This window comes from Planomonospora sp. ID67723, from assembly GCF_015711605.1.
Taxonomy (GTDB): domain Bacteria; phylum Actinomycetota; class Actinomycetes; order Streptosporangiales; family Streptosporangiaceae; genus Planomonospora_A.
In genome coordinates, this window is sequence record NZ_JABTEZ010000005.1 from 1 (window position 1) to 55317 (window position 55317).

Annotated in this window: 58 protein-coding genes (1 of these 58 only partly in view); 25 read left to right on the forward strand and 33 right to left on the reverse strand. The window is 70.2% G+C overall.

Going from position 1 to position 55317, the window contains the following annotated elements; genetic code table 11:
* Window positions 1–276: 276 nt before the first annotated feature.
* Together HS041_RS30880 and HS041_RS39835 are read right to left on the reverse strand one after the other, a co-directional pair.
* Window positions 277–564 carry a GNAT family N-acetyltransferase gene (locus tag HS041_RS30880; RefSeq protein ID WP_196444405.1) on the reverse strand — a complete coding sequence of 96 codons (288 nt, stop codon included), beginning with the start codon at window positions 562–564 and terminating at the stop codon, window positions 277–279.
* Between the two features lie 110 nt (window positions 565–674).
* Window positions 675–1139 carry an Lrp/AsnC family transcriptional regulator gene (locus HS041_RS39835; protein WP_196444406.1) on the reverse strand — a complete coding sequence of 155 codons (465 nt, stop codon included), beginning with the start codon at window positions 1137–1139 and terminating at the stop codon, window positions 675–677.
* A gap of 120 nt (window positions 1140–1259) precedes the next feature.
* On the opposite strand from HS041_RS39835, the gene HS041_RS30890 reads away from it, so the two are divergent.
* Window positions 1260–2147 (forward strand): phenylalanine 4-monooxygenase, encoded by an 888-nt coding sequence (locus tag HS041_RS30890; RefSeq protein WP_196444407.1) that lies wholly within the window; start codon window positions 1260–1262, stop codon window positions 2145–2147.
* A 241-nt stretch (window positions 2148–2388) separates the two neighbouring features.
* Here HS041_RS30890 and HS041_RS30895 read toward each other — a convergent pair whose 3' ends face one another.
* From HS041_RS30895 to HS041_RS30920, 6 genes are all read right to left on the reverse strand, one after another.
* Window positions 2389–2580 carry a hypothetical protein gene (locus tag HS041_RS30895; protein WP_196444408.1) on the reverse strand — a complete coding sequence of 64 codons (192 nt, stop codon included), beginning with the start codon at window positions 2578–2580 and terminating at the stop codon, window positions 2389–2391.
* A gap of 368 nt (window positions 2581–2948) precedes the next feature.
* Window positions 2949–3665 carry a response regulator transcription factor gene (locus HS041_RS30900; RefSeq protein WP_196444409.1) on the reverse strand — a complete coding sequence of 239 codons (717 nt, stop codon included), beginning with the start codon at window positions 3663–3665 and terminating at the stop codon, window positions 2949–2951.
* 46 nt (window positions 3666–3711) lie between these two features.
* Window positions 3712–4530, reverse strand: coding sequence for a phosphate ABC transporter ATP-binding protein PstB (gene pstB / locus HS041_RS30905; RefSeq protein WP_374058917.1), 819 nt, complete (start codon window positions 4528–4530; stop codon window positions 3712–3714).
* An 86-nt stretch (window positions 4531–4616) separates the two neighbouring features.
* Window positions 4617–5507 (reverse strand): phosphate ABC transporter permease PstA, encoded by an 891-nt coding sequence (pstA, locus tag HS041_RS30910; protein ID WP_196444410.1) that lies wholly within the window; start codon window positions 5505–5507, stop codon window positions 4617–4619.
* Window positions 5507–6424: a phosphate ABC transporter permease subunit PstC gene (gene pstC, locus HS041_RS30915; RefSeq protein WP_307845529.1), complete on the reverse strand. Its 918-nt coding sequence runs from the start codon at window positions 6422–6424 to the stop codon at window positions 5507–5509. The genes pstA and pstC overlap by 1 nt, the downstream gene beginning before the upstream one ends.
* Window positions 6425–6447: 23 nt before the next feature.
* Entirely contained in the window at window positions 6448–7452 is a 1005-nt protein-coding gene (locus tag HS041_RS30920; protein ID WP_196444412.1) for a PstS family phosphate ABC transporter substrate-binding protein, read from the reverse strand.
* 369 nt (window positions 7453–7821) lie between these two features.
* Here HS041_RS30920 and HS041_RS30925 point away from each other — a divergent pair, with 369 nt between their 5' ends.
* On the forward strand, window positions 7822–8625 hold the full coding sequence (locus HS041_RS30925) for a fructosamine kinase family protein (protein WP_307845530.1): 804 nt from the start codon (window positions 7822–7824) through the stop codon (window positions 8623–8625).
* Window positions 8626–8638: 13 nt separating this feature from the next.
* Here HS041_RS30925 and hisN read toward each other — a convergent pair whose 3' ends face one another.
* Window positions 8639–9442 (reverse strand): histidinol-phosphatase, encoded by an 804-nt coding sequence (gene hisN / locus HS041_RS30930; protein ID WP_196444414.1) that lies wholly within the window; start codon window positions 9440–9442, stop codon window positions 8639–8641.
* A gap of 160 nt (window positions 9443–9602) precedes the next feature.
* Between hisN and HS041_RS30935 the strand changes: the two genes are divergently transcribed.
* A complete protein-coding gene (locus HS041_RS30935) occupies window positions 9603–10046 on the forward strand; it encodes a DUF4442 domain-containing protein (protein ID WP_196444415.1) in 444 nt (147 codons plus the stop codon).
* Between the two features lie 38 nt (window positions 10047–10084).
* On the opposite strand, the gene rsgA is transcribed toward HS041_RS30935, so the two are convergent.
* Complete coding sequence (rsgA, locus tag HS041_RS30940; protein ID WP_374058896.1) at window positions 10085–11191, reverse strand: ribosome small subunit-dependent GTPase A; 1107 nt, start codon at window positions 11189–11191, stop codon at window positions 10085–10087.
* Window positions 11161–12438: a 3-phosphoshikimate 1-carboxyvinyltransferase gene (gene aroA, locus HS041_RS30945; protein WP_196444416.1), complete on the reverse strand. Its 1278-nt coding sequence runs from the start codon at window positions 12436–12438 to the stop codon at window positions 11161–11163. The genes rsgA and aroA overlap by 31 nt, the downstream gene beginning before the upstream one ends.
* Before the next feature lie 128 nt (window positions 12439–12566).
* Between aroA and HS041_RS30950 the strand changes: the two genes are divergently transcribed.
* Together HS041_RS30950 and HS041_RS30955 are read left to right on the forward strand one after the other, a co-directional pair.
* Window positions 12567–13328 (forward strand): SOS response-associated peptidase, encoded by a 762-nt coding sequence (locus HS041_RS30950; protein WP_196444417.1) that lies wholly within the window; start codon window positions 12567–12569, stop codon window positions 13326–13328.
* A 162-nt stretch (window positions 13329–13490) separates the two neighbouring features.
* Window positions 13491–13823, forward strand: coding sequence for a TraR/DksA family transcriptional regulator (locus tag HS041_RS30955; RefSeq protein WP_196444418.1), 333 nt, complete (start codon window positions 13491–13493; stop codon window positions 13821–13823).
* 19 nt (window positions 13824–13842) lie between these two features.
* Here HS041_RS30955 and HS041_RS30960 read toward each other — a convergent pair whose 3' ends face one another.
* Window positions 13843–14583 (reverse strand): class I SAM-dependent methyltransferase, encoded by a 741-nt coding sequence (locus tag HS041_RS30960; protein ID WP_196444419.1) that lies wholly within the window; start codon window positions 14581–14583, stop codon window positions 13843–13845.
* A gap of 285 nt (window positions 14584–14868) precedes the next feature.
* On the opposite strand from HS041_RS30960, the gene HS041_RS30965 reads away from it, so the two are divergent.
* From HS041_RS30965 to HS041_RS30995, 7 genes are all read left to right on the forward strand, one after another.
* A complete protein-coding gene (locus HS041_RS30965; RefSeq protein ID WP_196444420.1) occupies window positions 14869–15474 on the forward strand; it encodes a sigma-70 family RNA polymerase sigma factor in 606 nt (201 codons plus the stop codon).
* A gap of 67 nt (window positions 15475–15541) precedes the next feature.
* Window positions 15542–15808: a mycothiol system anti-sigma-R factor gene (rsrA, locus tag HS041_RS30970; RefSeq protein ID WP_196444421.1), complete on the forward strand. Its 267-nt coding sequence runs from the start codon at window positions 15542–15544 to the stop codon at window positions 15806–15808.
* 24 nt (window positions 15809–15832) lie between these two features.
* Window positions 15833–16804, forward strand: coding sequence for an NAD-dependent epimerase/dehydratase family protein (locus HS041_RS30975; protein ID WP_307845531.1), 972 nt, complete (start codon window positions 15833–15835; stop codon window positions 16802–16804).
* Between the two features lie 193 nt (window positions 16805–16997).
* Window positions 16998–18359, forward strand: a complete 1362-nt coding sequence (locus HS041_RS30980; protein ID WP_374058897.1) for an HD-GYP domain-containing protein — start codon at window positions 16998–17000, stop codon at window positions 18357–18359.
* A 235-nt stretch (window positions 18360–18594) separates the two neighbouring features.
* Entirely contained in the window at window positions 18595–19890 is a 1296-nt protein-coding gene (locus HS041_RS30985; protein WP_196444422.1) for an HD-GYP domain-containing protein, read from the forward strand.
* 138 nt (window positions 19891–20028) lie between these two features.
* Window positions 20029–21375 (forward strand): acetyl-CoA carboxylase biotin carboxylase subunit, encoded by a 1347-nt coding sequence (locus HS041_RS30990; protein ID WP_196444423.1) that lies wholly within the window; start codon window positions 20029–20031, stop codon window positions 21373–21375.
* Window positions 21376–21473: 98 nt separating this feature from the next.
* Window positions 21474–21686, forward strand: a complete 213-nt coding sequence (locus HS041_RS30995; RefSeq protein ID WP_184946324.1) for a biotin/lipoyl-binding carrier protein — start codon at window positions 21474–21476, stop codon at window positions 21684–21686.
* A 59-nt stretch (window positions 21687–21745) separates the two neighbouring features.
* Here the strand turns inward: HS041_RS30995 and HS041_RS31000 are convergent, their stop codons facing one another.
* Window positions 21746–22126, reverse strand: coding sequence for a thioesterase family protein (locus HS041_RS31000; RefSeq protein ID WP_230880041.1), 381 nt, complete (start codon window positions 22124–22126; stop codon window positions 21746–21748).
* Window positions 22127–22149: 23 nt separating this feature from the next.
* Here HS041_RS31000 and bsaP point away from each other — a divergent pair, with 23 nt between their 5' ends.
* The gene (gene bsaP / locus HS041_RS31005) at window positions 22150–22413 is read left to right on the forward strand and encodes a biotin synthase auxiliary protein BsaP (protein WP_196445110.1); all 264 of its coding nucleotides are present in this window, start codon (window positions 22150–22152) and stop codon (window positions 22411–22413) included.
* 274 nt (window positions 22414–22687) lie between these two features.
* Window positions 22688–24388 carry a serine/threonine-protein kinase gene (locus HS041_RS31010; RefSeq protein WP_196444424.1) on the forward strand — a complete coding sequence of 567 codons (1701 nt, stop codon included), beginning with the start codon at window positions 22688–22690 and terminating at the stop codon, window positions 24386–24388.
* A gap of 49 nt (window positions 24389–24437) precedes the next feature.
* On the opposite strand, the gene HS041_RS31015 is transcribed toward HS041_RS31010, so the two are convergent.
* Window positions 24438–26084 (reverse strand): acetolactate synthase, encoded by a 1647-nt coding sequence (locus HS041_RS31015; protein ID WP_196444425.1) that lies wholly within the window; start codon window positions 26082–26084, stop codon window positions 24438–24440.
* A 230-nt stretch (window positions 26085–26314) separates the two neighbouring features.
* Here HS041_RS31015 and HS041_RS31020 point away from each other — a divergent pair, with 230 nt between their 5' ends.
* Entirely contained in the window at window positions 26315–26938 is a 624-nt protein-coding gene (locus tag HS041_RS31020) for a hypothetical protein (protein WP_196444426.1), read from the forward strand.
* A 36-nt stretch (window positions 26939–26974) separates the two neighbouring features.
* Here the strand turns inward: HS041_RS31020 and bioB are convergent, their stop codons facing one another.
* The 4 genes from bioB to HS041_RS31040 form a co-directional block, all read right to left on the reverse strand.
* The gene (gene bioB / locus HS041_RS31025; protein WP_196444427.1) at window positions 26975–27970 is read right to left on the reverse strand and encodes a biotin synthase BioB; all 996 of its coding nucleotides are present in this window, start codon (window positions 27968–27970) and stop codon (window positions 26975–26977) included.
* A gap of 144 nt (window positions 27971–28114) precedes the next feature.
* Complete coding sequence (gene bioD / locus HS041_RS31030) at window positions 28115–28846, reverse strand: dethiobiotin synthase (protein WP_196444428.1); 732 nt, start codon at window positions 28844–28846, stop codon at window positions 28115–28117.
* 70 nt (window positions 28847–28916) lie between these two features.
* Entirely contained in the window at window positions 28917–29639 is a 723-nt protein-coding gene (locus HS041_RS31035) for a GntR family transcriptional regulator (protein ID WP_196444429.1), read from the reverse strand.
* 112 nt (window positions 29640–29751) lie between these two features.
* Window positions 29752–30915 carry an 8-amino-7-oxononanoate synthase gene (locus HS041_RS31040; protein WP_230880042.1) on the reverse strand — a complete coding sequence of 388 codons (1164 nt, stop codon included), beginning with the start codon at window positions 30913–30915 and terminating at the stop codon, window positions 29752–29754.
* Window positions 30916–30983: 68 nt separating this feature from the next.
* Between HS041_RS31040 and HS041_RS31045 the strand changes: the two genes are divergently transcribed.
* Window positions 30984–32483: a sensor histidine kinase gene (locus HS041_RS31045; RefSeq protein ID WP_196444431.1), complete on the forward strand. Its 1500-nt coding sequence runs from the start codon at window positions 30984–30986 to the stop codon at window positions 32481–32483.
* 48 nt (window positions 32484–32531) lie between these two features.
* On the opposite strand, the gene HS041_RS31050 is transcribed toward HS041_RS31045, so the two are convergent.
* Window positions 32532–32786 (reverse strand): WhiB family transcriptional regulator, encoded by a 255-nt coding sequence (locus tag HS041_RS31050; protein ID WP_068926826.1) that lies wholly within the window; start codon window positions 32784–32786, stop codon window positions 32532–32534.
* Window positions 32787–33066: 280 nt separating this feature from the next.
* Window positions 33067–34011 carry a diacylglycerol/lipid kinase family protein gene (locus HS041_RS31055; protein WP_196444432.1) on the reverse strand — a complete coding sequence of 315 codons (945 nt, stop codon included), beginning with the start codon at window positions 34009–34011 and terminating at the stop codon, window positions 33067–33069.
* Window positions 34012–34088: 77 nt separating this feature from the next.
* Between HS041_RS31055 and HS041_RS31060 the strand changes: the two genes are divergently transcribed.
* A complete protein-coding gene (locus tag HS041_RS31060; RefSeq protein WP_307845532.1) occupies window positions 34089–34484 on the forward strand; it encodes a hypothetical protein in 396 nt (131 codons plus the stop codon).
* Between the two features lie 16 nt (window positions 34485–34500).
* On the opposite strand, the gene HS041_RS31065 is transcribed toward HS041_RS31060, so the two are convergent.
* The 3 genes from HS041_RS31065 to sodN form a co-directional block, all read right to left on the reverse strand.
* A complete protein-coding gene (locus HS041_RS31065) occupies window positions 34501–35280 on the reverse strand; it encodes an RNA polymerase sigma factor SigF (protein WP_196444433.1) in 780 nt (259 codons plus the stop codon).
* 17 nt (window positions 35281–35297) lie between these two features.
* Window positions 35298–35723 (reverse strand): ATP-binding protein, encoded by a 426-nt coding sequence (locus tag HS041_RS31070; protein ID WP_374058899.1) that lies wholly within the window; start codon window positions 35721–35723, stop codon window positions 35298–35300.
* Window positions 35724–36127: 404 nt separating this feature from the next.
* On the reverse strand, window positions 36128–36529 hold the full coding sequence (gene sodN / locus HS041_RS31075) for a superoxide dismutase, Ni (protein WP_196444434.1): 402 nt from the start codon (window positions 36527–36529) through the stop codon (window positions 36128–36130).
* A gap of 18 nt (window positions 36530–36547) precedes the next feature.
* Here sodN and HS041_RS31080 point away from each other — a divergent pair, with 18 nt between their 5' ends.
* Complete coding sequence (locus HS041_RS31080; RefSeq protein WP_196444435.1) at window positions 36548–36931, forward strand: S24 family peptidase; 384 nt, start codon at window positions 36548–36550, stop codon at window positions 36929–36931.
* On the opposite strand, the gene HS041_RS31085 is transcribed toward HS041_RS31080, so the two are convergent.
* Window positions 36886–37431, reverse strand: a complete 546-nt coding sequence (locus HS041_RS31085; RefSeq protein WP_196444436.1) for a CGNR zinc finger domain-containing protein — start codon at window positions 37429–37431, stop codon at window positions 36886–36888. The genes HS041_RS31080 and HS041_RS31085 overlap by 46 nt on opposite strands.
* A gap of 270 nt (window positions 37432–37701) precedes the next feature.
* Between HS041_RS31085 and HS041_RS31090 the strand changes: the two genes are divergently transcribed.
* Both HS041_RS31090 and HS041_RS31095 read left to right on the forward strand, forming a co-directional pair.
* Entirely contained in the window at window positions 37702–38895 is a 1194-nt protein-coding gene (locus tag HS041_RS31090) for an NAD(P)-dependent malic enzyme (protein ID WP_196444437.1), read from the forward strand.
* A gap of 238 nt (window positions 38896–39133) precedes the next feature.
* The gene (locus HS041_RS31095) at window positions 39134–40492 is read left to right on the forward strand and encodes an NsdA family TPR-like regulatory protein (protein WP_196444438.1); all 1359 of its coding nucleotides are present in this window, start codon (window positions 39134–39136) and stop codon (window positions 40490–40492) included.
* A 225-nt stretch (window positions 40493–40717) separates the two neighbouring features.
* Here HS041_RS31095 and HS041_RS38915 read toward each other — a convergent pair whose 3' ends face one another.
* Entirely contained in the window at window positions 40718–40945 is a 228-nt protein-coding gene (locus tag HS041_RS38915; RefSeq protein WP_230880043.1) for a hypothetical protein, read from the reverse strand.
* A gap of 52 nt (window positions 40946–40997) precedes the next feature.
* On the opposite strand from HS041_RS38915, the gene HS041_RS38920 reads away from it, so the two are divergent.
* Window positions 40998–41291, forward strand: coding sequence for a hypothetical protein (locus HS041_RS38920; RefSeq protein ID WP_230880044.1), 294 nt, complete (start codon window positions 40998–41000; stop codon window positions 41289–41291).
* A gap of 370 nt (window positions 41292–41661) precedes the next feature.
* On the opposite strand, the gene HS041_RS31105 is transcribed toward HS041_RS38920, so the two are convergent.
* From HS041_RS31105 to HS041_RS31120, 4 genes are all read right to left on the reverse strand, one after another.
* Window positions 41662–43254 carry a trypsin-like serine peptidase gene (locus tag HS041_RS31105; protein WP_196444439.1) on the reverse strand — a complete coding sequence of 531 codons (1593 nt, stop codon included), beginning with the start codon at window positions 43252–43254 and terminating at the stop codon, window positions 41662–41664.
* A 465-nt stretch (window positions 43255–43719) separates the two neighbouring features.
* On the reverse strand, window positions 43720–44880 hold the full coding sequence (locus HS041_RS31110; RefSeq protein WP_196444440.1) for a trypsin-like serine peptidase: 1161 nt from the start codon (window positions 44878–44880) through the stop codon (window positions 43720–43722).
* A gap of 128 nt (window positions 44881–45008) precedes the next feature.
* Window positions 45009–46196: a trypsin-like serine peptidase gene (locus tag HS041_RS31115; protein ID WP_196444441.1), complete on the reverse strand. Its 1188-nt coding sequence runs from the start codon at window positions 46194–46196 to the stop codon at window positions 45009–45011.
* Between the two features lie 222 nt (window positions 46197–46418).
* Entirely contained in the window at window positions 46419–48011 is a 1593-nt protein-coding gene (locus HS041_RS31120; protein WP_196444442.1) for a trypsin-like serine peptidase, read from the reverse strand.
* Window positions 48012–48328: 317 nt separating this feature from the next.
* On the opposite strand from HS041_RS31120, the gene HS041_RS31125 reads away from it, so the two are divergent.
* On the forward strand, window positions 48329–48781 hold the full coding sequence (locus HS041_RS31125; protein ID WP_196444443.1) for an SSI family serine proteinase inhibitor: 453 nt from the start codon (window positions 48329–48331) through the stop codon (window positions 48779–48781).
* A 76-nt stretch (window positions 48782–48857) separates the two neighbouring features.
* On the opposite strand, the gene HS041_RS31130 is transcribed toward HS041_RS31125, so the two are convergent.
* The 3 genes from HS041_RS31130 to HS041_RS31140 all read right to left on the reverse strand — a co-directional run bounded on the left by HS041_RS31130 (window position 48858) and on the right by HS041_RS31140 (window position 50822).
* The gene (locus HS041_RS31130; RefSeq protein ID WP_196444444.1) at window positions 48858–49190 is read right to left on the reverse strand and encodes a helix-turn-helix domain-containing protein; all 333 of its coding nucleotides are present in this window, start codon (window positions 49188–49190) and stop codon (window positions 48858–48860) included.
* A gap of 125 nt (window positions 49191–49315) precedes the next feature.
* Window positions 49316–49567, reverse strand: a complete 252-nt coding sequence (locus HS041_RS40255; protein WP_307845533.1) for a type II toxin-antitoxin system RelE/ParE family toxin — start codon at window positions 49565–49567, stop codon at window positions 49316–49318.
* Window positions 49568–49703: 136 nt separating this feature from the next.
* A complete protein-coding gene (locus tag HS041_RS31140) occupies window positions 49704–50822 on the reverse strand; it encodes a trypsin-like serine peptidase (RefSeq protein WP_196444445.1) in 1119 nt (372 codons plus the stop codon).
* Window positions 50823–51140: 318 nt separating this feature from the next.
* Between HS041_RS31140 and HS041_RS31145 the strand changes: the two genes are divergently transcribed.
* From HS041_RS31145 to HS041_RS31155, 3 genes are all read left to right on the forward strand, one after another.
* The gene (locus HS041_RS31145; protein WP_196444446.1) at window positions 51141–52661 is read left to right on the forward strand and encodes a TLP1 C-terminal extension domain-containing protein; all 1521 of its coding nucleotides are present in this window, start codon (window positions 51141–51143) and stop codon (window positions 52659–52661) included.
* Between the two features lie 245 nt (window positions 52662–52906).
* On the forward strand, window positions 52907–53797 hold the full coding sequence (locus HS041_RS31150) for a hypothetical protein (RefSeq protein WP_196444447.1): 891 nt from the start codon (window positions 52907–52909) through the stop codon (window positions 53795–53797).
* Between the two features lie 53 nt (window positions 53798–53850).
* Window positions 53851–54807, forward strand: a complete 957-nt coding sequence (locus HS041_RS31155; protein ID WP_196444448.1) for a zinc-binding dehydrogenase — start codon at window positions 53851–53853, stop codon at window positions 54805–54807.
* 201 nt (window positions 54808–55008) lie between these two features.
* Here the strand turns inward: HS041_RS31155 and HS041_RS31160 are convergent, their stop codons facing one another.
* On the reverse strand, window positions 55009–55317 hold the 3' portion of the coding sequence (locus HS041_RS31160) for a PadR family transcriptional regulator (protein ID WP_196444449.1). It continues 402 nt past the right edge of the window; 309 of the gene's 711 nt are visible here — the last part of the coding sequence; the start codon falls outside the window, past its right edge; its stop codon occupies window positions 55009–55011.

Consider the following 55317-nt stretch of genomic DNA (forward strand, 5'->3'; position numbering starts at 1 on the left):
CACTCGGGAGGGTGTGGGAGAGTAGGTCGCCGCCGGACAATCTTTCATTGAGGGCCCTCGCCTTTTGGCGGGGGCCTTCGTGTTTTCCCGGGGATGTTTTCCCGGGGATGTTTCCGGGTGTGTTTCCCCGGGGGGGCGGGGTTCTCCGCCGGGGGGTGTTGTCTCCCGGGGGTCTCCCGGGGCCTGTCCCGGGATCCTCCGTGTTCGGGATGCGGGCACGGCCGGGGAGGTGGCGCTCCGTCTCTGCCGGCTCCGAGGGAGGAGTCCGGGCCAGGCTCAGCGATGAGCCGAGACGAGATCCGCGTACTCCGGGTGGCGGTCGATCCACCCCTTGATGAACGGGCACCTGGGCACCACCGAGAGCCCTTCCGAGCGCGCGCCGTCGAGGACGCCCCTGGCGAGTTTCCCGCCGACTCCCTTTCCTCCGGCTGAGGAGTCGACCTCGGTGTGTACGAAGATGATGGTCTTCCCGGTGCGGATGTAGTCGACGAGCCCCACCCGTGCGCCGTCCAGACGGGCCTCGTATCGGCTCTGCTCCGGCACGTCGATCACAGTGATGTCCAAGACGCGTCGCCTTTCCTCGGGGACGGGGATGTCCGTCGTCGACCGTACCTCCCCTCGGCGTGGGCCGGGGGAGCGCCCTGGGGCGCCGGGAGGGCTCCGCCGCCACCAGGTCAGGCGGAGGCGGTGCGCAGCAGCGGCTCGATCCGGTAGGGGACCTGGACGGACAGGGCGATCGTGGTGTCGGTGCGCTGGACGGCCGGGGAGGTCAGGATCCGGGCGATGACCTCCTGCAGATCGGGAGTGCTGCGGGCCACCACACGGCAGAGCAGGTCGGCCTGGCCGCTGGTGCCGTACACCTCGAGGATCTCCGGGAGGGCCTCCAGCGCCTGTACGGCCTCCGCCAGGCGGCCCTGGGCTATCTGCAGGGAGACGAAGGCCAGGATGGGGTAGCCGACACCTTCGGGGGTGACCGTCGGCCCGAAATCCGCGATGACACCGCGCGCGGTGAGCTTCTCGACGCGGGCCTGCACCGTGCCGCGGGCCACGCCGAGCAGGCGGGCGAGTTCGGTGAGGCCGACGCGCGGGTGCGCGCGCATGGTCACCAGGAGGCGGCTGTCGAGCTCGTCGATGGGCACGCCATCAGGCTAGGCGATATGACCAGCATGAGCCAGGACTGACCATGCGATACTGCACGATTCGCCCACCCGAACTGCTCGCTCTTGCCAGCGATTCCGAGAATTGCTGTCATTTCATACATGTTCGAGGAAGCACAGTACTTCGCACCGGTGGCGACTCGTGACGACGGCACGGTCGAGGTCGAGCTCGCCGCGAGTCACCCCGGTTTCGCGGACCCCGTCTACCGGGCCCGCCGCAACGCCATCGCCGCGCTCGCGATCGGGTACGTACCCGGCACGCCGATTCCGACGGCCGAGTACACCGAGCAGGAACACGAGGTGTGGCGCATCGTCAGCCGGGAGCTGGCGATCAAGCATCGCAAGTACGCGACCGCCGAGTACCAGGACGCGACCGAGCGGCTGAACCTGCCCGGCGAGCGCATCCCGCAGCTTCAGGAGGTCGGCGACCTGCTGAAGCCGCTGACCGGTTTCCGCTACCTCCCTGCCGCGGGGCTGGTGCCGTTGCGGGACTTCTACGGGGTCCTGGCAGACGGCTTCTTCCACTCGACGCAGTACATCCGGCACCACTCCACGCCGCTCTACACACCCGAGCCGGATGTGATCCACGAGGTGATCGGGCACGCCAACGCCCTCGCCTCCGATCGTTACGCGCGGCTCTACCGGCTGGCGGGGCGCGCGGCGCGGCGGGTGGAGACCGAGCAGGCGCTGGAGTTCATCTCCAAGATCTTCTGGTTCACGCTGGAGTTCGGCGTGATGACCGACCAGGACGAGCTGCGGGCGTACGGCGCCGGCATCCTTTCGTCCTACGGGGAGATCGAGGAGTTCCGCGGGATGGACATCCGCCCGCTGGACCTCGTCGCCATGGGCACCACCGATTATGACATCACGAAATATCAGGATGTGTTGTTCCGGGCGGACTCGCTGGAGCACCTGGAGGACGTCGTCGGAGAATTCTGGTCGAGCTGCGACGACGAAACGGTTCTCCGCCTGATGGCCCAGGCCCGCTGAACCGGCGGCCCAGGTTCGCTGAAGGGACGCCGCATCGCGGTCCGTCCGGTAAAGAGAAAGTCCCCGGCGTGTCAGTCGCTGGCCAACGACGTCCGCACCGGGGACTTTCTTTTTTGTTTTCGGGATGCTCACGTCATCGCTTTTCCCGTGGGTCGGGAAGGAATGACTGGGGACCATCCCCGGAGGGCGGGTGCCCGGCCCGCGGAGCCGGGCGCCCGTCACCGTTCGGCAGAGAGACGCCTCAGTTCTCGATGATGCCCAGGAGCGCGAGGTCGATGAGGTCGTTCAGGATCTCGTTGTGGTTGCTGTCGTCGATGACGTAGGTGGTGCTGGGCTTGTGCCAGTCGTCAGCCGAGGCGGCGGCGGCGGTGGCCAGCCCAGCGGCGCCCAGGATGCTTGCGATGGCCGCACCGGCGAGAATACGACGGATCATGATGCTTCCTCCATGGAAACGAAACGGGGAACTTCTGGAGACTCCTGCTGTAAGCCGTAACCGGCTGACTGCTCGTTGTCGCGAATAACAATCTCGCACCGCAGGCACCGATTCAACGTCGTCGCGCCACGTTTCGGTCAAAGGCTCATGGCGCTTCTTTGATGGTGAAGCCGCATTTATCGCAGGAGATCCGCCGCTTTCCCGGATGGGATGCGATTCAGCCCTTTCGCATCCATGGGAGAAGATTCTTTTTTCCGAATGTGCATGTCATTTCGGGCATAAAAGGAATGCCGGATGTGTCAGACGGGGTGGGCGCGCCGGCGGGAGGAAGTGCCGCCGGCGCGCCCGGGCCCGCGCGGAAGCGGCCGTCAGGAACGCTCGACCAGGCGGTAGCCCACGCCGCGCACGGTCTGGATGAGCTGGTCGTCGGTGTCCCCGAGGCGGGCGCGCAGCCGTTTGACGTGCACCGCGATCGTGTTGGTGGAAGTGGTGTCCGTGGAGTTCCACACGTGCCGCATGATCTGCTCGCGGGTGACCGTGCGCTGCGCGTTGCGCATCAGGTAGTGCAGCAGCTCGAACTCGCGCAGCGGGAGGTGGACGATCCGGCCGTCCACCTTCACCTGGTACGCGTTGACGTCGAGCTCCACGTTGCCGACCACGAGCGTCCGGCGGACCCCCGGATCGCCCACGATCGCGGCCTGCACGAGCGGGAGGAGCTCGGGCACCCGGTACGGCCGGGCCACGCACGCGGTGGCTCCGGCCGCGAGCGCCTGAACCGCCTGCTCGGCGTGGCCCTCGCCCACACCGAGCAGAACGGGGACCGCCCGCGTCAGCCGTACGGCGCGGATGAACTCCACCGCGCCGATGACCGGCAGCGAGGCGCTGACGAGCACGACGTCGGGCCGGAGCGCTCCGGCCTGCAACAGGGCCTGGGCGCCGTCGGCGACGCCCGTGACCTCGACCCCCTCTTTCCCGAGGATCACGGTGAGCTCGTCGACCAGGGCCGGCTCCGGGTCGGCCACCAGCAGAATGGGCGCTGTCCGTGTGTCCTCGTCCACTTCGGGTGCCGCCTGCGGTTGGATCACCCGGATCCTCCAAGTAGGGATGTGCGAAGCCTGTCGGGGCGGATCCTCAGCCGAAACGGCCGGTGATGTAGTCCTCGGTCCGCTTGTCGTTCGGGTTGGTGAAGATGCGGCTGGTCTCGTCGAACTCCACCAGGCGGCCGTGGCGCACCCCGGCGTGGTCCACCTCGGCGGTGAAGAAGGCCGTGCGGTCGGAGACGCGGGCCGCCTGCTGCATGTTGTGCGTGACGATGACGATCGTGTAGTCGCGCGAGAGCTCCTGCATCAGGTCCTCGATCTTGGTGGTCGCGATCGGGTCCAGGGCCGAGCAGGGCTCGTCCATCAGGATCACGTCGGGCTTCACCGCGATCGCCCGGGCGATGCACAGTCGCTGCTGCTGACCGCCGGACAGGGAGAGCGCATTCTGCTTGATCTTGTCCTTGACCTCGTCCCAGAGGGCGGCCTTGGTGAGCGCCTCCTCGACGATGTCGTCCATCCGCCCCTTCACGCCGTTGACCCGGGGGCCGTAGGCGATGTTGTCGTAGATCGACTTGGGGAAGGGATTGGGCTTCTGGAAGACCATGCCGATGCGGCGGCGGACCTCGATCGGGTCGACGTGCTCGCCGTACAGGTCCTCGTCGTGGTAAAGGATCTTGCCGGCCGCGCGGGCACCGGGGATGAGGTCGTTCATCCGGTTGAAGCAGCGCAGCACGGTGCTCTTGCCGCAACCCGACGGGCCGATCATGGCCGTGATCTCGCGGTTGCCGATGGTCATGTCGACGCCGCGCACCGCCTCGTAGTCGCCGTAGAAGACGCTGAGGCCGGAGACGGTGAAGACCGGATCGAGGGCTTCGATGGTGCGGGGCACCTCGGGGCCGCGCACGGACACGTTCGGCACGGAAACTCCAATCGGAGCCGCCGACGCGGTGGCCGGCACGGGGTTGCGGTAGTCGGCGATCTCGGACATTGCGTTTCTCACCAGCGCTTCTGGTAGCGGTTACGGAGCCAGATGGCGACGGAGTTCATCAGCAGCAGGATCGCCAGGAGGATGACGATCGCGGCGGCCGCCAGGACGGCGAACTCCTCCTGGGGGCGGGTGATGAAGTTGTAGATCTGCAGGGGCAGCACGCTGAAGTTGCTCCAGACGCCCTCCGGGTTGAACCGGACCAGCGTCGCGGCGCCGAGCATCAGGAACGGCGCGGCCTCACCGATCGCCCGGGACAGGGCCAGGATGGAGCCGGTCGCGATACCGGGGATGGAGGCCGGGAGCACCTGCCGGTAGATCGTCTGCCACTGGGTGGCCCCCAGCGCCAGCGAGCCCTCGCGGATCGAGGCGGGCACCGCGCGGATGGCCTCGCGCGCCGAGATGATCACGATGGGCAGCACGAGCAGCGAGATGGTCATCGCGCCGGTCATGACGGTGAAGCCGAACTGCATCCAGCGGGCGATCATGCCCAGGCCGAGGATGCCGTAGACGATCGAGGGAACCGCGGCGAGGTTGGAGATGTTCAGCTCGATCAGGCGGTTGTACCACTTGGTCTTGTCGGCGTACTCCTCCAGGTAGATCGCGGCCAGGATCCCGGTGGGCAGAGCCATCAGGGCGGTCAGGCCGATGATCCAGAGGGTGCCGAAGATGCCGGACTGGATGCCGGCGTTCTCCGGGCGGCGGATCGAGGGCTGGTTCTCCCACAGCCGCGCGTCGAGCCGGGGCCAGCCCTCCTCGACCACGTAGACGACCAGCATGGTGAGGAAGACGATCGCGATCGCCAGGCTCGCCAGCAGCGCGATGCGGAACAGGTGCTCCTTGAGCGGGCGCCCCTTGCTGGCGAGCTGCACCGTGGAGCGGGGCGTGGACAGGATGGCCATCAGTCGTAGACCTCGCGATACTTCTGGACCATGCGGGCGCTGAGGTAGTTCATGGCGAAGGTCATGATGAACAGCAGCGACCCCACCGCGAAGATGGTCTTGTAGGCGACGGAGCCGACCGAGGCGTCGCCCGAGCCGGCCTGGGCGATGAACGCCGCCATCGTCGCCATCTCGTTGCCGGGGTAGAGCGTGAACACCGACTTGAAGCCGCCCGCGATCGCGACGATCATCGTCTCGCCCGCGGCCCGGGAGACGGCCAGGATGATGGCGGCGACGATGCCGGAGAACGCGGCGGGCACCACGACCCGGACCGAGGTGAGCATCTTGGAGGCGCCGAGCGCGTAGGAGCCCTCACGCAGACCGTTCGGCACCGCGGCCATCGAGTCCTCCGACAGCGACGCGACGATCGGGACGATCATCACGCCGACCAGGAGGCCCGCGCTGAGCGCGTTCTTGGCCTCCAGATCCAGGAAGGGGAACACGTCCCGCAGCACCGGGGTGACGAAGGTCAGGGCGAAGAAGCCGAAGACCACCGTGGGCACGCCCGCCAGGACCTCCAGCACCGGCTTGAAGATCTTTCGGGTGCGCACGCTGGCGTACTCCGACAGGTAGATCGCGGCGGCCAGGCCGAGCGGCACGGCGACCACGACCGCGATCAGCGTGATCTCCACGGTGGCGACGATGATCGGCCAGACGCCGAAGGCCGGCGGGCTGAACAGCGGTCCCCAGGTCGTGGAGCCGAAGAACTCGCCGAGGCTGACCTCGCCGAAGAACTCGATGGTCGGCTCCAGCAGGGCCGCGACGATGCCGATCGTGGTGGCGATCGACACCAGCGCGGCGAGCATGAGGACCGCCTTGACGACGTACTCCCCGTAACGCGGGCGCGACCGCGCCAGGGACCGGGAGGCCCCTGACACGGTCGTACGGTGCTGTGCCGACATCAGCTCTGGCTCTTCAGGGCCGTGATGTCCGCCTTGAGCTTGGCCTCCTGCTCGGCGTTGAGCGGGATGAACTTCGCGTCCTTGGCGATGGCGTTGATGTTGCCCGCGTAGTAGTCGAGGAAGGCCGCGACCTCGGGCCGCTTGGCGGCGGTGGCCGACGGGTAGATGAACAGCGGGCGGGCCAGCGGGGTGTACGTGCCGCCCTGGGCCGTCTCGACGCTCGGGGCGACGCAGCCGCTGCCGGAGTCGACCTCCACGGCCTTCAGCTTGTCGGCGTTCTCCTCGAAGTAGGTGAAGCCGAAGTAGCCCAGGCCGCCCTTGGTGCCCGAGACGCCGGTGACGATGTCGTTGTCGTTCTCCGAGGGGCTGTAGTCCTTGCGGCTCGCGCCCTCCTCACCGTTGATCTCGTCGGTGAAGTAGTCGAACGTGCCGGAGTCGGTGCCCGGGCCGTAGAGCTTGAGCTCCTCGGCGGGGAACTTGGGGTCGACGTCCTTCCAGGTCTTGACCTTGCCCTCGGCCGCCGGCTCCCACATCTTCTTGAGCTGGTCGGTGGTCAGGCAGGTGGCCCAGTCGTTCTCCTTGGAGACCACGACGGTCAGGGCGTCGGTGGCCACCGTGAGCTCCGTGAACTTGATGCCCTTGGCCTCGCAGGCGGCCTTCTCCTCGTCCTTGATCGGCCGGGAGGCGTTGGAGATGTCGGTCTCGCCGGCGCAGAACCGCTCGAAGCCGCCGCCGGTGCCGGAGGTGCCGACCGGGATCTTCACCTGGGGCTGCTCCTCGCCGAACAGCTCGGTCGCGGCCTGGGTCAGGGGCGCCACGGTGCTGGAGCCGTCGACCTTGATCTCGCCGCTCAGCTGCCCGCCGGCCTGCGAGTCGGAGGAGGCGGCGGCAGAGGAGGTGCTGTCGCTGCTGCCGGGCTTGGCGTTGCCGCCGCACGCCGCCGCGAGCGAGACGACGAGCGCGGCCGTCGCGACCGCGCTGAGGCGGCGCTGTCCACTGGTCACGGTATGTTCCTTCTCCGTAGTGAGATCCGTTCTCAACGACTCCGATGTAACCGGTCCAAAGTGAACGGAAGTGAAACGAGCCATGACCGCCGCTGGAAGAGTGGGCATGCTCGTGTGAATGCCGTCCGACGAGACCCCCTCCTCTCGCCACGTGGGCTTTCACGATTCTGGAACGTGACAGGAAAGCGGCCTGTCTCCATCTTCGCCCGCCCCGGTCGGAGGTTTCCGGCCGGGTCCCGCCTCGGCGGGGCGCCGGGGGCCGGCGTGCTTCGCCCCGGGCCCGGCCGGATGGCATCCTTCGGTCATGGGTTTTGGCATGCGAGCCGTCTTCGCGGGTGTCGCCGGCCGCAGGAAGGGCCGGCGACCCCGGTGAGGATCGTCGAGGATCTCGGCGCCTCGCATGCCTGGCGGCTGCACCGGGCGGAACTTCCCGGCGGTCGCCCCGCCTTCGTGAAGACGGGACGGGTTAACCTTCTGTTCACCTCCGAGGCGGCCGGGCTCCGCTGGCTGGGGGAGGCGGGGGCGGTGGCCGTGCCGGAGGTGATCGAGGCCTCCGACGACAGGCTCGTGCTGTCGTGGGTGGAGACCGCCCGGCCCGGCCCCGAGGCGGCCGAGCGGTTCGGCCGCGACCTGGCCCGGATGCACGGCGCCGGGGCGGCGGGATTCGGCGCGCCGTGGCCCGGGTTCATCGCGGAGCTGCCCATGGACAACGCGCCCGCAGACGACTGGCCGTCGTTCTACGCCTCCCGCCGCGTCCTTCCCTTCGTACGGCGCGCGCGCGACGAAGGGTGGCTCGACGCGGGGGACGCCGCCCTCCTCGACCGGGTCTGCTCCCGCATGGCGGACATCGCGGGGCCCGGCGAGCCGCCCAGCCGCATCCACGGCGACCTGTGGAGCGGGAACGTGCTGTGGTCGGCGGACGGCGCCGTCCTGGTGGACCCGGCCGCGCACGGCGGGCACCGCGAGACCGACCTGGCGATGCTCGGGCTGTTCGGTGCCCCGCACCTGGACCGGATCCTCACCGCCTACGCGGAGGAGTCACCGCCGGCCGCGGGCTGGCGCGAGCGCGTGCCCCTCCACCGGCTGCACCCGCTGCTCGTGCACGTCTGTCTGTACGGCCGGGCCTACCGGGACGGCTTGCTGGCCGCCGCCGCGCGCTGCCTGGGGATCTAGGGGACTGCCGGATCTAGACGGGGAGGGTGAGCGGGCCGCCGCCGAGGCGCTTGAGGACCTCCCCGTGCAGGGAGCCGTTGGTGCAGATCAGGCTGCCGCCGTCGAGGCCGGGGACACCGGACAGGTCGGTCCAGATGCCGCCGGCCTCCTCGACGATCACGGTCAGGGCCGCGATGTCCCACGGAGAAAGCTCGGGTTCGGCGGACACGTCGACCGCGCCCTCGGCGACCATCATGTGGGACCAGAAGTCGCCGTAGGCACGGGTGCGCCAGACGGACCGGTTCAGGTCGAGGAAGTTGTCGAGCTTGCCGGCCTCCTCCCAGCCGCCGATGCTGGAGTAGGAGAAGGACGCGTCCTCCAGGCGGGCGACCGAGGACACCTGGCAGCGGCTGGCCTTGGCCAGGCTCCGGCCGGTCCAGGCGCCGCTGTCACGGGCGGCCCACCAGCGCCGGCCGAGCGCCGGGGCGGAGACCAGGCCGACGACGACGCGGCCCTGGTCCATCAGGGCGATGAGCGTGGCCCAGACGGGGACGCCGCGGACGTAGTTCTTGGTGCCGTCGATCGGGTCGACGATCCACGAGCGCGCGCCGTAGCCGGTCGCGCCGAACTCCTCGCCGATCACCGCGTCGCGCGGCCGGGCCCGGCGGAGGGTGCCCCGGATGGACTCCTCGACGGCCCGGTCGGCGTCGCTCACCGGGGTGAGATCGGGCTTGGTCTCGACGCGCAGATCCACCGCCTTGAACCGGCGCATGGTCAGATCGTCGGCGGCGTCGGCCATGACGTGCGCGAGGCGCAGGTCGTCGTTGTAACCCGTCACGGGGGAACGCTACCGCGTCGGCGGCCGGTCGTAGCAGTGCGGTCGCCGAAGCAGAGGATCGGATCGTGGCGCCGCAGTTCGCGGAGCGCGCCGTACCGATCATCGATCACCGGGCGGACCGCCCGCCAGCCGCTTTGTTACTCGCTAGTAGCATCGGTGTATGACTTTTGACGTGGGTGCTTTCATGCTGCGGAGCGTGCCGTTCGCGCGGACGCTGGACATCTCCTTCGAGAAGGTGGAGCCGGGCTTCGCGCTCTGCCGCATGCCCGATCGCGCCGATCTGCACAACCACCTGGGCGGCCCGCACGCCGGGGCGTTGTTCACCCTCGCCGAGTCCGCCTCCGGCGCCGCGATGCTCGCCACCTTCGGCGACCAGCTCTCCCGGGCGACCCCGCTGGCGGTGGACGCGGCGATCCGCTACGTGAAGCTCGCGATGGGCGAGGTCGTCGCCGAGGCGCGCCTGCGGGCCTCGCGGGAGGAGGTCGTGGCCGGGCTCGACGCGGGCGAGCGCCCCGAGTTCGACGTGACCGTCGAGATCAGGACCGCCGACGGCACCCCGGTCTCGGAGATGACCGTCGCCTGGACCCTGCGCCCCAACCGCTGACCAGGCCGGCCCGCCGGACCCCGCCGGGGATCCGGCGGCTAGGAGGCGTCCGGGCGGACGTCCTCAGGGGCATCCTCAGGGGCGCCCTCGCGGCTGGAGAGCAGCCGCCGCAGGGAGACCAGGCGGACGGGGTCGGCGTGCCCGGCGGCGACCCAGCCGTCCAGCGCGCACTCCTCGCTCAGGTGGGTGCAGCCCTTGGGGCAGTTCACCGTGCCCTCCACGAGGTCGGGGAAGCCCGCCAGGACGGTCTCGACCGAGACGTGGGCCAGGCCGAAGCTGCGCACGCCCGGCGTGTCGATGATCCAGCCGCCCTCCGGGAGCTCCAGGGCCACGGCCGAGGTGGAGGTGTGCCGGCCCCGGCCGGTCACCGCGTTGACGTGGGAGACGGCGCGGTTGGCGTCCGGGACCAGCGCGTTCACCAGGGTGGACTTGCCCACCCCCGAATGCCCGACGAGCACGCTGATCCGGCCCTCCAGCCGCTCGCGCACCTCGCCGAGGTCGCTCCCCTTGCGGAGCACGACGTACGGCACGCCGAGCGGCTCGTAGAGCGAGACCAGCTCCTCGGGCGAGGCGAGGTCGGACTTGGTCAGGCAGAGCAGGGGCTCGATGTCGGCGTCGAAGGCCGCCACCAGCATGCGGTCGATCATGCGGGGGCGGGGCGGAGGGTCGGCCAGCGCGGTGACGATCACCAGCTGGTCGGCGTTGGCGACCACGGGCCGCTCGATGCCGTCGGTGTCCTCGGTGTCGTCGGCGGAGCGGCGGAGCATCGAGACGCGGGGCTCCACGCGGACGACGCGGGCCAGCGTGTCGGGCTGGCCGGAGACGTCGCCCACCAGCGCCACCCGGTCGCCGACCACGATGCCCTTGCGTCCGAGCTCCCGGGCCTTCATGGCCACCACGACCCGGCCGCTCATCGCGGCGCCCTCGGCGCGGTCCTTCCTGCGGCGGCGGCCCTTCTCCCCCTCGGAGGCGACCAGGCAGGTGTAGCGCCCGCGGTCGACCGCCACGACGAAGCCCGCGACGGCCTCCTCGTGCGCGGGACGGATGCGGGTCCGCGGCCGGGAACCCTTCCCCGGCCGGACCCTGACGTCGTCCTCGTCGTACTCCCGCTTTCTCAGCGGTCCTCCTCCAGCATCCGCGCCCACATCGAGGCGAACTCGGGAAGGGTCTTACCCGTGGTCGCGATGTCCTCCACCTGGACCCCGGGCACGGCCAGCCCGATCACCGCGCCGGCCGTGGCCATCCGGTGGTCGGCGTAGGAACGGAACACGCCGCCGGTGAGCGGGCGCGGCCGGATCTCCAGGCCGTCCTCGGTCTCGTTCGCGTCGCCGCCGAGATTGTTGATCTCGGCGACCAGCGCGGCCAGCCGGTCGGTCTCGTGCCCCCGGATGTGGGCCACGCCGCCGATCCGGCTGGGGGAGTCGGCGAGGGCGGCGAGGGCGGCGATCGTCGGCGTCAGCTCGGCCACATCGCGCAGGTCGGCCTCGATGCCGGAGATCCGGCCGGTGCCGGTGACCGCCAGTCCCCCGGGCGTGCGCTCGACCCGGGCGCCCATCTCCGCCAGCAGGTGGCGGAGCTGGTCGCCCGGCTGGGTGGTCTCGTCCGGCCAGCCGGGGATGACGACCGTGCCACCGGTCACCATCGCGGCGGACAGGAACGGCGCCGCGTTGGACAGGTCGGGCTCCACCGTGAAGTCCCTGGCCAGGATCGGGCCGGGCTCCACCCGCCAGACGTCGGGCTCGGAGTCGTCGACCCGCACGCCGTACTCGCGGAGCATCTGGACGGTCATCCGGATGTGCGGCTGCGACGGGACGGGCGGGCCCTGGTGCCGGACCGTCACGCCCTTGGGGAAGCGGGCGGCGGTCAGCAGCAGGCCGGAGAGGAACTGGGAGGAGCCCGACGCGTCGAGCGTGACCTCGCCCCCGGACAGCGGGCCGCGGATCGTGAACGGCAGCGCGTCACCGGTCACCTCGGCGCCGAGGGCGCGCAGCGCGGCCAGGATCGTGCCCATCGGGCGCTTGCGGGCGTGCGGGTCGCCGTCGAAGGAGACCTCGCCGTCGGCCAGGGCGGCCATCGGCGGCACGAAGCGCATCACGGTGCCGGCGAGTCCCACGTCGATCCGCGCCCCGGCGGTGACCGGACCGGGCGTGATCGTCCAGTCGAGGCTGGAACCGCTCTCGTTGGAGGAGTCCATCGCGGCGCCGAGGGCGCGCAGGGCGTCGGCCATCAGGTCGGAGTCGCGGCTGCGCAGTGCCAGCCGTACCGTGCCGGGGCCGTCGGCGAGCGCGGCGAGCAGCAGCGCGCGGTTGGTCACCGACTTCGAGCCGGGCAGGGAGACGGTCGCACGCACGGGGTCGGTCGCGGTCGGGGCGGGCCACAGCGGAGCGGACATGTCCGAAAGCCTACCGAGCCCGCCTCACCGGACGGGATCGCGGGGATCGGGAGAGGGGCCGGCGGGAAGCGTGGGAATAGGAGACGTCACCGGTGACCGGGAAGTGCGGGAAGTGGCAGAGTGGAGGCATGTGCGGGAGATTCGCCTCTGCGCGGGGCAAGCACGAGCTGCTGGAGGAGTTCGAGGTCGAGCTCGACGGGGCCGCCGACGACGAGCTCAGGCCCGACTACAACATCGCGCCGACCAAGCCGGTCTACGCGGTGCTCAGCCGGGTGCCCAAGCAGAGCCCGGAGGGCCGGCCGGTCCGGCAGCTGCGGGTCATGAAGTGGGGGCTGGTCCCGAGCTGGGCCAAGGACCCGTCGATCGGCGCAAAGATGATCAACGCGCGGGTGGAGACGGTGGCGGAGAAGCCCTCGTTCCGCAGGGCGTTCGCCGAGCGCAGGTGCCTGCTCCCGGCCGACGGCTACTTCGAGTGGGCCGTGCTGGAGGAGACCGACGCCAAGGGCAAGCCGAAGAAGCAGCCCTACTATGTCCACCCGGCCGACGGCGGTCCCATGGCGATGGCGGGGCTGTACGAGTTCTGGCGGGACCGGGGCCGGCCCGACGACGACCCGCTCGCCTGGCTCACGACCTGCACGATCATCACCACCTCCGCGGTCGACGAGGCGGGCAAGGTCCACGACCGCATGCCGATGCTGATCGAGCGCGGCCGGTGGGCCGACTGGCTCGACCCCGGTGTCGCCGACGCCGGAGAGTTCCTGATCCCGGCCGGCTCCACCGGCCTGGTCATCCATCCGGTCTCCACCGCGGTGAACTCGGTGCGCAACAACGGGCCGGAGCTCGTCGAGCCGCTGGCGACGGGCGGGGGCGGCGGTCAGGCGCTCTTCTAAAAACCCCCGGCAATCCGTGTAAGAACCACCCTCAGTGGGCATCCGGTGAGGAAAGCGAAACCTCCCCCATAAGGTCACGCGACAAAGAGTCCCCTTCGTGCCTGACGGGGTGTCCGGGGAACCCCGTCGAAGGCCGCCCCCACATCCCGGAGGTGCGGATCCGTGAACGACGCGACCGCGCGTATGCGCCTGGAGAGCATTCTCGCCGAGCTTGACCGGTCGATCAGGGTCCTGCAGGGCGGTCCTCCGGGAGAACGGGACCGGTCGGCCGCCGATGCCGGATCCGATCTGACCGACGCGGACCGCAACCGGGCGGTGCTCGACGTGGCCGTCCAGCACCGCCGTTCGGTCGTCGAGGCGCTCAAGCGCCTGGACGACGGGCGCTACGGTCTCTGCGTGGACTGCGGCAGGCCGGTGCCGGAGGGCAGGCTGGAGGCGCGCCCCGAGGCCTCCCGGTGCGTGGAGTGCCAATCCCGGCGGGAGCGTCGCCGTTAGCGCCCCTCCCGCCGGAGGGTCACGCCTTGATCGCGCTGGCGACCAGATGGATCCCCACGGTGTCGTCGTCGTCCGGGTGGGCCTCGAGTTCGGTGCGGACCAGCCAGTTCAGCGCGCGCGAGTCGCTCGCGAGCACGTGGTCGACGGTCGAGGGGGACAGGACGGTGCGGGGCCGTACCCACTCGACCTTCAGCCCGGCCTCGGCGAGCAGGTCGCGGAGCTGGGCGCTGCTGAAGCACCGCGTGATGCTCCCGTCCGGCCAGGGCACGAGCATGACCTCACCGGTCTGGCGCAGGTGGGCCCAGAAGTTCTGCTCGGCGAGGATCGCCATCCCCAGCACCAGCGAGTCGACGCAGACCAGCGCCCGGCCGCCGGGGCGCAGCACCCGGGCGATGTCGCTCATCACGGACTCGGCCATGAGCTCCAGCGACATCGCCCGGTCCTCGGCGAGCACGGCGTCCACGCTGCAGTCGGGCAGGAAGCGCAGGTCGTCGGCACGGACCCGGCGGATCCGGTCGGCGTCCCGCAGGGGCGACTGGCCGTCCAGCGCCTTCCGGAAGTCGATCATCTCGACCACCCGGTGCCCGGCTCGCGCCGCCTGCGCCGACCATCGCCCCTGGCCGCGGGAGAGGTCGAGGATGGTGGAGGGGCTCTGCGGGAGCCATCGGCTCAGCTGCTCGCTGGCGACCGCGCGGTAAAAGGTCCAGTACGGCCCGAGCGTTCCTGAGCCGTTCAGCTCTTCGGCCGGGATGGGCAGCACAAGCGGCTCCTGGCGTCGGGTTTTCCGGTGGTCTACAGCTACCTGCCGGTACGTATCTTTTTCCCCGTACCGGGTTGTTCGTCACCTTCTATCTTGGGGGAACAGATGACTGCCTGGGCGTGTTGCCAACGAACGGCGAACGATCCTTTTCGGGAGGTTGGCAAGCGAATGCTCGCGTTGATCGAACCCGTCACCCGCCCCGGTGATCGGACTTCCCCTGGTGAGCGGGTATCCTCCGCTCAGTACGGTGTCCCGCGTCAGCAGGACTCCGGCGATCTTAAGGGGGTGGGTCCGGTCCCTGCGACAGACGCGGAGACTCTGGAGCAGCGGAGCGCACGGTTCGAGCGGGATGTGATGCCCTATCTCGATCAGCTCTACTCCGCCGCACTCCGGATGACCCGGAACCCGGCGGACGCCGAGGACCTCCTTCAGGAGACCTTCGCCAAGGCGTTCGCGTCCTTCCACCAGTTCCAGGAAGGCACGAACCTCAAGGCCTGGCTCTACCGCATCCTCACCAACACCTTCATCAACAGCTACCGCAAGAAGCAGCGGGAGCCCAAGCAGGCCGGCACCGAGGAGATCGAGGACTGGCAGCTGGCCAGGGCCGAGTCGCACACCTCGGCCGGGCTGAAGTCGGCCGAGATCGAGGCGCTCGAACATCTCCCCGACAGCGACGTCAAGGACGCGCTCGCCGCGCTTCCCGAGGAGTTCCGCATCGCGGTCTATCTCGCCGACGTCGAGGGCTTCCCCTACAAGGAGATCGCGGAGATCATGGGGACCCCCATCGGGACCGTGATGTCGCGGCTCCACCGCGGCCGGCGGCAACTGCGGACGCAACTGGAGGACTACGCCCGCGAGCGCGGCCTGGTCCCGGCGGAGGGCGCGAAATGAGCAGGCGAGCCGATACGCGTCGTGAGCTCGCGTCCGCGGGCTCCGAGCACCTGGGCGAGGTGATCGCATGAGCTGTGGAGACCACCACGACACGGACTGTCGCGAGGTCCTGGAGAAGGTCTACACCTACCTCGACGGCGAGCTCGACGAGGGCAACTGCGTCGACATCCGCCAGCACCTCGACGAGTGCAGCCCCTGCCTGAAGGAGTACGGCCTGGAGCAGGTCGTCAAACAACTGGTCGCCAGGCACTGCGGTTGCGACCCCGTTCCCGAGGACCTCCGCGCCAAGATCCTGAGCCGGATCGAGCAGGTCCGCAGCGAGTTGACGACCTGACCTTCTAGGATCGTCCGTACGGCGATGGCCATACGAACACGGGGGGTCGGCATGCGGGTGCTCGTCACCGGAGGCGCCGGATTCATCGGGTCAAACCTGGTGGACCGGCTGCTGGAAGACGGTCACGAGGTCACGGTCGTGGACGATCTGTCCTCGGGGGACCGGGCGAATCTCTCCGGCGCGGCGGGCGACCCGCGCTTCACCCTGCACGAGATGGACATCCGCGATCCGGGCCTGGCCGACCTGGCCGCCGGCTGGAAGCCGGAGGTCATCTGCCACCTCGCCGCGCAGATCAGCGTGCGCAAGAGCGTGGCCGACCCGGTCAACGACGCCCGGCTCAACGTGGAGGGCACGGCCTCGGTCCTGGCCGCCGCCCACCGCGGCGGCACGCGCAAGGTCGTCTTCGCCTCCTCCGTCGCGGTGTACGGCAGGCCCGCGGTCATCCCGGTCCCCGGGGACGCGGCGACCGACCCGCGCTCGCCGTACGCGGCCTCGAAGCTGAGCGGGGAGATCTACCTGGCGACCTTCAGGGCGCTCTACGGCATCGACTACACCACGCTCGTGCTCTCCAACGTCTACGGTCCCCGGCAGTCTCCCGACGGCGAGGCCGGGGTGGTCGCCATCTTCACCGACGGGCTGCTGAACGGCACCCCGACCGTGGTGTACGGCGGGGGCGCCCAGACCCGCGACTACATCTTCGTCGAGGACGTGGTGGACGGCTTCGCCCGCGCCTGCGGGGACGTGGGCAACGGCGGCCGGTTCAACCTGGGCACCGGGGTGGAGACGACCGACCGGCAGCTGCACACCCTGGTCGCCGAGGCGGCGGGAGCGCCCGACGAGCCGGGCAGTGCCCCCGCCCGGCTGGGAGACCTGCCGGCGATGGCCGTCGACCCGGCCCCCGCCTTCGAGGCGCTGGGCTGGCGGCCCCGGACGGACCTGGCCACCGGGCTGAAGGCCACCGTCGAGTGGGCGAGGGCACGCTCCGCCACCCGATAAGCCCGATTCACGTACCGAGTGTGCTTGAATGATTACACTTTGCTTGCGATTGGCGGTCTCCCCTCCCCTGTCACGTGCGTTTCTGTAACCTGTTGACGAAATCAACGTGGAGGCAGCGCATGTTGAAGGAACCGGTCAGCCGGGCACACTCGGGGATCACCTGGACATGAGCACGCGCCCTTAGGACTCCTGGGTGGCCGCATTGCGTGGACTGCCATGGCCTGCCAAGGTCTATCTCGTCGCCGTCATCGGCGCCGCCTTCGGGCTGCTCTGGCGCAGCGTGGTGAGCGGCGGCTTCGAGCCGCTCGACTGGTCCACGCTGCTGGTCCTGGCCCTGCTGTTCCTGGTGTGCGAGTCGATGCCGACCCTGCTCAGCGTCCGGCAGACCGCGGTCTCGGTCAGCTTCTCGGCCGCGCTCGCCGCGGTGGTGCTCGTCGGGCCCGAGGGCGCCGCGCTGGTCGGCATGACGGCGGTGCTGAGCGTGCATCCGGGGCTGTCGCCGCTGAAGCGGTTGTTCAACGGCTCCCAGTTCGCCATCTGCGGGTACGCCGCGGGCTGGGTCTACGCGGAGCTGCTCGGCGGCAGGTTCGGCGTGCCCGGTGTCACCGGGCCTGACTTCAACGAGGTGATCGTGCCGTTCGCGGGCGCGGCGGCGGTGTTCGTGCCGCTCAACTTCGCCCTGATCGCGCTCGTCCTCGTCACGACGGGCCAGGCCGACCAGGTTCCGCTGCGCGGGCTGGCCCAGTTCCTGGTCTCCTATCTGGGGTACGCCACCTTCGGCCTGCTGATCGCGGGGCTCTGGGCGACGGTCAGCTCCATCTCCGCGGTGCTGGTGCTGGTCCCGCTGTTCGTCGCCCGCTGGGCCTTCGGCCAGTACCTCGCGCAGCAGCGCTCCTACGACGCCACGATCGCCGCCCTCTGCCAGGCGGTGGAGACCAAGGACTACTACACCCGCGGCCACTGCACCCGCGTCTCCCTGGCCTCGGGCATGATCGCCGAGGAGATAGGGATGGGTCCCGAGCGGCTGCGGGCGATCCGCTACGCCGGCATGCTGCACGATGTGGGCAAGCTGGGCGTCCCGACGAAGGTGCTGCAGAAGGACGGGCCGCTCACCGAGGAGGAGTTCGCCGCCATCCAGCTCCACCCGATGCGCGGCCTGGAGATCGTGCGCGGCATCGACTTCCTGGACGAGGCGTTCGCCGGGATCATGCACCATCACGAGCGCGTCGACGGCAGGGGCTACCCGATGGGGCTCGCCGGGGAGGAGATCCCGGAGTTCGCCCGGATCATCGCGGTGGCCGACGCCTTCGACGCGATGACCTCCGACCGCTCCTACCGCAACGCCCGGCCCGTCGAGGTCGCCACGGCCGAGCTGCGCAAGGGCGCGGGCACCCAGTTCGACCCGGTGATGGTCGGCGCCTTCATCAAGGCTCTGGACCGCGACGGCTGGGAGCCCACGCGCAAGGTCACCCCTCCGCCGGAGGGCGAGGCGGAGACCGCCACCAAGGACCACGACGATCCGACCATGCCGATCCAGGTGGTTTCGGAGCGATGAGCCGCCGAGCGAGCGCAGCGAGTGAGAAGGCGGATGCGACCGTCCAGTGCAGGGCGATGAGCCGCCGAGCGAGCGCAGCGAGTGAGAAGGCGGATGCGACCGTCCAGTGCAGGGCGATGAGCCGCCGAGCGAGCGCAGCGAGTGAGAAGGCGGATGCGACCGTCCAGTGCAGGGCGATGAGCCGCCGAGCGAGCGCAGCGAGTGAGAAGGCGGATGCGACCATGGACGGGAAGAGATGAGCACCACGGCGGTTCCGGCCACGCGGGGGTTCCGGCGGCTCGACTCCGGGCAGCTCCTGCTCATCTCCGTGGCGGGCCTGGTGGCGGTGGCCGGGGTGTCGCACACCGCCGTGGTCGGGCTGTTCCAGCCCGAGGTCGCGATCGGGTTCGGAGCGCTGATCGCCGCGGGGGAGCTGGCCAGGCTCACCATGCCGGGCAACCGGGAGGTGGCTCCCATCGGGGCCGCGGCCGCGCTGGGTTACACGCTTCTGCTCGATGTGGGTGTCACCCCGGCGACTCATCCGGCGCTCCAGGTGGTGGCCGTGCTGACGGTCGGGATGGCCGCCGGGGTCCTGCCCCATCTGGCGGTCGGGCGCCCGCCGCAGCTTGACGCGATGTCCCGGCGGCTCGTCACCGGCGCCCTGCTGGCCTTCGCCTACCGGCCGCTGGCCGGTTGGCTGCACGCGGCGACGGGGGAGGCCGGGGAACCCGGGGGCGGCGGGGGGAGCTGGACGCCCGCGCTGGCCGTCATGGTCCTGCTGACTCTGCTGACGTTGCTGGTGGACGTGGTGCTGGCGGCGGTGCTCCGTGCCGAGCAGGTGCGTGCCGCGTTCGGCGTGGCCGTCCACGACGAGCTGCGGATGGCCGCGCCGCTGGGCGTGGCCGTGGCGGCCTCCGGCATCCTGCTCGCGCTCGCCTCGCACAGCATGGACCTGGCGGCGCTGCTGGTCTTCGCGGCTCCGCTGCTGGTCACGCAGGTGGCGTTCCGCAAGTACGCCGGGATCCGGGCCACCTACCTGCAGACGGTCCGGGCGCTCTCCCAGGCCACCGAGGTCGCCGGGTACGTCGAGCCCGGTCACTCGCGCCGGGTGAGCCGCTTGTCGGTCGCGGCCGGCCGGGAGCTGGGGATGGCCGAGCCCGAGCTGCTGGAGCTGGAGTACGCCGCGCTCATGCACGACATCGGGCAGCTCTCGTTGCGCGACCCCATCCCCGGCGGTGCGACCGTGCTCGTCGGCGGCGAGCAGGCCCGGCGCATCGCCGAGCTGGGCGCGGAGGTGATCCGGCAGACGGGGGTGCTGGAACGCGTCGCCGAGATCGTCCGCCGCCAGTGCGACCCCTGCGCCGAGCTGCCGCCCTTGGCGAGCCGCATCATCAAGGTCGCCAACGCCTACGACGACCTGGTCGGCGGCTCGACCGACCGGGACCGGGCCGGGGCCGCCATGGAACGGCTCCGCCTCGGCGCGGGCGGGGAGTTCGACCCGTCGGTCGTCGAGGCGATGGCTCTGGTCGTCGGCCGGCTGGCGCGCTACTGAGCGGCGGTTGCGAAGGCCGTCGGATTCCGTGTCGTTGTGGGTTTCCTACAGATCGCCTAGCTGCGATCGGTGGTTTCGGGCGAAAGGCTCAGCGGAGATCCCGGTCGTAGGGTGGAGCGGTCGAAAGGGGTCCACCACGTGTTCGAGTCCGTCCTGGTCGCAAACCGCGGCGAAATCGCCCGGCGAATCATCCGTACGGTCCAGCGCATGGGGCTGCGTGCCGTCGCGGTGTACTCCGAGGCCGATGCCGACCTCCCGTTCGTGAAAGAGGCCGACGAGGCGATCCTGTTGGGTCCCGCCAATCCGGCGCAGAGCTACCTCGATGCGGAGAAGGTCCTGGAGGCCGCCCGGATCTCGGGCGCGCAGGCGGTCCACCCCGGTTACGGCTTCTTCTCGGAGAACGCGGGATTCGCCCGCGCGGTGATCGAGGCGGGGCTCGTCTGGGTCGGTCCGTCTCCCGAGGCGATCGAGCGGATGGGCGACAAGATCAATGCCCGGAACCTGATGGAGGAGGCGGGCGTGCCCGTCGCGGCGGGGACGCGGGAGCCGGTCACCGACCTGGAGAAGGCGGTGGCGGCGGCGGCCGAGATCGGCTACCCGGTGATGGTGAAGACCGCCGGCGGGGGCGGTGGCATCGGCATGGGCGTCGCCCACGACGAGGCCGGGCTGATCAAGGCGTTCGAGACGGCCGCGCGGGCCGCGGCCCGGTTCGGGAGCGCCGGCGGGCAGGCGGGACCGGCGATCCTGCTCGAGCGTTACATCGAGCGCGCCCGCCACGTCGAGGTGCAGATCCTCGGCCTGGCGGACGGCACGGTCGTCGCCTTGGGCGAGCGGGACTGCTCGGTGCAGCGCCGCCACCAGAAGGTCGTGGAGGAGTCGCCGTCGCCGGGCATCACCCCGGAGCTGCGCGAGCGCATGCTGGCGGCGGCCGTACGGGCGGGCGAGGCCGTGGGGTATCTCGGGGCGGGGACCGTGGAATGCCTGGTCGACGCCGACGAGCAGGACTTCGTCTTCCTGGAGATGAACACCCGGCTCCAGGTGGAGCATCCGGTGACCGAGCTGGTCACGGGCGTGGACCTGGTGGAGCAGCAGTTGCGGATCGCCGCGGGGGAGAAGACCGAGGTGCCGTCGGCCGTGCGCGGCCATGCGATCGAGTTCCGGGTCTACGCCGAGGACCCCAAGCGTTTCTTCCCCGGGCCGGGGAAGATCGACGTGTGGGAGGAGCCGTCCGGGGAGGGCGTCCGGGTCGACTCCGGTTACGCCGGGGGGAACACGGTCACGCCGTTCTACGATCCGCTCATGGCCAAGCTGTGCGTGTTCGGTGAGACCCGGTCCGAGGCGCTGGAGCGCGCGCGGGAGGCCGTGGCCGGTTTCCGGGTGGAGGGGCCCAAGAACAACCTGCCGTTCTGCGCGGAGCTGCTGGACCGTATCGAGTTCGTCAACGGTGACTACGACACGGGGCTGGTGGCTCGTATGCGGGCCTGAGCGGGCAGTTGAATGGCAGGGCGGCGAGGGTGACGTACGGCCGGCGGGAGATCCGCGCGGGCGTGACCAGTGGCAGGCGATGATGATGGGAGTTCCCGGTGGCTGAAGTGCGCGCGGAGATGGTGGCGAACGTCTGGAAGGTCCTCGTCTCCGAGGGTGACACCGTGGAGGACGGCGACACCCTGGTCATCCTCGAGTCCATGAAGATGGAGATCCCGGTGATCGCCGAGGACGATGGTGTGGTGGCCCAGCTGAAGGTCGCCGAGGGTGACGTCATCCAGGAGGGCGACCTCATCGCCGTCATCGAGTGACCGGTCGCCCGCCGTGCTCAGGGCCGGGCGCCGAGGAGCCGGTCCTCCCCGCAGGCGGATCAGCGGGAGAGCTTGGCGAGGAAGCGCTCGCGGTCGACGATGACGCGCTCGATCGTGCCGGTCGCCACGACGGCGCTCCTGTCGCGGGCGGTGAAGGCGAAGACCAGGCGGCGGCCGGCGACCTCGGTGAGCTCGGCGGTGATCTCGACGTGGGTGCCGACCGGGCTGGCCGCCACATGTTCCATGGCGACCTTGGTGCCCACGGTGGTCTCGCCGGGGGCCAGGGCGCCGGAGGCCGCCTGGACGGTGGCCTGCTCGGCGAGGGCCAGCAGGCGGGGAGTGCCCAGGACGGGGACGTCCCCGCTGCCGATCTTCATTGCGGTGTCCTCTTTCTCGACCATGATGAGGAGCCGGGCGCGCAGACCGGGAGCGAGCGTCATGCATGTCAGCATAAGGTTTTTCCGTGACCTCCTCCTGTGACCACGACGGTCCTCCGGCCTCCTGCGACCAGGACGGCCTTCCGGCTCATCGTGACCACGACGGTCCTCCGGCCTACTGCGACCACTGCGGCAGCCCGGCGGACGAGGGCGGGCACGCGGCCTGCCTGGCCGCGAGGGCGATGGAGCCGCCGCGCTACTGCCCCCGCTGCCGCCGCCGGATGGTGGTGCAGGTGACACCGCTCGGCTGGTCCGCCCGCTGCGTGGAACACGGCACGCTGAGCGGCTGACGGTGACCCTGGACCGTGAGGGGGCCGAGTGGGCTGTGGTCGCGGTGATAGGGAAGAGTCCCCGTATCCGGTGGAATCGGGCTATCGTTGCGACGGTCAAGCTATATAAAAACGTCCAAAGCTCCAGAATTTGTGTCATGCTGCCGCTCATCCCTGGATCGCGGACCGGGCGGCACACAGAACTTCGTTACGCCGCTGTGACGCCGTCGCGACACGGGTCCGCTTTGTTGGAGAACCCTGGGGTGGGAGTGGAGAGGGTTACGGGGGAGTAGTCATGGTGGCCCAAGGCACGATGCTGGCCGGGCGGTATCGCTTGGATACCCGCATCGGCGCAGGCGGCATGGGCGAGGTATGGCGCGGTGAGGACACCGTGCTGGCCCGCACCGTCGCCGTCAAGGTGCTGCTTCCGGGCCGCACCGAGGATCCCGGCTTCCTGGTGCGCTTCCAGGGTGAGGCCCGGGCGATGGCGACGATCAACCACCCCGGGGTCGTGGACGTCTACGACTACGGGGCCCACGAGATGCCGGGCGCGGGGGCGACCGTCTACCTCGTGATGAAGTTCGTGGACGGCGAGCCGCTGGACCGGCTGCTCGCGAGGCTGGGGAGCATCGCCCCCGGCGCCGCGATGGAGCTCATCGCCCAGGCGGCCTCGGCCCTGCAGGCCGTGCACGAGCAGGGCATCGTCCACCGGGACGTCAAGCCGGGCAACCTGATGGTCCGGTCCGATGGCACGCTCGTGCTCACCGACTTCGGCATCGCCAGATCCGACGCGGCCAGCCGGCTGACCGACGCGGGCATGGTGCTGGGCACCGCCGCGTACTGCGCGCCCGAGCAGGCCGAGGGTGCGCCGGTCACCCCGGCGGTGGACATCTACGCCCTGGGCGTGGTCGCCTACGAGTGCCTGGCCGGGCAGCGGCCCTTCGACGGCGACAGCCCGGTCACGATCGCGCTCAAGCACATCCGCGAGGCCCCGCCGCCGCTCCCGGCGTCGGTTCCGCCCGCGGCCCGCGCCCTGGTGGAGCGGGCGCTGTCGAAGGACCCGGCCCGGCGCTTCCCCTCCGCCGCCGCGATGAGCGCCGCCGCGCGGCAGGCGGTGCTCGCCCCGGAGACGGGTGCGGACGCGGTCGCGCCGTCCCCGGTGCAGGGCGGATACGACCTCGCCCCGCAGCCCACCGACTGGCAGGCCGCCGCGCACCCCACCGGGTGGCGCGAGGCCCACTCGCCGGAGAGCGCCCTCCCGGGGGCGCCGAACGGCTGGCCGGACGCCTCGACCGGCCGCCAGGCTGCCGCGCAGCCGACGGCCGGCTGGCAGGGAGGCGCTCCGACGGAGCCGCCCTCCGCCGCCGGGCCCCGGCCCCGCGGCCAGGGCCGCCGCGCGCAACGGCACAAGCGCCGGAGCGGCCTGCTGATCGCCTCCGTCGGCGCGCTCGCGGTCTGCATCGGCCTCGTCACGGTGGCGCTCAACGCGATGGCGACCTCTGACGACTCTGTCGCCACCAGGCCCCAGAAGGCCGCCGGCTCGCTCGCCCCCACCGGGCCGGCGGAGTCCCCCAGCCCTTCGCCGAAACCGACGCGGCCCACGAGGAAGCCGACGGCCCGCCCGGCGGAGTCCAGGCCGACCGCTCCGACCCGGAAGCCCACCCCGACGCCGACCCCGACGCCCACGCCCACGCCGACCCCCACTCCGACGCCGACTCCGACGCCCACCCCGACACCGTCGGTGGTGAAGAAGAAGGTGCCGGATGTCATAGGGCTGGCACCCGAGGCGGCCAAGGAGGTGCTGAGGAAGGCGGGCCTGAAGGCGGCGGTCTCCTACGACGGCGCGACCGACCCCGAGCAGTGCACGAGGGTGGTCAGCCAGCGGCCCGGCTCGGGAGCGCTGCAGGACGTCAGCAAGCCGGTGGACCTGCTCGCGGTGAACGCCGCGTGCCCGCCGACCCCGAGTCCGACTCCGACATCGAAACCGACCTCGTGACCCCGGCTCCGGCGCTCGGAGGAGCCCGCCGGAGCCGGAGCCGCGCGGGTCAGATGCCGGTGGTGTTGCGGGGGTAGGCGACCGACGGGTCGGTGGCGATGTTCACCATGTACGGCACGCCGGAGTCGAACGCGCGGCGCAGCGCCGGGCCGATCTCCGACGGGTCGGTGACCAGCTCGCCGCCGCCGCCGAGGGCGGTCACCACCTGGTCGTAGCGGCACTGCGGCTGCAGCTCGGCGGCCACGTCGTAGCCGTAGAGCATCTGCATCGGGTGCTTCTCCAGGCCCCACATGCCGTTGTTGCCGCAGATCATCACCACCGGCAGGCGGTGCCGTACCAGCGTGTCCACGTCCATCAGGGAGAAGCCGGCCGCGCCGTCGCCGAGCAGCAGCACCACCTGGGAGGAGGGGCGCGCCAGGCGGGCGGCGATGGAGTAGCCCAGGCCGGTGCCCAGACAGCCGTAGGGGCCCGGGTCGAGCCAGTTGCCGGGACGGCGGGGCTCGACGTACTTGCCCGCGTAGGAGACGAAGTCGCCGCCGTCGCCGATCACCACGGCGTCGTCGGCGAGGATCTTCCCGAGCTCGCCGTAGATCCGCATCGGGTGGATGGGGTCGGTGTCGGCGGCGAGCAGCTCGGCGTCCCCCGCGATGGCCGCGGCCGCGGCCTCGGCGAGCATCGCCAGCCACGGCGCGTAGGTCTTGGGGGAGACGTTCGCCTCGGCGCAGGCCGCGGTGAGTCCCCAGAAGACCAGGGACAGGTCGCCGGCGGCGGCTCCGGCGGGCTGGGTGTGCGTGGCGAGCTGGGACGGCGCGTCGACCAGATGCACCACCTTGGCCAGCGGAGCGCCGTCCTTGCCGCCGAACCACCCGTAGCCGAGCCGGAAGTCCAGCGGGGTGCCCGCCACGATCACCAGGTCGGCCTGGGCGAAGGCCGCCCCCCTGGCCCGGTTGACCAGCAGCTCGTGCCCCGCGGGGAGGATGCCCCGGCCCTGGCCGTTGGGGATGACCGGCAGGCGGTATTCCTCGGCGAAGCTCCGGGCGACCTCCTCGGCGCGGTCCATCCACACGTCGGAGCCGAGGACCAGCACCGGCCGCTCGGCCTCGGCGAGCAGGCGGGCGATCTGGGCCAGCGCGTCGGCGTCGGGTTCCAGCGGGGAGGGGGTCATCGTCTCGGTGGCGTGCGGCGTCGCCGGGGCGAACAGGTGGTCCATGTGGAAGTCGAGGAAGACCGGGCCGCGGTGCGGGGCGATGGCGGTCCGGAAGGCCATCTCGACGTCCTGGCCGATGGAGTCGGCGCCCGAGCCGGTGAAGGCCAGCTTGGTGATGGGCTCGAACAGCGGCGGGTGGTCCATCTCCTGCAGCGCCCCGGAACCCCAGCGCGACTGCGGAGCCCGGCCTCCCAGGACGACGACGGGGGAGCCGTTGAAGTGCGCGGTGGCCACGCCGCTGACCCCGTTGGTGATGCCGGGGCCGGCGGTGAGCACGGCCAGCCCGGGCCTGCGGGCCAGCCGGGCGGTCGCCTCGGCGGCGAAGACGGCGCTCTGCTCGTGCCGTACGTCGAGGATCCGCATGTCCTCGTGAACCGCCCCGTCGTAGAGGGGGAAGACGTGCCCGCCGGACAGGGTGAACATCGTCTCGATGCCGTAGGCCTTGGCGACGGCGACGGCGACGTCGCCCGCGTGCTTCGGAGACTCCATGCGCGAAACCTACCAGTCAGTCACTTAGCCGGACAGGGAGTTGCCAGGGGATCGTGGGGCCTTATCCTCCCCTGATTTCCCCATGTCACACGCGCGCACGATAACTCGGCCCGTACGGCCCGTGACCGCCCGACGGCCGAACCTTGACCGAACACACCGGCGTGAACAAACCGTGCCGGCACCGCGTCCGATCATGTGCCGGTGAGATCCGCGAGACGGAGGAGGAGATCATGAGGACCGCGAAGATCGCTGCCATGGCGGGAGCCGTGGCGTTGCTCGCCCTCGGCGCCGGGCAGGCGGCAGGCGCCGCCACGGGCCTGCCCGACGGGTTCCTGCTGTACGAGGCCGAGGCCGAGGGTCCCCGCGAGCCGTGGGAGACGTGGCAGGTCAGCGACAGTCTCAGCAGGCCGCTGGCGTTGAATCCGTGCCATGTCAAGAGGCCGTGGGACGGGGGCCGCTCGCAGGCGCGGTCCGTCCGGTACGCCGCCGAGACCGAGCTGCGCCACGAGCAGGTGGTGGTGTACCGCAGCGAGCGCGCGGCGCGCGCCGCGATGACCGGGTTGCGCGCCCAGCTCAAGCGCTGTGCGAAGGTCGGCGGGAAGCTCGGCAGGGACTACGACGCCTACACCTACCGCTGGAAGGGCACGGGCATCGGCGACGAGTCGGTGCGGGCCGGAGCGAGATACTTCGAGTCGGCGTTCCGCCACGTCGCGGTCCGGCGCGGCAAGGCCGTCGTCGTCTACGCCGAGGACGGCTCCTTCACCTCGAAGCTGAAGGCCGGGCACTTCCGAGGGCTGGAGCGCGACGCGCGGAAGATGGCGGCGAAGGTCTGCGAGCTGCCCGGGGTCTGCTGAGCCCGCGGGCCCCGGGATCCGGGGCCCGCGGCTGGGTCAGAGCGTCTGGGACAGGGCCTTGATCGGCATCTTCAGGTCGGCCAGCAGGTCGAGGTCCGCCTCGGCGGTCCGGCCGAGAGTGGTCAGGTAGTTGCCCACGATGATGGCGTTGATCCCGCCGAGCATGCCCTCACGGGTGCCCAGGTCGCCGAGGGTCAGCTCGCGGCCCCCGGCGTAGCGCAGGATCGTGCGCGGCAGCGCCAGCCGGAAGGTGGCAATCGTCTTGAGCGCCTCGGTCCCCTCCAGCAGCGGGAGCGACTCGAACGGCGTGCCGGGGCGGGGGTTGAGGAAGTTGAGCGGGACCTCGTCGGGCGCCAGCTCGCCGAGCTGGCCGGCGAACTCCGCCCGCTGCTCCAGGGTCTCCCCCATGCCCACGATGCCGCCGCAGCACAGCTCCATCCCGGCTTCGCGGACCATCAGGCAGGTGTCCCAGCGCTCCTCCCAGGTGTGGGTGGTGACGACCTTGCCGAAGTGGGACCTCGCGGTCTCCAGGTTGTGGTTGTAGCGGTGCACGCCCATCTCGGCCAGCTCGTCCACCTGGGCCTGGGTGAGCATGCCCAGCGAGCAGGCGACGTTGATGTCCACCGCCTCGCGGATCGCCTTGACGCCTTCGCGGACCTGGTCCATGAGCCGCCGGTCGGGGCCGCGCACGGCCGCCACGATGCAGAACTCGGTGGCGCCGGTCGCGGCGGTCTCCTCGGCGGCCCGGACGAGCGAGGGGATGTCCAGCCAGGCCGCGCGGACCGGGGAGGGGAACTGCCCGGACTGCGAGCAGAAGTGGCAGTCCTCGGGGCAGCCGCCGGTCTTGAGGGAGACGATCCCCTCGACTTCGACCTCGGGGCCGCACCACTTCATCCGCACCTCGTGGGCGAGGGCCAGCAGGTCGGGCAGGCGCTCGTCGGGCAGCTTCAGGCACTCCAGCGCCTGCGCGGCGTCGAGGCCGCGGCCCTCCGCCAGAACCTGGACCCGGGCGATCTCGAGGATGTCGCTCAACTGATGGCTCCACATCGTAGGGATCGGCTACGGCGCAAGCTTAGATGCGGCCGGCGGGATGGTGGGGCCGAGGCCGGGGAAACCCGGGCCGCGGCCCGGAGGGCGGCGGCGACCGGGTGCGCGGGAGGCTCGGGGAGCCGGCGGTCAGGGGGAACCGGGGGAGATCGTGAAACCGGACCGGAAGGCGGCGGGGTCGAACCTGCCGCCGAGCGTCGCGCCCAGCCCGGCCCGGGCCGTACGGACGAAGGACTCCCGCTCCAGCGCGCCCGCTCCCTCCGGCAGCGCGCCCGCCAGCGGCCGGGCGGCCAGCATCTCGAGGTCCGCCACGTTGCACCGCTCGGCCAGGCCCGGCTCCGCCGGCCAGGAGCCGATCACCACCCCGGCCAGGCTCAGCCCCCGGCCGGCCACCGCCTCCAGCGTCAGCGCGGTGTGGTTGAGCGTGCCGAGCGCCGCCCTGGCGACCACGAGCACGGGTGCTCCGAGAGTCCTGGCGAGGTCGGCGATCGTGGAACCTTCCTCGTCGAAGCGGACGAGCAGGCCGCCCGCGCCCTCCACGAGCACCAGCCGGTGCGACTCGGCGAGTTCCCTGATCGTCTCGACGGCCTCGATCATGGAGACCGGGGGCAGGTCCGCCACGCGGGCGGCGGCGGCCGGGGCCAGCGGGTCGGGGAAGCGGGCCAGCTCGAAGGTGGTCGTGACCCCGGAGAGCCGGATGACGTCGTCCAGGTCGCCGGGCTCGCCCTCGCCGACCCCGGTCTGCGCGGGTTTGACCACCGCCACCGACGAGCCCCGCTCCCACGCGAGCGCCGCCACCGCGGCGGTGACGATCGTCTTCCCCACGCCGGTGTCGGTCCCGGTCACCACGAGAATGCTCACCCGTCTCACCCTACGGCGTGCGGCGAGCCGAGGCGGATTCCGGGTTTTCCACGGCCGGAGCGTGTTCCGGTCAGGGACGGCGGAGGCGGGTGACGAACTTGTAGCGGTCGCCGCGGTAGAGGGACTGGGCCCACTCGACGGGGTTGCCGTCGGCGTCGAAGGCGTGCCGGGTCAGCAGCAGCATCGGCAGGCCGACGTCGACGCTCAGCACCTGGGCGTCGTACGGCGTCGCGAGCACGGTCTCGATGATCTCCTCGGCGTCCATCAGCCGCACGTTGTAGGCGTTGTGCAGCGTCTCGTACAGCGAGGAGTGCACCTCCAGCTCGCGGCGGAGCCGGGGGAAGCGGCGGGCCGACAGGTGGGTGGTGTCGATCGACATCGGCTCGCCGTTGGCCAGGCGGAGCCGGTGGATGCGCAGCACCCGGCCGCCGGGGTTGATGGCCAGGCGGCGGGCCAGGGGCTCGTCGGCGGTGACGTAGCTGATGTCGAGGATCTTGGTGTCCGGCTCCAGCCCGACGGTGCGCAGGTCGCCGGTGTAGGAGGTGAGCTGGAGGACCTGGGCGACCTTGGGCTGGGCGACGAACGTGCCCTTGCCCTGGATGCGCACCAGGCGGCCCTCGACCACGAGTTCGGAGAGCGCCTGGCGCACGGTGGTCCGCGAGGTCTCGAAGCGGACCGCGAGGGTCCGCTCGGGGGGCAGCGCGCTGCCCGCGGGCAGGCTCTTGGTGAGAGCGAGCAGGCTCCGCTTGACGTCGTAGTATTTCGGGATCCGTGGGGAGTCATCCGTTGTCATGGAAGCTCCTCGCCCGCCGGGAGGGGGCTCCCCGGGCGCGCGGGGCACACCGTGCCGCGCCCGCCCGCGTCGCCGGACTCTTCCACACGCCCGCCCGCATCGCCGCGCTCGCTCACATACTCACCTTCATCTCGGCCACGGCGGTGAGTGCACCCCGGATCACCGCGAGATCATCGGAACTCAGATTGGCCCGTGCGGTCAACCGCAGGCAAGAGCGGCCGACCGGCACCGAAGGCGGCCGGAAGCATCCGGCGCGCACCCCGCGTTCCGCACAGATGACGGCGGCCCGGAGCGCGGTCTCGGGATCGCCGAGCACGATGGGGACGACCGCACCTGCCGGCTCGCCGGTCTCCAGGCCGAGTCCGCGGGCCATGGCGGCCAGCTCCTCCGCTCTGGTCCGGACGAGTCCGGGCAGTTCGGGCTGAGTCCGAAGGATATCCAGCGCGGCGAGTGCCGCGGCCACACTGCCCGGAGCCAGGCCGGTGTCGAAGATGAACGAGCGGCCCGTGTCCACCAGGGTCCCGATCACCTCGGAGGCCCCGAGCACGGCCCCGCCCTGGGAGCCGAGCGACTTCGACAGTGTGACGGTTCTCACAACCGTCCGTTCACCCGCCAGACCCGCCTCGTACACCGCACCTCGCCCCTCGCGGCCGATCACGCCGAGCGAGTGCGCCTCGTCGACGACCAGCAGCGCGCCCTGCCGTACGGCGGCCGCGTGCAGCTCCCCGACCGGAGCCAGGTCTCCGTCGACCGAGAAGACCGCGTCGGTGACGACGATCGCGTGCTCCTCGTCCCGGTCGGCCAGGGCCTTCTCCACGGCCGTCACGTCCTTGTGCGGGGTGATCACCACGCGGGAACGCGACAACCGGCAGGCGTCCACGATCGAGGCGTGGTTGCCGGCCTCGGAGACCACCAGCGTGCCGGGGCCGGCCAGGGCTGTGACCGCCGCCAGGTTGGCCAGGTATCCGGAGGAGAACACCAGCGCGCCCGCGGACCCGGCGAAGCCGCACAGCGCCTCCTCCAGCCGGGCGTGCAGCGCGGTGGAGCCGGTGACCAGGCGGGAGCCGGTGGAACCGGTGCCCCAGGCCCGGATCGCCTCCACCGCCGCCTCGGCCACCCGCCCGTCCCTGGCCAGGCCGAGGTAGTCGTTGGAGGCCAGGTCGACCAGGCCGTCGTCGTCGGGCGTACGCGCGCGCAGCGTGCGTCTCAGCCCCGCGGCCTCCCGCGCGGCCGCCTTCGCGCGCAGCCGCGCCAGCGGATCCGGAGTCTGCTCCATAGCGGGCATTTTCGCAGCCAGGCTCACTCGATTCGCGTTCGGGCCAGGAAAGAACGCATGATGCACGGGTGCCGACTCTAAGCGACCTGGCGGTTCGTCACACCGCACTCGACGATGCGGACCTCGAGTGGATGCACTCGCTGGTCTCGGACTGGCAGCTCCTGGCCGACCTGTCGTTCGCCGATCTCATCCTGTGGATCCCGCTCCGCGAGGGTTCGGGGTGGATCGCGATCGCGCAGATGCGGCCGACTACCGGTCCCACCGTCTACCACGACGACGTCGTGGGGACGATCATCGCCAAGGGCGAGCGCGAGCTCATCGACACCGCCTGGAACGAGCGCCGGATCTGCCGCGAGGGTGATCCCGACTGGTCCAGCGGCGTCCCGGTGCGCGAGGAGACCATCCCGGTACGGCGGGCGGACCTCGCCGGCTCGGTCCCCGGGGAGACTCCGGTGCAGCGCTATCTCGGGGTGATCCAGCGCTCGACGAACCTGTCCTCGGCGCGCACTCCGTCCCGGCTCGAGCTCACCTACCTGCAGAGCGCCTCCGACCTGGCCCAGATGGTGGCCGAGGGACGCTTCCCGTTCTCCGGGGCCGAGCCGATCCTGGTCCGCTCGCCCCGCGTCGGCGACGGGCTGCTCCGGCTCGACCGGGTGGGCCGGGTGACCTACGCCTCGCCGAACGCCCTGTCGGCCTACCGGCGGCTGGGGCTCACCGCCGACCTGGTCGGCGCGGAGCTGGGCCGTACGACGGCCACGCTCTGCTACGCGGACGAGCCCATCAACGAGAACCTGATGGTCGTGGCCAGCGGCAAGGAGCCGCGGGAGACCGAGGTGGAGTCGGGCGGCACGGTGGTGCAGCTCCGGGCGATCCCGCTGGTCGTCGGGGGAGGGCGGATCGGCGCGCTGGTCCTCATCCGGGACGTGACCGAACTGCGGCGGCGCGAGCGCGAGCTGATGACCAAGGACGCCACCATCCGGGAGATCCACCACCGGGTGAAGAACAACCTGCAGACCGTGGCGGCGCTGCTGCGGCTGCAGGCGAGGCGGCTGCAGGTGCCGGAGGGGCGTGAGGCGCTGGAGGAGGCGGTGCGCAGGGTCGGTTCGATCGCGATCGTGCACGAGACGCTGTCCCACACGCCCGAGGAGCAGGTGGACTTCGACGACATCGCCGACCGCGTGATCGCGATGGCGAGCGAGGTGTCGGCGCCGGAGGCGCAGGTGGTGCCGCGCCGCGTCGGGACGTTCGGGGTGCTCCGGTCGGAGATCGCCACCCCGTTGGCGATGGTCCTCACCGAGTTGCTGCAGAACGCGGTGCAGCACGGCCTGGCGCACCGTCCCGGCCGGCTCCAGGTGATCGTCTCGCGGGGCGCGGACCGGCTGGACGTGGTCGTCTCCGACGACGGGACCGGGCTGCCGGAGGGGTTCGACCTGGAACTGTCCACCAGCCTCGGCCTGCAGATCGTCCGCACGCTGGTGGTGGGGGAGCTCTCCGGGCGCCTGGCCATCGAGCCCCGTCAGGGCGGGGGCACCGAGGTCACCCTGGTCATCCCCCTCCCCGCGGCCTGACGGCGGGGAGGGCGGGTCTCCGGGGGGCGGGGCTGCGGGGTGCCGGTGTCAGACGGCGGCGCGGGCGCGGGCGCGGGCGGTGCGGCGCTTGAAGGCGCGGCGCTCGTCCTCGCTGAGACCGCCCCACACACCGGCGTCCTGTCCGGACTCCAGGGCCCACTTGAGGCAGGCCTCGCTCACGGTGCACGTACGGCAGACCTGCTTGGCCTCTTCGATCTGCATCAGGGCCGGCCCGGTGTTGCCGATCGGGAAGAACAGCTCGGGGTCCACGTCACGGCAGGCAGCTCGGTGGCGCCAGTCCATGCGTCCACTCCTTCGTGTGAGGAGCCCTTGCGGTGGCTCCGTCGGCTCACATTGTGAAGACTTTCACTAACGGCTGCGAACAATGGCCCGGGCCGGGTTGGGTCCGAGGTCGCTCGCCTGATCGCCGGTGGCCTGGGAGCGAGGGTGGCCGCTCAAAGGTCCTACGTTCCGACGTCAATGTTGAGATTGTCAGCCCAGTTCAGCGCACGCAAGAGGTTTGGAAGAACGTTTTGCGGGTTAAGCGTGTCGGATGCGTCACACCATGACGGGATGTAACGCCCTAGACCAGAACTTGTAACGCATTAGGGATAGACCGGAACGTCGCTCGCTCGACCTCTCCCAGGTAGTCGCCGTCGAGCTGGAAGGCCACCGGCCGCTCGGCGGTGAGGGTGAACTCCTTCTCGTCGTGCAGTTGAACGAGGTGCCGCCCGGTGGGCAGGGTCTCACGCGTGCCGATGATCTGGGGCATGAGATGCAGCATCGACGGCAGGCCGAGGCGCTGCAGGCCCAGCAGGTCGAGGCCGGTCTCGAAGCTCGCCCAGGGGGTCGGGCAGACCGGCCGGGGGCCCACGTAGGTCCAGGGCGAGGTGTTGGAGACGACCGCCATGAAGATGCCGTCGGCGGGAGGTATCCCGGGACCCTCCAGGCTCATCGGGGCATGGCGCTTGTCGGTCGAGACGTAGTGGCGCAGCGCGGTGTTCACGTAGCGGGCCGGCGTGGCCTTGAGCCCGGTGCCGCGCATGCCCTCCACCGCCCGGATGACCTCGGCGTCGTACCCCAGTCCGCTGCAGAAGGTGAAGTAGCGGCTCTCGCCGTTCCACTCCGCCTGACCGAGCCCGACCGTCCGCCGGCGGCCGGAGGTCACGGCCTCCAGCACCGCCCCGGTGGCCTCGACCGGATCGTTCGGCAGCCCGAGCGCCCGCGCGAAGACGTTCGCGCTCCCGCCGGGGATCACCAGCAGCGCCGGCCTGTCGGCCGCCACCTCGCCGTCCTCCGCGTCCAGCAGGCCGTTCACGGTCTCGTTGATCGTGCCGTCGCCGCCGAGCACGGCGACGGCGGCGAAGCCGTCGGCATGGGCCGTACGGGCGATGTGAGCCGCGTGTCCCCGGTAACGGGTCTCCTCGACGGTCAGCTCCATGGTGGCGCCCAGTGCCCTGATGAGTACGTCGCGCGTCCGGTGGTTGGTCGTCGTCGCCTTCGGATTCACCAGGAGCATCGCACGCATAGTGCCAGCGTATCCGTCGATAACGGTACATAGGTGGCAGAAGGGCGACCGGCTTCCCGCGGCTATAGGGTTGGCCTGTGCCGAACCGCCCGCTGACCCTGACCGTCGCCGCCGTCGTCCTGGCGGTGGAAGGCCTCACCGCCCTGCTGCTCGGCGGCTACGTCGGTGTCGAGACCGTGGTCGGAGAGCCGTCCGACACGGTGAGCTCGATCTTCGTCGCGGGGTTCGGCCTGCTCGTGGGCGCGATCCTGCTCTGGGTCGCCTGGGGGCTGCTACGGGCGGAGAAGTGGACCCGGAGCCCGGGGGTGCTGACCCAGATCTTCATGATCCCGGTCTGCGTCACGCTGTTCCAGTCCGGCCAGGTGGTCTTCGGGATCCCGCTGGCCGTCGCGGCCGTGGCCGGACTGGTCGCGTTGCTCTCCCCGCCGACGACTCAGGCCCTCTACGGGGACGAGCCGTCGGACAGGGTCTGAGCCGTCGGGCGAGAGGTCAGTCCTCGGCGGTCAGGCCCTCACGGAGCTGGGTGAGGGTCCTGGCCAGCAGCCGGGAGACGTGCATCTGGGAGATGCCCAGCTCGGTGGCGATCTGCGACTGGGTCATGTTGCCAAAGAACCGCAGCAGCAGGATCCGCTTCTCGCGCGGCGGGAGCCGTTCGAGCAGGGGCTTGAGCGACTCGCGGTATTCGACGCCCTCCAGGGAGTCGTCCACGATGCCGAGGGAGTCGGCCACCGCGGGCGCGTCGTCGTCGCCGGAGTCGGGTGCGTCGAGGGAGACCGTGGAGTAGGCGTTGGCCGACTCCAGACCCTCCAGCACCTCCTCCTCGGTCATCTTCAGGAACGCCGCCAGCTCGGCGACGGTGGGAGCCCGGCCCTCCCTCTGGGAGAGCTCGCTGATCGCCTTGGTGAGCGAGAGCTTCAGCTCCTGCAGGCGGCGCGGCACGCGGACCGCCCAGCCCTTGTCGCGGAAGTGCCGCTTGATCTCGCCCACGATCGTCGGCGTGGCATAGGTGGAGAACTCCACCCCGCGGCCGAGGTCGAAGCGGTCGATCGACTTGATCAGGCCGATGGTGGCGACCTGGGTGAGGTCGTCGAGCCACTCGCCCCGGTTGCGGAACCGGCGGGCGAGGTATTCGACGAGGGGCAGGTGGAGCTCGACGAGCTCGTCACGGATGCGCTGGCGTCGCGGGTCGTCGGGGGTCAACTCCGCCAGTTCGCCGAAGAGCGTGCGCGCGCGAACCCTGTCGGGCACCGCGTGATCGCTGGTGGCCATGGCACGAGTCCTTTCCGTCACGCCGGCCTCGCCGCGCCTCGACGCTTGCGGAGCACGATCGCCATACGGTCGGGGGAGTCGGTGACCGCGTCCACGTCGTCGGCCAGGGCGGTGAGCACCATCCACGCGAACTCGTCGCGCTTCGGCAGGGCGGTGCCGACCGTGCTGACCTCCACGCGGACCTGCATCTCCTGGCCGGTGAGCTCGAACTCGGCGGTCAGGTCGGTGCCGGGGACCGCCTGGGTCAACAACATCGCGCACGCTTCGTCGACCGCGATCCGCAGATCCTCGATCTCGTCCAGAGTGAAGTCCAGTCGCGCGGCAAGACCGGCGGTGGCCGTGCGTAACACGGACAGATATGCGCTGACAGCCGGTAGCCGGACGCTCACCACATCACGGATCCCGCCCATCCCGACCGTGGGCGCCTCGGTGTGCTCGGTCACGTTCCTCCTCGCAGAGTCGCTCCCTGCAACCTACCGCCCCGGAGCGGTGGATGCCCCGGTTGGACGCGCGAGGCCGAGGATTTGACACGTGAGGCCGAGGATTTGCCACCGGAAAAGACACCGTCCCGTGAGGTCGCACTCCTCACGGGACGGTGTTTACGGGCCGTGCTGCGCACGGCCGGCTCGGGGGCTGGTAACCGGCTCCCGCCGTCGTCACGTCCTCGCTCGTTCCCTCGCTGCGGGCGTTCCTCCGTTGGTTCACCGGCGCCCCCTCGCGGTGTTGATGGGCCGTGCTGCGCACGGCCGGCTCGGGGGCTGGTAACCGGCTCCCGCCGTCGTCACGTCCTCGCTCGTTCCTCGCTGCGGGCGTTCCTCCGTTGGTTCACCGGCGCCCCCTCGCGGGCTCAGGCGGCCTTGGTCTCCCAGAAGATCTTGGAGATCTCGTCGATCTTGCCCAGCAGCTCGTCGGCCTTGGCCACGTCGACGGTGCCCTTGCCGCCGGCGGCGCCCGCCAGCTTGGTGGCGTCCCAGAAGAGCTGGTGGAGCTGGGGGTAGGTCTCCAGGTGCGGAGGCTTGAAGTAGTCGGTCCACAGCACCCACAGGTGGTGCTTGACCAGCTCGGACCGCTCCTCCTTGATCGTGAGCGCGCGGGCGCGGAAGACCGGGTCCTCGTTGGCGGCGTACTTCTCCATGATGGCCTTCACGGACTCGGCCTCGATGCGGGCCTGGGCCGGGTCGTACACGCCGCAGGGGAGGTCGCAGTGGGCCGAGGCGACGTGCCTGGGGCGCAGAAGTCGTGCGAGCATCGGAAAAATCCTTCCTTGATGCTGAGATCAGCATGGTCCGGATCTGACCTTACTCGCCTTCGAAAAGCCGTGCCGGAAGGGGGCCGCAGCTCCGTGAGAGTCCGTGTCGAGGGGGAGTCCATGCTGCCCGTCCTGAGCCCGGGAGACTGGCTGTGGGTACGGCGCGGCGCCCGGATCCGGCAGGGGGACCTGGTGGTCGCGCGGCTCCCGGACGACCCGTCCCTGCTGATCGTCAAGCGTGCCGCGTGGCCGGAGGACGGCGGCTGGTGGCTGGAGAGCGACAACCAGCGCGCCCACGGCCGCCGGGACAGCTGGGACTTCGGCCCGGTCCCGGTGGTCGGCCGGGTGGTCCTGCGCTACCGGCCGCTGTCGAGCCGGCCGTTCTTCTTCCGGGCCCGGTAGGCGGCGACGTTCGCCCGGCTGGCGCACCGTTCCGAGCAGTAGCGCCGGGACCGGTTGGAGGAGGTGTCGAGGTAGGCCCTGCGGCAGGGCGGCGCCTGGCACAGGCCGAGCCGGTCCACGCCGAGGCCGGTGACGATGGAGGCCAGCCCCATCACGGCGCCCACGATGTACTGGTCGGAGAAGCGGCCGCCCTCGGTGAGGTGCATGTGCCAGGCCTCGCCGTCGTGGTCGGAGATCTGGGGATGGACCGGGTGGCGGCGGAGCAGGGCGTTGAGCCGGTCGACCACTTGGCGCTCGTCCCCGTCCGCCGCGGCCTCGAAGAGCGCCAGCAGCTCCTCGCGCAGCTCGCGCAGGGCGTCGAGGTCGTCGCGCCCGAGGCGGGAGGCGTGCCCCGGACGGCCGCTCTCCTCCAGCAGCGCCCGCAGTCCCGCCAGGCCGGCGAGGCGGTCGGGGCTGTTGACGAGCAGGACGGCCAGCTCGGCGTAGGTGGTCAGGTCCACGGGGAGATCCGTTGATGTAAGTGACGGTTGGCGGGATCGAGTATTACACGGGGTGACGCGTTTAACACGTTGTCAACGAAAGTGACCTTGTTCTGTCATCCACCCGAGTCTCAGTATGTGGCACAATCAAAAAACGGGTGACCCCCGTACCCCTCTCCAGACGACCGTTCTCAGCGCGTAAGACCCGAGCGGCTACCGAAGCCGGGCACGCTTCCCACGGCGTCCACGAAGGAACCAATCCGTCTGTCTGACTGAACTACAGGGGTCGCTGTGGCCGTCACGCCATCCTCCATCTCCCTCGAATCCCTCGATCTGGATCCCGCCTTCGCCCTGCACCGCGGCGGCAAGCTGGAAGTCCGCTCCACCGTCCCCGTCCGCGACGCCGACGACCTCTCCCTCGCCTACACCCCCGGCGTGGCCAAGGTCTGCACCGCGATCGCCGAGGACGCCGAGCTCGTCAACGACTACACCTGGGTTTCGAACGTCGTCGCCGTCGTCTCCGACGGCACCGCGGTGCTCGGCCTCGGGGACATCGGGCCGGCCGCCGCCATGCCGGTCATGGAGGGCAAGGCCCTGCTCTTCAAGCAGTTCGCGAACGTCGACGCCGTGCCGATCTGCCTCGACTGCACCGACGTGGACGCCCTCGTCGAGACCGTGGCCCGGCTCGCGCCCTCGTTCGGCGGCATCAACCTCGAGGACATCAGCGCGCCGCGCTGCTTCGAGGTCGAGGACCGGCTGCGCGAGCTGCTGGACATCCCGGTCTTCCACGACGACCAGCACGGCACCGCGATCGTCGTGCTGGCCGCGCTGAAGAACGCGGCCCGGCTGACCGGCCGCCCGCTCGGCGAGCTGCGCGCCGTGGTCGCGGGCGCCGGGGCCTCCGGCGTCGCGGTCAGCCGCATCATGCTCAACGCCGGCATCGGCGACATCGCGGTCTCCGACTCCCGCGGGATCATCTACGAGGGCCGTGCCGGGCTCAACCCGGTGAAGGAGGCTCTGGCCCGCGACACCAACAGGGCCGGCCTGCGCGGCTCCACCGAGGAGGCGCTGGCCGGCGCCGACGTGTTCGTCGGGCTCTCGGGCTCGACGGTCTCGGAGGCGGCCATCGCCTCGATGGCGCCCGGAGCATTCGTCTTCGCGCTCTCCAACCCGACGCCGGAGGTCCACCCGGAGATCGCCGGGAGGCACGCCGCGGTGGTCGCCACCGGCCGCTCGGACTTCCCCAACCAGATCAACAACGTGCTGGCCTTCCCCGGCGTGTTCCGGGGAGCGCTCGACGTCCGCGCCACCACCATCACCGAGAACATGAAGGTGGCCGCGGCCGAGGCCCTGGCCGCGGTGATCGCCGACGGGGACCTCACGGCCGACTACGTGATCCCGAGCCCGTTCGACGGACGGGTCGCCCCCGCGGTCACCGCCGCGGTCGCCGCCCAGGCCCGTGCCGACGGGGTCGCCCGCCGCTGAAAGCGTCCCGGGGCGCCTCCGGTACACCTGTGAGGCACCCACCTGCGAAGACGCCCTCCGCCCGATCGGCGGGGGCGTCTTCGTCGTTTGTCGGCCAAGACTCGTCACTGTTTGTGATATAAAAAGAGCCCTCCGTTATCTTCTCGGGCAAGGGCGCGCACGAGGGACGGATGTGCGCGCAGAGGGCGCCGGATGCGCCCTCATGCGCTCCCCGCATTTCTCACCGTCGAGGAGAGCGATGGAACGCGAGCCCAACCGACTGCTCAAGAGGTTCATAGACGAGGCCGGCTTCACCTACAAGGAGCTGGCCCGGAAGATCAACGATCTCGGCGTGATCCGGGGCCTGTCCGGGCTGCGGCACGACCACAGCTCGGTCATGCGCTGGCTCGGTGGCCAGCGGCCGAAGGAACCGGTTCCCGGTCTGCTCGCCGAGATCTTCACCCTCCGGCTCGGCCGGAGGATCGACCCGGACGATTTGGGGCTGCCCGCAGTGTCCACACCCCTCGACCTCGGGCAGGAGATCACCCATACCTGGCATGAGGGGGTTGCAACCGTGACAGCACTGTGGCGAGCGGACGTGGAGAGGCGCAAGTTCCTGCTCGACTCCACCTTCGTGATCGGAGCCGGTTCCGTCGGAGCCGTGCGCTGGTTGTCCCTGCCTCTGGAGGCGCGCCCCGTGGCGGGCGGCTCCCGGATGGTGGGCATGGCCGACATCGCCGCGATCCGGGAGGTGACCCGGTCCTTCGGTGAGCTGGACAACAGGTTCGGCGGCGGCCGGATCCGCTCGGCGGTCGTGAAATATCTGGACACGGCCGTCGCGCCGCTGCTCAACGACGGCTCGTACGCCGAGGCCACCGGCAAGGAGCTCGCCTCGGCCGCCGCCGAGCTGACCCGGTTGGCCGGGTGGATGGCCTACGACCTGGAGCACCACGGCGTGGCCCAGCGCTACCTGATCCAGGCCCTGCGCCTGGCCAGGGGGGCCGACGACCACGGTCTCGCCGGGGAGATCCTCGCCGGCATGAGCCACCAGGCCGTCTACATCGGGCAGCCCGCGCACGCCCTCGACCTGGCGCGGGCCGCGCAGGTCTCGGCCCAGCGGGCGGGGATCGCCTCCCTGCTCGCCGAGGCGTACGTGCTGGAGGCCCACGCCCACGCCCTGCTGAAGGACCGGGCGGCCTGCGCCGGGGCGCTGCACCGGGCGGAGCTGGCCTTCGACGCCAGGAAGACCGGTGCGGAGCCCGGCTGGATCGCCTACTTCGACGAGGCCTACCTGTCGGCCAAGTTCGCCCACTGCTTCCGCGACCTGGGCGACGGGGAGCAGGCCGTACGGCACGCGCGGCGATCGCTGGAGATGGACGGACGGTTCGTGCGCGGGCGGATGTTCAACCTGTCGCTGCTCGCCGCGGGGCTGCTGCGGACCGGGGAGGTGGAGGAGGCCTGCACGGCGGCCGGCGAGGCGCTGGAGCTGGCCGGCGGGCTCCAGTCGGCCCGGACCCGGTCCTACGTGGCCGACCTGCGGGGGCGGCTGGAGCCGTACGCCGCCGAGCCGCCGGTCCGGGAGCTGAACGAGCGGATCGGGGAGCTCGTCCCGGCCTGAGCCTCCCGGGTCGCCCGCGGCGTCTGGACATCCGAAGACGTCCCGGACGTCCGGAGAGATGCCGGCTCTGAGGAGGCGCTGTCCGGGAATGCACCGGACGTCCGGAGAAGCCGGCCGGCAACGGACCGGACCAGGAGAGCGGGTGTGAACGTGTGAGGGGCCCGGCGTGAGCCGGGCCCCTCGGGGCGTCCCGGGAGGAGTCGGGTCTTCCCGGGGAGGGGCGCCCTACTTGAGGAGCTCGCCCCTGTCGCTGACGATCTTCGTGTTCCGGACCGCGTTGGCCTCGTTGTAGACCCCGGCCGCGTCACCGTCGAAGTACGGCGAGCTGACGTAGTCCACCCGTTCGTTGCCGTCCTGGTCGTGGAAGAGGCTGGTGACGCCGTTGACGTAACCCAGGCGCTTGGCGTTGCTGTACTTCAGGACCCACGGGCCGCCGTCGGCGCCGCCGGTCATCGAGCACCTCAGCGCGACCTGGTCCTCGACCTCGTAGGCGCAGTGGCCCGCGGTGGCGACCAGGTTGCGGTGGCGGGACTGGATCGAGGTGCCGGTGCACCAGCGGGGGGCGCCCTTGTGGTCGAGGAAGAAGACCTTGCCGACGGTCCTGGGCAGGTTGACGTTCCTGACCTTGGTGGAGACGCCGCTCTCGCCGCCGACGGGGGCGACGGTGCCGGCCCTGCTGGCACTGGTGTCGCCGTGGCCGCGGACGAGCTTGGTGACGTCCTTGCTGTCCCAGGTGTACTGGGTGGCCTTCTTCAGCGCGGCGCCGTTGGCGTCCAGCCAGAACGCGGCGATCGCGTAGGCGCCCGGCCTGCCGCCGGTGAGGTCGTCGCGGTCGAACTCGGGTGCGGCCTGGGCGGGGGCGGCCAGGCCGCGGTGGCGAGACCGGCGGCGGCGAGGGGAGTGAGGAGGTGCTTCACACGGGGGTTCACGATGACTCCAGGGGAGTGACGGCTTCGAACGTCTCGGACGTCACAGGGTGAGGGGTTCCGAAAAACCGTATCGGTGCCGCATTCCCGCTGGTAGGAGTGTTGCCTGGGAATTCGGTCGCGAATCCCGGCAGGTTCCGGACAACGACAGAGGGCCCGGTCCGAAGACCGGGCCCTCTGCTTGGAACTGGGGTGAACTAGAGGTTTGGACCCCCTAGCTCGGGATCGTCAGATCCGAATGGCTTACTTGTACAGCTCGCCGTTCGGGCCAACGATCTTGCCGGACCACACGTTGGCGGCCTTCTTGTAGATGTCGGCGGTCTCGCCGTCGAAGTACGCCGAGGTGCTCAGGTCGTAGCGGCCGTTGCCGTCCTGGTCACCGAAGAGGCTGGTGACACCGTTGACGTAGCCGACGCGCTTGGCGCTGCTGTACTTGATGAGCCACGGGGAGCCGTCGGCACCCGGGGTCATCGAGCACTTGAGGCCGACCTGCTCCTCGACCTTGTGGGCCGCGGAGACGTAGCTCTTGGCCGAGGTCTTGCCGTAGCACCACTTCGGCGTGACACCGGTGAAGGACTTGTCGCCGTCGCCGTGGGCGTCCGACGGGTAACCGAAGACGTACACGGCCTGGCCGGTCTTCTGGTTCCACGCGAAGCCCTGGCCACCGACGTTGTCGCCCAGACGGCCAGCGTCCTTGGACAGCTCGATGTGGTAGGTCTCGAACCAGTAGCTGACGGCGCTCGCCAGGTACCACTGCTTGACGTAGGTCTTGACGACCCACCAGCCGGTGGGCAGCTCAATGTCGGTGCCGGGCACCTTGCCGCCCTTGAGCCCCTGGCCCAGCTCCTTGCCCGCAGCCTTACGCGCGTTGAACGCGTTCCACTCGGACTCGGTGACGGACTCGATGACCAGACCGGCGCCGGGGCCGGCCAGCTTCTCGCCGTTCACGTTGGTAGCGGTGGAAGCCGGAGCCTTCGCCCAGACGTCGAGGGTGACCTCTTCCTGAGCCAGGACCTTGGGCTTGGCGGTGTAGTCGTGACCGACCCGCTCCGTGGTGGCCTTGCCGTCCTCGCCCTTGATCTTGGCGGGGCCGTACAGGCCGTACTTGACGACGGCGGCCTCGTACTCGGCCTTGGTGATCTCCTTCTCGGAGAGGTACTTCGGCCCGATGAACTTCGCGTACTCCTCAGCGGTGACCTGCTTGGCACCGTTGAAGTGGACACCGTTGTAGACGGTGACGAACGCGTAGTCCTTGTCGTAGTCCTCGTAGACGTCGAAGTCGTAGTGCGTCCACGCCTGCTTGCCGACGTAGATGCCCCACGGGGTCTTGCCCTGGTAGTAGCCGGGCACGAAGACCCAGTTGTCCATGACGTGACCGTTGTTGTCAGCGTCGTAGACGCAGTGACCAGCGGTGGCGACCAGGTTGCGGTACTTCGACTGGATCGAGGTGGCGGAGCACCACTTGTACTCGCCCTTGCCGTCGACGAAGAACACCTTGCCGATGGACTTCGGCAGGTTGATGTTCTTCACCTTGGCGGTGACGACCTTCTCGCCGCCGATCGGCGGGGCGATGCCGGGCTTGCCGTCAGTGGTCGGGCCACCCTTGGAGTTGAGCTTGGGGATGACCTTCACGTCGGCGTAGTAAGCCGTCGCGCGCTTCAGGGCCTCGTTGTTGGACTTGGTCCAGAACTGCACGACCGACTGAGCCTCGGCGGTGTTCTTGGCCATGGGGTCGGTCGCCCAGTCCGGGGCGGCCTGGGCGGTGCCGGCCAGGCCGGCGGCCAGCAGACCGGTGGCGAGAACGGCGCCACCGGCGGGGAGGAGGATGCGCTTCAAGGGAAACTCCTTGGTCTGTCGTGGAACGCATCTTGCGTCCCATGCGTCAGTAAAGGGATAGCCAGGAACATACAGTGCTGATCTTGAGAAGCGGAAGTCGCTTCGTGAGTCTTGATGGGACCTGCGGGGGTCGATACCGTTCCGTTACCTGCGTAGAGGTTTGAGATCACTGATCCAGAGGTGACTGCTGGGTCATGTTTTCGCAGATCAACGTAAGGTTGTTGTAAATGGTGCCGGTGTGACGTGAGTGTCCTGATACGTTCAGTCACCATCCATCTGTGACGCAGATCACATGGAACCGATGGCACCGATTCCGGCCGAGTCACGTCTAACGCGAACGATCTACCCCTCCTGCTGGGACTCCAGGCGCCCGGGGAGCACGCCGGAAAGCCCCGGAAACGGGTGCGGGACCCGGCCACAGGCCGGGTCCCGCATTCACGACGGAGGGGCGAACCCCGTCCGGTGCTACTTGTACAGCTCGCCGTTCGGGCCGACGATCTTGCCGGACCACACGTTGGCGGCCTTCTTGTAGATGTCGGCGGTCTCGCCGTCGAAGTACGGCGAGGTGACCAGGTCGTAGCGGCTGTTGCCGTCCTGGTCACCGAAGAGGCTGGTGACGCCGTTGACGTAGCCCAGCCGGCTGCCGCTGCTGTACTGCTTCAGCCACGGGCCGCCGTCGGCGCCGGGGGTGAAGGAGCCCTTGAGACCGACGTGCTCCTCGACCTTCTCGGCCGCGGAGACGTAGACCTTGCCGGACGGCTTGCCGTACAGGTACTTGGGCGTCACGCCGGTGTAGGGCTTGTCGCCGTCGGGGTGCGGGGCCTGCGGGTAGCCGAAGACGTAGACCGCCTTGCCGGTCGGCTGGTTCCAGGTGAAGCCCTGGCCGCCGACGTTGTCGCCGAGGCGGCCGGCGTCCTTGGACAGGGCGATGTAGTAGTGCCCGCCCTTGGTCCACTTGGGGCCGGTGAAGTCCTTGTACTCGGCCGCGGTGACCTGCTTGACGCCGTTGAACAGCACGCCGTTGAAGACGGTGACGAAGGCGTAGTCCTTGTCGTAGTCCTCGTAGACGTCGAAGTCGTAGTGCGTCCACGCCTGCTTGCCGACGTAGATGCCCCACGGGGCCTTGCCCTGGTAGTAGCCCGGGACGAAGACCCACTTGTCCATGACGTGGCCGTTGGAGCCCGGGTCGTAGACGCAGTGGCCGGCGGTGGCGACCAGGTTGCGGTACTTCGACTGGATCGAGGTGGCCGAGCACCAGCGCTTCTCGCCGTTGACGACGAAGAACACCTTGCCGATCGTCTTGGGCAGGTTGACGTTCTTCGCGAGGGACGGGGTGGGCTTCTCGGAGCCGATCGGGCCCACGGAGCCGGCCCTGCCGTCGGTGGAGGGGGCCCCGCCGGAGGTCAGCTTCGGCCCGTTGACGTCGGGGTAGAAGGCGGTGGCCTGCTTGAGGGCGGCGAAGTTGGACTCGGCCCAGAAGTCGACGACCGAGATCGCGGCGGCGTTGTTGGTGGCCATCGGGTCGGTCGCCCAGTCCGGGGCGGCCTGGGCGGTGCCGGCCAGACCGGCGGCCAGCAGGCCGGTGGCGAGTGCGGCGCCGCCGAGGGGGAGAAGGGAGTGCTTCAAAGGTGCTCCTTGCGCTGCAACGTTTCCCGAGAGTCGGGAGACTGCGGGACGACAAGGAACGAACCTATGCAGACAGCCGATGAGTCAAACATTGCCTAAGGCTGCCTTAAGCCGCATTTAAGGTTCCTTTAAGGCTGGGGAGCCTTCCTGCTCTCCGCCCACCGGTAGACCACGAGCGTCGAGGCGGTGAAGTAGGGCGAGGAGATCAGGTCGTACTCCCCGTTGACGTCGGTGTCCCAGGTGAAGCTGTTGACGCCGTTGAGGTAGCCGGCGGCGTGCTTGAGGTCATAGTCGACCAGCCACGGGCCGCCGCTCGCCCCGGCGGTGAAGGTGCACGTCAGCGCGATGCCGTACTCCACCAGGCGGGCGGGGGCGGTCCGCTTGCCCGTGCGCCCGTCGCACCGCTTCAGGTTCTGGCCGTCGTACGGCCTGCTGCCGTTGTTGTGCGGGGCGGCGGGGTAACCGAAGGCGAAGGTGAACAGGCCGACTCCGCGCCTGACGGTCAGTCCCTGCCCGCCGACGTTGTCCTCCAGGCTGCCGACCGACTCCATCTCGTAGGAACCCGCGGTCTTGCCCGGCTTCCAGCGGAACCCGTCGTGCACGGAGATGAAGGCGTAGTCGTAGTCGTAGTCGCCCCAGCCGACGAAGCGGTCGTGCAGGTTCAGCGAGTGCCCGACGTAGATCCCGTACGGCGTCGCGCCCTTGTCGTAGCCGGGGATGAAGATCCAGTGCTCGGCGGTCCTGCCCTGCCTGGCGTCGTAGGCGCAGTGCGCCGCCGTCGCGACCAGGTTGCGGCCGGTGGACGCGACCGAGGAGGCGGAGCACCAGTAGTCCTTGCCGCCGAGCCGGAAGAACACCTTCCCGACGGTGATCGGGGTGACACCGGTGCCCGGCGGTCTCTTCTTCGGGAACGTCGGCCTGATGGTCTGCAGGGCGCCGGTCTTCGCGGTGCCGCCGCTTTTCGTGTTGCCATTGTTCTTGGCGCTGCCGCGGCCCGGGCCGGCGGAGGCTGCGGAGGCGGTGCCCGCACCGCTGGGGGTGGGAGAGGCCGGAGCGGAGGAGGCGGTCCCGGTGGGCTTGACCTCGGGGGTGGCGGGGGTGTTGTCCTGGGCCTCCTTGAGCCGGCCCGGGTTCCAGTACTCCGCGATCCGCTTCATGTCCGCGCCGCTCTTGGTCAGCTCGATGGAGACGACGCCGTTCGGCACCGACTCGTACGGGCCGGCCGCGGCACTTCCCGCGAACGCGGAGGTCGCCGTCACGCAGGCAGCCAGGAAGGCGCCGAGCGTGGTGGCGAGCCGCCGTGCGCGGGGGGACATGAGGCGTATTCCCTTCGTAGTCAGAAAGCCTTCGATAGTTGCAAGGGGTGATTTTTCCAGATCAACTGACTTTTGTGCAGCTTGTAGTACTGAACTGCTCTGACGTCGTTATCAGGGTCATCATCCCGCCGGAGGCGTAAGCACCCTGTCAAGACGGTGAAGGGCCCGGAGCCTTGACCCCGAGCCCTTCGCCGCGTATCCATGATTCGGACGGTGCCGGACCTAGGAGACGGGGAACTTCCCGGTCCAGAGGTTGGCGGCGTACTTGTAGATGCCGGCCGTCTCACCGTCGAAGTACGGAGTGGTGACCCGGTCGTAGCGGTCGTTGTTGTCGCTGTCGATCGTGAGGCTCACGACGCCGTTGAGGTAGCCGGTCCGCGTGCGGTTCTTGTACTGCAGCAGGAACGGGCCGCCGCTGGCGCCGGGGGTGAAGGCGCACTTGATCGCCTGGTGCTCCTGGGCCTTGAACGCCGGCACGTCGGGGGCGTTGCCGGTGGTGCCGTAGCACCACTTCATCGTGTGGCCGGTGTAGACCTTGTCGCCGTCCAGGTGCGCGGAGGCCGGGTAGCCGAACGCGAAGACCTTCTTGCCGGTCTTCTGGTTCCAGGCCACGCCCTGACCACCGACGTTGTCGCCGAGGCGGCCGGCGTCGGCCAGCAGGATCACGAAGTAGCGGGTGTGGAAGTACAGCTCCTTCACCGTGGTCTTGACCCACTTCTTCACGAAGTACTGGGTCTTGTACCAGGCGATCTCGTTGCCGTTGACGTCCTTGACGGCCTCGAGCTTGCCGAGGAAGTTGCCCGCCGCCTTGTCCTTGACGAGCTTGTCGTACTGCTCCTTGCTGATGCCGACCTTGCCCTTTTCATCGCTGAAGCGCTCGAACCTGGCACCGTTGTCCAGGCCGGAGGGGGCCTTGCCGTAGTCGTAGGAGGTGACCTCGACGGCGGTCAGCTTGACGCCGTCCCGGCCGTCCTTGATGTAGTCCTCGATGTACTTCTCGGCGTCGGCGGGCTTGCCGACCGTCTGCACGTCCGGATCGGACAGCTTCTTCCAGTACGGGCCGAGCTGGCCGTACTTGGCGAAGCCCTTCTCGAACTCGTCCTGGGAGATCGCCCGGTCCTCGGTGTACTTGAAGCCGCCGGCCTTCTCGTACTCCGCGCCGGTGACCTCCTTGACGCCCGTCTGCTTGATGCCGTTGTAGACGTTGACGAAGGCGTAGTCCTTGTCGTAGTCCTCGTAGACGTCGAAGTCGTAGTGCATGTTGACCTTGGCGCCGACGTAGATGCCCCAGGGAGCCTTGCCCTGGTAGTAGCCGGGGATGAACACGAAGTTGCTGTAGGGCTTGTTCGTGTCGGTGTCGTAGACGCAGTGGCCGGCGGTGGCGACCAGGTTGCGGTAGCGCGACTGCACCGAGCTGCCGGAGCACCAGCGCTCCTGGCCCTTGTCGTCGAGGAAGAAGACCTTGCCGACGGTGGTCGGCAGGTTGACGTTCCTGGACGTCCCGGCGGACCGGTTCTCCCCGCCGATCGGGGGGACGACGCCGGCCCTGCCGTCGGCGGAGGCGCGGGAGGCGCCGGAGCGGAAGCTGCCGGAGGCGGTGGACTCGGCGACGTAGGTCTTCGCCGACTTGAGCTTGGTGGGGGTCCAGTAGCCCGCGATGGCCTTCGCGTTACCGGAGGAGGCGAGCGTCGCCGACTTGCGGTCGGGCGCTGCGGTGGTGGCCTGAGCGGCGCTCGCGAAGGAGACGCCGATCATGGACGAGGCCACGAGGGCCCCGCTGAGGGGGAGGACGAGGCGCTTGGCTCGGGAGTTCAATGGAGCTCCTTCTTTGTCATGAGTCGCTCGGGACGCAACTCACGCATGCGTAAAGAGACAAGACGAGACCGTAGCCGGTAAAGAAGCCCTAAAGAGACACAAATCAGACATTCATGAAGACCGTTATGATTTCGTTGCCAAACTTGTGGAACCGAAGTCCTCGGGTCGGCGTCTGATCTACCTCATCTTGATCAACTGGAGAGCCGCTCCCTTCGTCTCCTTGGTGACCTGGGGAAACGCCGGGCCGGGTGATTGCCCTCGCGAGACGGTCCGAGGAGGATTGGAACGGTCGACGTCATGCGACATCGGGGGGTTCCATGCGACGTCTGCTTTACCTTGCCGCGGCCGGCTGTGCCGTCCTCGTCCTGTCCGGTACGGCCGCCGCGGCCTCGCTCGGATCCGACGGGCCGTACCCGGCCGGATGGGTCGCCGAGGAGGCCGGATCGAGAACGTTCACGCTGGGCATCGTGAAAGGGGAGACGTCTCTGCTGATGGTGCCGCCGCTCGCGCTGTCCCGGCACGTCGTGCTCAGGTGCAACCCGGTCTCCGGATCACACCCCCGGGGGGCCGAGGCCTGCCGGGAGCTGGAGGCCGCGGGAGGCGACCCGGCCGCGCTCACTCCGGCGGCGGATCGGGCGTGCACCATGGAGTACGACCCGGTCACCGTGCTCGCGGTCGGCGACTGGGACGGCAAGGCCCACCGCTTCGAGCGGACCTTCTCCAATCCCTGCTCGATGCACGCCGCCACCGGCGCCGTCTTCGCCTTCTAGAGAAGTGGGGAGAGAGGCGGGGGAGATAGAGGTTGCCTGCTGCCGGGGCGGCGAAGGATGCCCGCCGCCCCTCCGGTCAGCTTGCCTTGAGCTGTTCCGCGCCGCCTACCTTGTACGTGTGATCCCCGAAGTCGGCGATCAGATTGAGCCGCCCGCCCAGAGCTGCGACATAGCGGGCGATGGCATCGACTGTGAAGACTTTGCCCTGCTCGATCTGGGAGACGCGCCCCTTCGTCACCCCCATGCGCTCGGCGAGTTCGGTCTGAGTCAGACCCACCTGCTTGCGGATCTCCGCGAGTCGGTAGGCGTCGACGCGGGCCGTAACGGCACGGTGTCTGCGCTCTGCCTCTTCAGCCCCGCCGACCCGCTCGATGTAGGCGTCGCGATCCCACTTGCTGTAACCGCTCATGGCCGGTCCTCCTCCGCGCGTTCCTTCAGGTAAGTCTCATAGCGGTCCTCGGCTAGAGGAATCGCTGTGCGATACCAGCCGCGCCAGTTTCCGGCCTTGTCGCCCGCCACGAGCAGAATGGCTGATCACCAAGGATTGAAGACGAAGAGGATCCGTACCTCACTCCGTCCTGAGGAGCCGGGGCGAAGCTCTTTCATGTTAGGCACCCGGGAAGACTCGATCTTGCCGACCAGGGGTCGCTTGAGGGCGGGGCCGGTACGGCTCAGCGTGTAGATCGCGTCGTCGACGAGCTCAAAGGTCTCCGGATCCGTCACCCGCAGGCTGTCGAGCCAGTCTCGAACCTCATTGACATGATAGATCTCCCAGCGGTCGTCCACGATACAAGGATAGTAAATCCTATACACGTGTGAGTGGTGTTCCGGCATGGAGAAGGGGCCCGGTCCGGGTGGACCGGGCCCCTCGGGGGCGCCCTGCTGACCGAATGGCCTGGCGGTCAGCGCGCGTCGGTCATTCCTACCGGGTCCAGCGGTTGGCCGCGACCCTGTACACCTTGTAGGTGTCGCTGTTGAAGTACGGCGAGGAGATCCGGTCGTAGCGGTCGTTCTTGTCGGTGTCCCAGGCGACGCTGTTGACGCCGACGAGGTAGCCGGTCCGGCTGGAGTTCTTGTACTTCAGCAGCCAGGGGCCGCCGCTGGCGCCCGCGGTGAAGGCGCACTTGAAGCCGATGTGCTCCTGGATGTTGTAGCGCGGGGCGGCCGGCATGGCGCCGGTCGTGCCGTAGCACCACTTCATGGTGCGGCCGGTGTAGGGCTTGTCGCCGTCGGGGTGGAGCCCGGCCGGGTAGCCGAAGGAGAAGACCTTGCTCTTCACCTTCTGGTTCCAGGCGAAGCCCTGGCCGCCGACGTTGTCACCGAGCCGGCCGACGTTCGTGAAGACCGGCTTCCACTTGCCGTCGGTGCCCTTCTCCCACTTCACCTTGAAGCCGGAGTGCACGTTGACGAACGCGTAGTCGAAGTCGTAGTCCTCCTTCACGACGAAGTCGTCGTGCGCGTTGAACGTCTGGGCGGCGTAGATGCCGTAGGGGTTCTTGCCGTCCCACGCCCGGTCGCCGTCCCAGTAGGACGGGATGAAGATCCAGTTGTCGTAGAACTGGTTGGTCTTCACGTCGTACACGCAGTGGGCCGAGGTGGCGACCACGTTGCGGTACTTGCCCTGGACCGAGCTGCCGGAGCAGTACTTCCAGCTCTTCGGGTCCATGGGGTTGGCGCCGGGCAGGGTGAAGAAGACCCGGCCGACGGTGTTGGGCAGGTTGACCTGCTTGCTCCTGGGCGACTTGCCGCCCTCCTGGCCGATCGGGGGGACCGACCCGGGCTTGCCGTCGGGGCCCGCGGCCGGGGACGCCTTGCCGCCCCTGACGCTCAGGTCGATGTCGCCGGTCGCGTCGCTGGCCTTGCGCATGCGCTCCGGCGACCAGAAGGAGGTGGCCTGGGAGGCCGACTCCGACGCGGCCGAGGTGACCACGTCGTCGGGGGCCGCGGTGGCGCTCGCGCCGGTGCTGGTGGCGCCCATCACTCCGGCGATCATGAAGAGGCCGGTGAGGGGGATCGTGAGGCGCCGTGCTCGGGAATTCAATGGAGCTCCTCTCGTTCTTGGCGGCGGGCGGGACTTCCCGTCGCCAGGAAAACGATCGGAACGCTACTGAATGGATCAACCGCTCGGCCAGGAATTGACGCGAAAAAGTCTGGGACGGTTCCGGTCGATGCGATCCTGTTATTGAAATAACCTCCGGTTATCATTTAACGGATAAGCATCGTCGCAGTTCAGGGCTATGGTACGGCATGCTCTCGGATATCCCTGGCAACACCGGAAACAATCACACTCAACGGTTCCTCGGATAACTTGCGAAACTCCGGGCTGGTAAACCGAATCATGTTCTGGTTCTATGTCCGCATGAGCCTGGACCCTCGGACCCCCTGCCTCGTCGGCGTCGCCCAGCACACCGTCCGCGACCAGCCGGGCCCCGAACCACTGGACCTGTGGGAGCTGGCCGCCCGGGAGGCCGCCGCCGACGCCGGGGTCCCCGGTCTGCTGGAGCGTCTCGACTCCGTCCAGGTCGTCTACACCGAGTCCTGGCAGTACGACGACCCCGCGGCCCGGCTCGCCGAGCGGCTCAAGGCCGATCCCCGCCACCGCGTCTACTCCACGGTGAGCGGCACGGCCCCGCAGACCCTCCTCGGTACGGCCGCCGCCGCGATCGCCGCGGGGGAGATGGACGCCGCGCTGGTCGCCGGAGCGGAGGCGCTCGCCACCCGCAAGGTGCTGCGCAGGGCGGGCGAGCGTCCCGCCTGGAGCCACCGGGCCCACCCCAAGCCGCCCTACGGCTGGGAGCGCCCGCCGCACCCGGACGAACTGGCCCACGAGCTCTTCCTGCCCGTGCACACCTACCCGATCATGGAGACCGCGCGCCGCGCCGCGGCGGGGGAGTCCGTCGAGGACGAGTTCCGCCGCAGAGGCCGGATGATGGCCCCGATGACCCGGGTCGCCGCGGCCAACCCGCACGCCTGGAGCCGGGCCGCCCGCACGCCGGAGGAGCTCGTCACCCCCTCGGCGGACAACCGGTTCGTCGGCTGGCCGTACACCCGCAGGACCGTGGCGCTCGCCGAGGTGGACCAGGCCGCCGCCGCGATCATGGTCAGCACCGGGCTCGCCGACCGGCTCGGGATCGCCCGGGACCGGCGGATCTACCTGCGCGGCTGGGCCTACGCGGAGGACACCTGGGAGGTCGCCGCCCGGCCGGTCATGGGCGCCTCCCCGGCCATGGCGGCCGCCGCCCGGCACGCCTTCGCCCGGGCCGGCCTGGGGGCGGACGACCTCGGCGCGCTGGACCTCTACAGCTGCTTCGCGGTCGCGCTGCGCGCCGCCTGCGCCGCGACGGGCATCGACCCGCTGGACCCCAGGGGGCTGACGGTCACCGGCGGCCTGCCGTACGCCGGGGCGCCGGTGAGCGTCTACGTCCTGCACTCCACCGCGGCGATGGCCGAGCGCCTGCGCGCCGCTCCGGGGCACGGCCTGGTCACCGGGGTGGGGATGCACCTGACCAAGCACACCTACGCCGTCTGGTCCACCGAGCCGGGCGAGGCCTTCGGCGCGGGGCCCGGCGGCGGTTCCGGGAACGGGACGGGCGCCGGGCTCGCCGGGCTGCGGAACGCCGCCGGACCGGTGCACACCGCCGAGCCCGTGCCGATCGCGGGCCTCTACGAGGGGACGGCGACCGTGGCCGGGTACACCGTCGCGCACGGGCGGGACGGCGGGGCCGAGCGCGGGATCCTCGTCGTGGACCTGCCCGGCAGGGCCCGCGCCCACGCCCACGTCCGGGACCCCGGCCTGATCGCCGAGGCCGAGGCGGCCGAACTCGTCGGCCGTGAGGTCCGCCTCGTCCCCGACGGCCCGGTGAACGTCGCGACGTACTGACGTCCCGGCCCCGGCGTCCCCAGCCGTCCTCCGGCGGCGAGGGGTTCGGGCGGTGAGCGCCGCGGGCGGGCGAGCGGGAGGAGTCCCGGGGCGAGCGACGCCGTACTGAAGCGACGCCGTACCGAAGCGACGCCGTACCGAAGCGATGACGTACCGATCCGAATTCGTGACCGGCCGGGCATGGATCCCCGGGGCCCGTGCGCCGAAGATGGGCGAAAGCCAATGCCCGCGGGAGGCGCCGAGACGTGGTCGGTGGTCCGCAAGACATCATCGAGGCCGAAGAGCCCAGGGGACCCCGACGCTGGGTCGGGGTCGCGGTCCTGGCCGTGCTCGTGGCCGTCCCGGTGATCAGCCTGCTGGCCAGCAGGGAGCCCGTCCGGACCGCCGAGCCGTCCCCGACCCTCGTCCCCCAGCCGACCGCCACCTTCGCCAGGCAGGAGCCCAACGTCCTGAGACCCGAGGTACGGCGCCGCGGCGGCGAGGAGTTCGTCGACGTCGTCTTCCCCGACGGGACCAGGGCCGAGGTCGGCTACCCGGACAAGCTCGGCCTCGCCGAGATGGGCGTGCGCCCGGTCCAGGGCGCCTGGCTGGACGGATACATCGGCGTCTTCCGCCAGTTGGAGGCGCCCTACAGCGGGGTGGCCGAGGTCTCCGAGGGACGGCCCATGATCCGGGAGCTGAACGACCGGGTCACGCTCTGGCCTGCCGAGGGCCCGGCCGTCGGCCAGACCATGCTGTTCGAGTTCGGCCGCTGGGTGATGGCGTTGCGCGACAACCCGCGGGGCATGACCTTCGAGCAGCGCATGCTCTGGGCGGAGAATCTGCGGGGCAAGGTGACCAAGGACGGCTACCTGGTGCTCTCCGCCCGGCATCCCGTCCGGCTGGCCGGGCCGGGCCAGGCGTTCCGGGGCGAGCAGTCCGGGCCGCAGCTCTGGTTCGGCAGCGTCCGGGAGACGCTGATAGTGATCGCGCCGATCCCGGACTGCGACGTGGGGAAGATCGAGCTGGCCGTGATCCAGCGGCGCGGCCGCTTCTCCGCCGAGCGGTGCCAGAACGGGTTCTACGTCGCCGTCGCCGGAAACCCGCTCCTGGTGCAGCCGATCATCGAGGGCGTCCGGGTGAAGCCCGCGAAGTAGGCCGGTGCGGGGCTGGTCGCGGCCCCCGCCGGACGAGAGCGTAGGGTGCGGCCATGTTCGCCGTAACCGCAACGCAGACCGATCCCGACAACCCCCTCGCCGGGCTGACGCTCGGCGAGCACCCCGAGCCCGAGGTTCCGGACGGCTGGACCACCGTCACGGTGAAGGCAGCCGCGCTCAACCACCACGACCTGTGGACCCTCAAGGGCGTCGGCATCCGCCAGGACCGGCTCCCCATCGTGCTCGGCTGTGACGCCGCCGGGTTCGACGAGGACGGCAACGAGGTCATCGTGCACTCGGTGATCGGCACCGGGGCCGACGAGACGCTCGACCCGAAGCGCTCCCTGCTCTCGGAGACGCACGACGGCACCTTCGCCGAGCGGGTGGCCGTTCCCCGGCGCAACCTCGTGGCCAAGCCCGCCGCGCTCAGCTTCGAGGAGGCCGCCTGCCTGCCCACGGCGTGGCTGACCGCCTACCGGATGCTGTTCGAGAAGGCCGGTCTGGAGCCGGGGTCGACCGTGCTGGTCCAGGGAGCGGGCGGCGGGGTGGCCACCGCGCTGATCGCGCTGGGCAGGGCCGGCGGCTACCGCGTCTGGGCCACCAGCCGGTCGGAGGAGAAGCGGGCGCGTGCCCTGGAGCTCGGCGCCGACCAGGTCTTCGCCAGCGGAGCCCGGCTGCCCGAGCGGGTGGACGCGGTGCTGGAGACCGTCGGCCAGGCCACCTGGGACCATTCGCTCAAGTCGCTGAGGCCGGGCGGGCGGATCGTGGTCTCCGGCGCGACCAGCGGCGCGGTCCCCCCGGCCGACCTGAACCGGGTCTTCTTCCTCCAGCTCTCGGTGGTCGGCTCCACCATGGGCACCCGGGACCAGCTGGCCAGGCTCGCCCGCTTCCTGGAGCAGACCGGCCTGCGCCCGGTGATCGACCGGACGCTCCCGCTGGCCGAGTCCCGCGACGGGTTCGCGGCGATGCACGGGGGCGACGTCTTCGGAAAGATCGTTTTCACCGTGTGACCCGGGCCCGGGGGGAGGCGGCGGGCCGTGCCCCGGCGCACGCGCCCGGCGGTTCCGGGCGGGCGTGGTCCGGTTCCGGGGCCGGGTCGCCGGCCGGGTCCTGGGGGCTCCTCCCCCGGCTCTCCGGGGGTACGGCCGGCCCGGGCGCGCGGGGTGCGGACCCCGGCCGGAGGAGGGGCGGGCGCGGTCCGTACAGGAGGATCATCGCAGGGCGTCTCTGATCCGGCGGGCGGCGTCGTACAGGGCGTCCTGCGCGGTGGCGAGGGTCTCCTCGGTCACCTGCCCGCGCGCCGCGTCCCCCCGGACCTCCTCGGCGAACTCGGCCAGCATCTGCCCGAGCCTGGCGTCACAGTCGGGCGACCCCTGCCCGACGAAGCCCTCGGCCCAGATGCGCTTCCACTCGTGCTTCCACCGGTCGGCCTCGTGCTTCCACTCGTGCTTGTGCCGCTGCCACTCGGTCGTGTACTCCTGCCGGGCCCGCCGGAAGTCCTCCCTGGCCCCGCGCTCCTC

Coding starts and splice junctions, on each gene's coding strand:
- HS041_RS30890 (WP_196444407.1), top strand. CDS start 1,260: ATGTTCGAGGAAGCACAGTACTTCGCACCGGTGGCGACTCGTGACGAC.
- HS041_RS30895 (WP_196444408.1), bottom strand. CDS start 2,580: ATGATCCGTCGTATTCTCGCCGGTGCGGCCATCGCAAGCATCCTGGGC.
- pstA (WP_196444410.1), bottom strand. CDS start 5,507: ATGGCCATCCTGTCCACGCCCCGCTCCACGGTGCAGCTCGCCAGCAAG.
- HS041_RS30935 (WP_196444415.1), top strand. CDS start 9,603: ATGACTTTTGACGTGGGTGCTTTCATGCTGCGGAGCGTGCCGTTCGCG.
- aroA (WP_196444416.1), bottom strand. CDS start 12,438: ATGTCCGCTCCGCTGTGGCCCGCCCCGACCGCGACCGACCCCGTGCGT.
- HS041_RS30950 (WP_196444417.1), top strand. CDS start 12,567: ATGTGCGGGAGATTCGCCTCTGCGCGGGGCAAGCACGAGCTGCTGGAG.
- rsrA (WP_196444421.1), top strand. CDS start 15,542: ATGAGCTGTGGAGACCACCACGACACGGACTGTCGCGAGGTCCTGGAG.
- HS041_RS30975 (WP_307845531.1), top strand. CDS start 15,833: ATGGCCATACGAACACGGGGGGTCGGCATGCGGGTGCTCGTCACCGGA.
- HS041_RS30985 (WP_196444422.1), top strand. CDS start 18,595: ATGAGCACCACGGCGGTTCCGGCCACGCGGGGGTTCCGGCGGCTCGAC.
- HS041_RS31000 (WP_230880041.1), bottom strand. CDS start 22,126: ATGACGCTCGCTCCCGGTCTGCGCGCCCGGCTCCTCATCATGGTCGAG.
- HS041_RS31010 (WP_196444424.1), top strand. CDS start 22,688: ATGGTGGCCCAAGGCACGATGCTGGCCGGGCGGTATCGCTTGGATACC.
- HS041_RS31015 (WP_196444425.1), bottom strand. CDS start 26,084: ATGGAGTCTCCGAAGCACGCGGGCGACGTCGCCGTCGCCGTCGCCAAG.
- HS041_RS31020 (WP_196444426.1), top strand. CDS start 26,315: ATGAGGACCGCGAAGATCGCTGCCATGGCGGGAGCCGTGGCGTTGCTC.
- HS041_RS31035 (WP_196444429.1), bottom strand. CDS start 29,639: ATGACAACGGATGACTCCCCACGGATCCCGAAATACTACGACGTCAAG.
- HS041_RS31040 (WP_230880042.1), bottom strand. CDS start 30,915: ATGGAGCAGACTCCGGATCCGCTGGCGCGGCTGCGCGCGAAGGCGGCC.
- HS041_RS31050 (WP_068926826.1), bottom strand. CDS start 32,786: ATGGACTGGCGCCACCGAGCTGCCTGCCGTGACGTGGACCCCGAGCTG.
- HS041_RS31055 (WP_196444432.1), bottom strand. CDS start 34,011: ATGCGTGCGATGCTCCTGGTGAATCCGAAGGCGACGACGACCAACCAC.
- HS041_RS31065 (WP_196444433.1), bottom strand. CDS start 35,280: ATGGCCACCAGCGATCACGCGGTGCCCGACAGGGTTCGCGCGCGCACG.
- sodN (WP_196444434.1), bottom strand. CDS start 36,529: ATGCTCGCACGACTTCTGCGCCCCAGGCACGTCGCCTCGGCCCACTGC.
- HS041_RS31080 (WP_196444435.1), top strand. CDS start 36,548: ATGCTGAGATCAGCATGGTCCGGATCTGACCTTACTCGCCTTCGAAAA.
- HS041_RS31095 (WP_196444438.1), top strand. CDS start 39,134: ATGGAACGCGAGCCCAACCGACTGCTCAAGAGGTTCATAGACGAGGCC.
- HS041_RS38915 (WP_230880043.1), bottom strand. CDS start 40,945: ATGACCGGCGGCGCCGACGGCGGCCCGTGGGTCCTGAAGTACAGCAAC.
- HS041_RS31115 (WP_196444441.1), bottom strand. CDS start 46,196: ATGTCCCCCCGCGCACGGCGGCTCGCCACCACGCTCGGCGCCTTCCTG.
- HS041_RS31125 (WP_196444443.1), top strand. CDS start 48,329: ATGCGACGTCTGCTTTACCTTGCCGCGGCCGGCTGTGCCGTCCTCGTC.
- HS041_RS31130 (WP_196444444.1), bottom strand. CDS start 49,190: ATGAGCGGTTACAGCAAGTGGGATCGCGACGCCTACATCGAGCGGGTC.
- HS041_RS31145 (WP_196444446.1), top strand. CDS start 51,141: ATGAGCCTGGACCCTCGGACCCCCTGCCTCGTCGGCGTCGCCCAGCAC.
- HS041_RS31155 (WP_196444448.1), top strand. CDS start 53,851: ATGTTCGCCGTAACCGCAACGCAGACCGATCCCGACAACCCCCTCGCC.